Below are 57,157 nucleotides of genomic sequence, written 5' to 3'. Positions count from 1 at the left end.
GAGGCCTGAGAACACGTCCACACGTGCATTCGGCACATGAGCCGTCGCCTCACGCAGGAACTGTATACGGTCATTCAGAGGAAAACAGCCTTCCTTTTGGACATTGTGAAAAATGCAGACAATGAGTTCATCAAACATAGCTGCCGCACGCTCCACAATATCAATATGCCCCGTGGTCACGGGATCAAAGCTACCGGCAAAAACCGCGCGTCTCATTTCTGCACCTCCTGCGTGTAAAAGCAAATACGTGCCGCACCATAGCACCGCTCGCGCATGAGAGAAAGTCTGCCGCTGTGCGTAATGAGCGGTTCATCCGCTCCCTGTTCGAGAACGAAGAAACCGCCTGCGGCGAGCAGCGCTCCCGCATCCACAGCGGCGAGCACACGCACATTATCGCCGCATGCGTACGGCGGATCGGCAAAGATGAGGTTGAACGTGCGCCCATCGTGCGCAAGTGCGGCAACCTGTCCGTAGACATCACCGCGACGGATCTCGGCGCGCGCCTCTAGCTTCGTTCGTCGCGCATTCTCCGCGAGTGTCGCGTATGTTGCGCGATCGATGAGTACAGCACTTTCTGCTCCGCGCGAAAGAGCCTCAAGCGCAAGCGCCCCCGTCCCTGCAAAGAGATCGAGCACGTGCGCATCATAGACGCGTGCGCCCAGCATACTGAAGAGAGCCTCGCGCGTGCGGTCAGCCGTCGGACGCGTCCCCTCCCCCGCAGGGGATTTCAGACGGGTGCCGCGCGCACTGCCAGTAATGATCCGCATCGCATTCCCCCCGCTACTTACCATAGGCTTTCCTATTTTACCACAATTCCCATTCGTATTTCAACAGTTCGCGACACTCTGTTGAATGTTACACAAACTTCGCACCTCAAAAATATACGTCAAACCATGAAAAATCTAGGGAATCGCTGATAAAATGAACTTCATCAGATTGGCGTAGATTTTTTCGTCCGAGCAAGGAGGCAAACCGGACGCATAGCAAAGGCTATGTGGAGGATTTGTCGACACAGGCAGGATGAAAACAGATGCATCAAGATAGCGTGGCTGAATTTATCAGTGCTTCCCTAGATCTATAGGCATAAAAAAATGTCCCCTATGCACATTTTCGCAGGTTTTGTAACAATTTCACGGGACATTAAAAAGATGACAAACAACGGATTGCAGAACAGCGCGGTATCCAGTAAAATACTTCTGATTGAACCCGTATGATTCAGACGTGGAGAGAGGTGTACCACATGAAGCAGAATATCGAGATTGCCGCCCTCTTTCTCGCGCTCTCCCTCCTGCTCTTTCACCTCCTCTTCCATCCCACGTACGAGGGTGCGTGGCGCACGCTTCCCGCTACGGCGGAAAGCGGCACACAGCGGCGTCCCATTCTCCTCGTGCCGCTGGATTCGCGTCCGCCGTGCCGGGAGTTCGTCATAAACGGCGGAAAAATTATCGGGCGGGAGATCGTGACACCGCCGACGGAGTATATGGACTACTATTCAATGGCGGGCGATACAAAGGCAATGCGACGATGGCTCGCGCAGGAGGCAGGCAGCGCGTCCGCAGTCATTCTTTCCGTCGATCAGCTGCTCTCAGGCGGGCTGCTTGCGGCGCGTGAGGCGCATATCTCCAACGCCGATATCAAATCGCTTGCAGATGACCTGCGGGCACTCCATCGTGCACACCCGAACGTACCCCTGCACGCGTTCTACATCCTACCGCGCGCGATTCCGCAGGACGGGATCGAGGGCTGGCGTGAGCGGCGCGCTCTCCTCGCCTATGCACGCCTCCTCGGACGCGCGGGCGAGGGACTGCCTGTCGATGCGGAGGAAATGGCGCGGCTGCGTACACAGTTCCCCGACGAATATTTACAAAAATATCTCGCTCACTTCGATGAGAGCACGGCACTTGCCGCCATGCTCATCGGACTGACAGAAGAAGGTGTGCTTACACGTCTCATCCTCGGGCAGGACGACGGCGAAGAATACTCCGTCGGTAATTTGAAAAAGATGGAACTTGCTGCTCTGCTCACACACAAAAAAATCGCCCCCGAGCGGGCGATGATTGTGCACGGCGCAGATGAGATTGCACTCTGCATGCTTGCGCGGCTCTCCGTGGATGAACTGCACGCACGCGGCGGGACACCGCCACGCATTGCACTTCGCTATGCACGCGGTGATATGGCAGATATGGTCTTTCCCTTTATGGCGGTTTCGAACGATGTGACGGCACGCGAGAAGATTGCGATGCTCGGATCCTCCCTCGCGGAGAGTGAGATGCACAGCGATCTGACGCTCTTTATCTCGGCAGGTGACAACACGGCGGACACGCTCGGCACACGAACCCCTGCAGCGACCGACATCAACGCAATGCTTACAGCAGGAACCAACGTCGCGCTCGTCGACCTCTCGCATCATTTCCACGCGGAGGAAACACTGCTCCCGATCCTGATTGAAAAAAACGTCCCCGTGAACGCGCTTGCGGCATACGCGGGTTGGAATACGGCGAGCAACGCAATCGGCACGGCACTTGCACAGGGCATTCTCTATCACTGCGCCATGCAGGAGGCTGCTCACCCAGAGGAACGCGAGGGCGCAACCGCTGCGAATCTCGCGTTCCTCACGGAACGCATCGCAGAGGACGAATTTTATCTAAAGGAAACAATCGATCGCATCAACAACACGCTTCACTTTGCAGGCTATCAGAACACTGCCGATCTCGATCTCACACGGAATTGGCGTTGGGCAAACGATTTGCTCGCAAACGATCTGAACCGTCGTGTGAAAAGTTATGAATCTGCCGCTGCATTCCGCGCACCATTTCGGTGGGATGATATGCAGCTGCGTGTCGAACGCAGCAATATTACCGCATACTACCCGTGGCCGCGCACGTTCGAGGTGCGGATGGAAGCCCAGCCAACCATCGCATTTTCTCCATAACACAAAGGAGGCTGCTGCACGTTTGTTTCGTGCAACAGCCCCTTTTAAGCGCCATTCATTTTTATTGACTTTCTTGCTTGTTTATCTATATAATACAGGCAAGAAAGTTTATAGGAGGTGATTCACATGACCCAGCAGACAGCTATCATGAACCTCGTCCATCAAAATAACGGTATGCTGACAACAGCGAAAGCTGTGTCTTCCGGCATATCCCGCAGCATGTTGGCGCATCTCGTCAAATGTGGGCGTTTGCTCCGTCCCGCCCGTGGCGTATACACACTGCCGGAAATATGGGAGGATGAATTTCTCAATCTGCAAACACGATTCAAGCGTGGCATCTTTTCACACGAAACAGCTCTCTTCCTCTGGGATCTGACGGATCGAACGCCGCTCGCCTACTATATGACCTTCCCAACGAACTACAATCTGGCGAATCCGAAAAAGGAAGGCGTTCGCTGCGCACAGGTGAAGCCGAAGTGGTATGCGCTCGGTATAACAGAGGTAAACTCACCTGCAGGGAACCCAGTGCACTGCTACTCCATGGAACGGACACTCTGCGACATTCTTCGCCCACATCATGCTGGCGACATTCAGATCACCGCAGAGGTATTCAAACGCTATACGAACAGTCCACAAAAAAACATTCCTCTGCTCTCTGATTACGCACAGGATCTCGGTGTAGAGAAAAAGATACGGACGTATTTGGAGGTCCTGCTTTGAAGAATGCCATGCAGTTAAAGTCGGCCATCAGCAAAATCGCAAAGGAAAAGCACATTCCTGCCCAGCTTGTGATGCAAAATTATATGTTGGAACGCCTGTTGGAGCGCATCTCCCGTTCAAAATATCAAGGGAACTTCATCCTCAAAGGACATGAGATTGATCGTGATATTCTTCGTAAGGCATTGTCCGAAACTGCCAAAAAGCGCCATTCCGATGACCTAATCCCCCAGTATCGGAGCATTGTGGAACAGGTTGTAAAGAGTACAGCTATGCTGCAGCACTGGAAAACATATCAGCGCGATTATGAATATGCGAGAGGAGTCGAATTTTCCTCGGCCTGCGAAACCATTATCAACATTATGGATTCAATTCGTTGAACCGAAAAGCAAGGGGCTGTTGCACGAAGCTAGAAAACTTCGTGCAACAGCCTCTTTTACATACTTACTCTGCCGCAAGTCCGAACCGCGTGATTCCTTCCTTGCGGAACTTGTCCAGCAGTTCCATGACGCCGCTGTAGTTCAGATCCCCATCTGCACGCACCACGACGGCAAAGCGCGGATTCTTTTGACTCTCCGCACGCGCACGGCTCAGGAGGGTTGCCTCGTCGATCTGCTGATCCTCAAGCCAGAGCGAACCATCCTTGCGTACGGTGACGAGATAGGTCACGTTCAGCTGTGTCTGTGCCGTCTGCGCCTTCGGCAGATTCACATCCACAGTCTTGAGGTTCACCATGTAGAGCGTGCTCATGATGAAGAAGACGAGCAGGAAGAACATGATGTCGATCATGGGGATGATCATGACCTCAGGCTTTTCGAATGCCCTTCTGTCACGCAGTCTCATGCCTCATCACCTTCTGCTGTATCTCCACTGTGTATAGATGTATCGATCACACCCTTGACGCCCGCCGCACGTGCGAGCTCGATACGGCTGTTCTCGGCAGCAGAGAAGCACATCTCCATATCGGTGACGATGTTCTCGATGCGCTGGGAGAAATACGCATGCACCGAGAGGGCAATGATCGCAACGCAGAGCCCCATTGCTGTAGCAATCAGTGCCTCACCGACACCGCCCGTAATAGCGCTCGGCTCTCCCGCATCGAGATTGAACACGCTGAACGTCGAGATCATGCCGCTGATCGTACCCAAGAGACCGAGGAGCGGCGCCATCGTGACCGTAACGCTCAGATAATACATCCGGTTGCGCAGCTTCGAGAGCGCAATGCCGGACTGAATTTCCATATAGGAGGACATCTTGCGCGAGTTCTTGCTGTTCTTTGTGACGGCGCTGAACAGGATGTCCGCGATCACGCCGCGTTGCGTATTCGTCAGTTCAACCGCCTCTTGAAAGCGCTCATTGGCAATGTCCAACATGAACTCATGTGCAAACGCCCGCCCCGCATCCATACGTGCAAAGTAAAACGCACGCTCAATGCCGATAAAGACGACAAAGATCGACATCGCAAGCAGGAAGTACATAACGATGCCGCCCTGCCGAAAAAAATCAATCCCCTGTGCAATAAAGTCCATTCTACAGTCGTTCCTTTCATTTTGACGGTGACGACACACGTCTGCCCTGATGAGCGCCTTTATTCTACTATATATTTTTAGTGGCGTCAACGATAGTTACTATCATTAAATTCTCTTATCTCCGTCTGATGTCTTGCGGACTATGTGAAAAAATATTATAATGAAAGCCGTTCGTTGACATAAGGAGGATTCGTTTTGAAATTATCTCTCCTGCGCGGCTTTTGGCAGCTATTCAAAGGCTATTGGAGTTCGCCCGAAAAATGGAAGGCGCGCGGGCTGCTTGCCTCGGTCATTGCGCTCAACCTCATCATGGTATACCTGCTCGTACGGATCAACGACTGGTACCGCATCTTCTACGACGCGCTGCAGGCATATGATTGGGATTCGTTCTGGCCGCTCATCGGTGAGTTCACGGCTCTCGCGTTCATCTACATCGTGATCGCGGTCTACGCGGTCTATCTCCGTCAGATGCTGACGATCAACTGGCGCACGTGGATGACGGAGCAATATCTCGCGCGCTGGATGCACGGGCAGGTCTACTATCGTCTGCAAGTACTGCGCAGTGATACGGACAACCCCGACCAGCGAATCAGCGAGGACATCAATCAGTTTGTATCGCTCACGCTGACGCTCCTCGTCGGTATCCTCAAGCAGCTGACGACACTCGGCGCATTTGCCGTCGTGCTCTGGAACCTCTCGGGCATCGTCACCGTTCCCATCGGCACCGCAGAGTTTACCATTTACGGCTATATGTTCTGGCTGTCCCTCCTCTACTCGGGGCTCGGCACATACTTTGTTCACATCGTCGGAAAAAAACTCATCGGTCTGAATTTCAATCAGCAGCGCTATGAGGCGGACTTCCGTTTCAGTATGATGCGCGTGCGCGAGAACAGCGAGAGCATCGCGTTCTATCGCGGCGAGATGGCAGAGGGCGTTGGCTTCAAGGAGCGCTTTGCAAACGTCATCAAGAACTACTGGGGCCTCATGCGCCGGACGAAGCTGCTGAACTTCTACGTCAACGGCTACGCGCAGCTTGCCATCATCTTCCCGCTCATCATGGCAGCGCCGCGCTACTACGCCGGCGAGATTGCACTCGGTGGACTGATGCAGACGCTCTCGGCGTTTGGGCGCGTGCAGGATGCACTGTCCTTCTTCGTCGAGTCCTACAGCTCCATCGCAGAGCTCGCGGCAGTCATCCAGCGACTCTCGGGCTTTACGGAGCATATGGAAGAGTCCGCTCAGGTAAAGAGCGATATTATGTGCGCCGAGGGCACGAGCGACGCGCTTGTGCTTCAAAAGCTCTCCGTCGCTCTGCCGGACGGTGCTCCGCTTCTCATGGCATGCACGCTGACCCTGCCGCGCGGTAGCCACACGCTCGTGACCGGAGCCTCGGGGGCAGGCAAGAGTACGCTGTTGCGCACACTCGCAGGGCTATGGCCGTACGGCAGCGGCGCAATCGAACTGCCCGTAGGAGCGAAGCGCCTCTTTCTCCCCCAGCGTCCCTATCTCGTCCTCGGTTCGCTGCGCCGCGTGCTCTCTTATCCGCGTACGGCGGCGGCTCCGGACACAGAAATCGCACGCATCCTAAAGCTGGTCGGGTTGGAACACTTCGCCGCACGACTTGATGATGTGGACGATTGGAGCCGCATCCTCTCACTCGGCGAACAGCAGAGGCTTGCCTTTGCGCGCATTCTGCTCATCCGCCCCGACTGGATTTTCCTTGACGAGGCGACATCCGCCCTCGACGAGCCGCGCGAGCGCACACTGTATGAGGTGCTCCATCAAGAACTGCCCGCCGCAAGCATCATCAGCGTCGGGCACCGTTCGACACTTTTTGTCCTTCATGACACGGAGCTCCACCTCCAAGACCAGACGTATACCTATCAGGAGATCTCCCATGAATCGTAGAGAATTTCTGCGCCGCCTCGCCCTCGTCGGCATCGGCGCCACATTTTTTCCGTTCTTCCCCGCCGCCGTGGAGGCATCGTGGTATATCCCGACGACTCTACCGGGCGTGGCAGTTCGCCCCACATATCTGAAGTTTGGCACACTTGAAAATCGTTTGGTGACCGACTGCATTGTCGTCCATCACATCGGCATGGCAAATAACGACGATGTCTCGGCAGAGACGGTTCATCAGTGGCATCTGAACCAAGGTTGGTCGGGCATTGGCTATCACTTTCTCATCCGCAAGGACGGTACAATCGAACAGGGGCGTCCGCTCGGCGCGGTGGGCGCACATGTCTATGGCGAGAACCGCCATACCGTTGGGATCAACCTCGCCGGAAATTTCGAGATGGGCACCCCAACCGAGGAACAAGAAGCCTCGGCGGCACTCCTCATTGCCTCGCTCTGCACCGTCTATCAGTTCGATCCCCAGTGGCAGGGTACTGTGAAAGGGCATCGCGATCTAAACGCGACTGCCTGCCCCGGTCGTTACCTCTATGCCGATCTGCCCGACATCGTCCAGCAGGCGCGCATCTACTATACCTCACAGGAAATGCAGACCGAGCGCCTGCGTATCGCACAGCTCGAACGCGAGGAGGAAGAGCGCCGACGCACACAGATCCGCGAACGAATGGAGGAGGAACAGCGCAGAAACGGCATGACGCGCCCCTCACATCCGGCACCAAGCACGCCCAACCCACCGGTACAGCCCCCGCCGGAAAAGCCGTCGATCAAGCCCCAAAAGAGACCAGATTTACCGGAGCCGAATCCGCGCCCCACGCAGCGACGCATCGCAACATAGCCGAAAGATTATGGAGGTGAAGAACGATGGGATTTCATTACCGCTGGTTTGACCGCGACCAAGAAAAAATCGACGAGATGGGGATACCATTGACACGTGCAGAACTTGACGCGCGTGAACACAGTAAGGAGCCCGAGCGGATCTTCTCACGCGGCGAACAGACCGGCATTGTCCTCTCCTCCGTGATCTTTGCTTACGGTTGGACGGAAGGCGATCTCTCGCTCGTGTTCTTCTGCCTCTCCTTCCTGATCTTTGAACTCCGAAAAATTGTGCAGCGCTTCTCCCGCACGTATGGAAAGAGTATTGCAAATGCCATGCAGGGTTTCAGCATCGCGCTGGTCATCGGCGCACTTGCCATGGTTCTCAGCACCTAGGAGGCATTTACATGAAGCAGCAAATGGGGATGGGCGTCCTCAAGATCGGCGCGGCTCTCGCGATTGTCCTGCTCTTCGTCATCATTCACCTCATCGCACCGGGATTTCTGCCCGAGCTGTTCACACTGCTTGCCAGCGGCGACATTCCCGCAACAGTTGAATACATTCGCTCATTCGGGGAGTGGGCAGTCGTCTTTGCGTTTCTCCTTACCCTCTTTACGAACGCGCTTGGCTTCCCGCCCGCCGTCATCTTCTCGACGGCGAACGTCATTCTCTTCGGCATCATCCCCGGCATCATTCTCTCCTGCGTGGCAGAGACGGTCGGCGTGACAATCGCCTTCGTCCTCATGCGCTTCTACTTCCGCGAAGCGGCGGAAAAGGCAATCGCGAAGAGCCCCTTCCTCGCAAAGGTTGATCAATACAGCGGCAGCAAGGGCTTCTTCATCATGCTGATCGGACGTATGGTGCCCTATCTCCCCTCTGCCATCATGAACGCCGTCGGTGCCCTCTCCTCGATTCGCTTCCGCGACTATGTGCTCGCCTCGCTCGTCGGCAAATTCCCCTCGACGGGCATCGAGGCAATCATCGGGCATGACATCATCATGCAGCAGGAGAACAACACGCGCCTCATCATTGTCATCATCGCCGCCGGCATTCTGATCTACGCTGCCATCCACTACGAAAAGCGCCTGATGCATGCCGAAGCTGCGGAGCACGAAATGGAGAAAAAAGAATGACGCGACGCTCGTTTTTGCAGGCTGCCGCCAAGACCATCTTCACGATGAGCTTCGGCGGTCTCTTTTCGTCCCGCTCTGCCCACGCCGCTGCTGACGGCATCCATCATCTGCGCCAGATCGTGACGGCGAATCCCGCACGCACGCGCATGATTCAGTGGGACAGCCCGCAGCTGCTCCAAAATGTGCGCGTTGAGCTGCGCAGCCCCCACAAGCAAGTGGAGAGCCTGATCCCCGCCTACACCTATCTTTCGATGGACGACGAGGTACAGTTTATCTATCATGCAGAGATTTCTTTCGCTGAGGACAGTGCCTACCGCGTCACGCATGCGGGAAGTGCGACGGAATGGATCCCACTACTCGGTGTGGGTAATCCGGTACGTGCCCTGCTCTTCTCGGACAGTCAGTGCGGCGAGAGCTACGATGTGTGGCGCACGACCTATCAGACGGCATGGCAGCGTCATCCGGACGCTGACGCTGTCGCCATCGTCGGCGACCTCACGGACAACGGGGAGTCCGCATGGCACTGGCGCTCATTCTTCGAGGCGATGGAGGCGGCAGGTGCACCGCTCGCCCGCCATCCCCACATCCCCGTCCTCGGCAATCACGAATACTACGGATTGCAGTGGACTGCCGTGCCGCCCGTCCGCTATCTCCGCACCTTTGCCCTGCCCGACAACGGCAGCCGTGATTTTCGCGGACACTACTACTCCTTTGACCTCGGCGCGGTGCACTGCATGGTCCTCGATACCCAGTTCCTTGAGGCGGAGGAACGCGGCGCGGCACTGAGGGCAGAGCAGATGGACTGGCTAAGAAAGGATGCTGCGGCAAGCACAGCACCGTGGAAGCTCGTCCTCATGCACAAGGATATTCTCGCCTACGGTGACTATCAGGTCGAGCAGAATACAAATCACGGCATCAGCGACGTGGGACAGGTTTTTTTGGACACATTCGATCATCTCGGCATCGATCTCGTCGTCTCAGGACACGTTCACGCCTACCGCCGCCGCCAAATGCGCGCACGTCAGACGGACAAGAATGGAACTCTCTACCTCCTCGCGGGACCTGCGGGGAACGAGTACTTCAACGTCCCCGCAGAGACATACGACATCATCGCCGGTCCCGATCCCACACCGTCCAACTACCTCTATCTGGAGGCGGATGCACAGCACCTCCATATTCGCTGTGAAACAACGAGCGGAGCGGTGCTCGATACGGTCGATCTGCAAAAATAAGAAAGACAGACGGCGCAGAGATTACGCTGTCTGTCTTTCTTTTTGAAATGGATTATATGGTCACAATCCCCAAGACAATGGCAAAGAACAGGGAGATGATCGAAAGTCCCCAGAGCCACGGCGCGCAGAAGCGCAGAAGCTCCTTGATGGAGACACCCGCAAGTCCGCAGCAGAGGAATGTCGTCGCCGCGTGCGGCGTGACGAGAACGGCAAAATTCTTGCCGACGAGCATCGCATTCGACATATTCTCCGGGGTAATGCCATACTGCTCACCGACACCGATGGCAAGCGGCATAAGCCCGAAGAAGTACGGACTCGTACCGAGCATCATACCGATCGGTACGGCAAAGATGCCCATGATGATGTGGAAATACGGACCAAGCACGGTCGGGATAAGCATGACGAGCGTCTCTGCCATCGCGTCCATCATCTTTGTGCCCGTGAGAACACCGAGGAAGACACCGGAGGCAAGCAGGATCATCGGCACGCCGAGCGCCTCACCCGCATGCGCCTTGATGCGCTTGCCCTGCATCTTCGGATCGGGAAAATTCACGATGAGTGCAAATGAAAGACCAATCATGAATGCGGCGTACAGCTGAATCTTCGTGAAGCAGAGAAGTGCGATCACGCCGACCGTGAGGAGAAGATTGAACCAGAAGAGCTTCGGGCGCTTGAGTGCGGCGGCTTCCTCATCGGAGATCTGATGTGCCGAGGACGCATCCTCATCCAGCTCCGCCGCCTTGCCTGTCGGATGTATGCCCGCACCGCGCCGCTTTTCCAACACGCCCATAAATGCGGCAAAGACAAGCACCATGATGATTCCGACAATCTGTAGTGGGATGAGTGTGTGCCAGAGCGCATTGACATCCGTGTTCAGGATAACGCCGACGCGCGCAACGGGACCGCCCCACGGCAGGAGGTTCATGATACTCATTGCCGCGCCGATGATAACACAGAGCACGACAGGACGGATATGCAGTTTCTTGTAAATCGGCAGCATCGCGGGAATTGTCACAAGGAGTGTCGCGGCAAGCGCGCCGTCGAGGTGAGCGATCGTCGCAATACACGCGGTCGCCACCGTAACGAGGATGACGTTGGAGCCTGCGTGTTTCACGAGGAAGTCGACGAGTGGGTCGAAGAGCCCGACCTCCGACATGATCGAAAAGTAGACGATGGAGAAGATAAAGAGCACGGCGACCGGCATGGTCGTCGCCACACCCGTTTTCATGAACTCCGCAATCTGCGTGAAGTCAAAGCCGCAGACCACAGCGCAGAGAATCGGGACAATGACGAAGATCGGCGTCGGATGCGCCTTGGACTGCAAAAGCAGAAAGATGATCAAAAAGATCATCACAAAACCAGTAACAGCGAGTAACATGAAAAACCTCCATTCCCAAAGTGATTTCACATTGATCTGAGCATATCGGACTGTTCCATTTCGTATAGAAAGTGTGTAACCGCAACGAGGTCCGCCGAGCCGCCGGGGCTGACCCATGCGGCGATCAACTGCGCGTCAAAGGCCTCGACTGCTGCGCGTCCCGCCGCCGTCCCCATGCCCCCCAGCGTGAGGATTCGGGCGGCATCGCCCTGCACGCGATGAAGCATCGCAAGATCGTGACGACCGAGGATATTCGTGTCCATATTGTGTGCCATAAGCACGAGGAGCACGTCAACGAGAGCATCGTTCAACGGTGTATGCGCCGCCCTGCGCGCGCGGTAGAGCGGCAGGGCATACGCCCGTACGAGCGGGAATCCTGCCTCCGCCTCGCCGCGCACGCCCGTCAGACCGTACGCGAGATACGCCGCCTGCCCTTTCGTTGCGGGCACGGCATCCTTTGCGAGCGCTCCATAGTCCGCGCGGCAAAGTCCCGTGCAGATCGTTCTCGCCGCATCCAGAACGGCATCGGCGGTCAGACGCCCGCCATGCGCCATGAGCCACCCAGCCGCACCGAGCAAAACGCCAAAGCTGAACACCGCGCCCTTGTGCGTATTCACGCCCCCCGTGCGTGCATACATGGCGGCTTCTGCACGACATCCGATCGGACGCAGCTGCGCGAGTAGGGTATCGAGGTGCTCATGCCCCGCACCCGCACGCGCGAATTCCGCAAAATACGGCGCAAGCGCCGCCGCCGATGCCTGAAAGGTGAAGAAGTCCATATCGTCGTGCGCCCCATTGTTCGCACGATCGACAAGCCCCGGCTTCGGCGTTGCCGCCACCTCGACAAGCAGAGCCTCCACGGCAAGCGCGGCAATGTGATCCACGCCCCTCATTTTCCCATCCAATACCGTATTCAAAGCACGAGCGGTTTGATCTTGCGTACGACATCGAGAATCGTACCGTCACGCGCCTCCAGGACGGCGATCACCTGATCCTCCCATTCGAGTTCGTCCGGCTCACCGACAAGGCTGTACGCCTTCTCTTGGAGCGCCTCGATCGTCGTATGGGCAATCCCCGCCGCGTCGAGACACTCGATCAGATCCCTGCGCGCGGGATTGACGGCGATGCCGTAGTCCGTCACGAGCACATCCACACAGTCCCCCGGCGTCGTCACGGTGACGACCTTCTTGCAGACCGTTGCCATGCGCCCGCGCACGAGTGGCGTGACAATGATGCAGCACTTGCTCCCCGCCGCCGTGTCCGGATGCCCGCCCGGCGCACCGCGCAGCACCCCGTCCGAGCCGGTCAGCACGTTGACGTTGAAATCCGTGTCAATCTCCAGCGCCGCAAGCACGACGAAGTCGAGCTTGTTGACGTATGCGCCCTTGTTCGCGGGATTCGCATATTCACTCGTGGAGATCTCAAGATGCTTGTCGGGATGCGCTGCGAGATGCGCAATCGCCTTCGTATCAAAGTCCTGCGTATCGAGCAGCTTGCGCACAAGTCCCTTGTCCATGAGGTCGCAGATATTGCCGCCCATACCGCCGAGCGCGAATCCCATCACAATCCCCCGCTCGCGCATATAGTCCTCAAGGTAGCGGTTGACCGCGAGCGACGGACCGCCGACGCCCGTCTGAAACGAGAAGCCGTCCTTAAAGTACGGCGTCGCCGCCATGATCTTCGCACAGTTCTCCGCCATCATGAGGTTGCGCGGATCCTCGGTGACACGCGCCTCCTTCGTGCCGATCTTCTTCGGATCGCCGATCTCATCCACAACGACAACATAGTCCACGTCGATGGACGGAATGGCGGCGGGCATATTCGGGAACGGGACGAGCGTGTCCGTCACCACGACGACATTGTTGGCATAGCGAGCGTCCGCGACGGCATAGCCGAGCGTACCGCAGTTGTTCTTGCCGCCCGTACCGTTCGCATTGCCGTAGTCGTCCGCCGCCGATGCCGCGATAAACGTGATGTCGATGGAGAGTTCCCCCGTCTCGATGGCACGCGGCCGCCCGCCGTGACTGCGGATGATCGCGGGCGTTTTGAGCTTGCCCGCCGAGATGACCTCGCCGATCCGTCCGCGCACCCCCGAGGACTGGACGCCGATGATCTTGCCCTCCTCGATGTAGTCCGCAAGGAGATCCTGTGCACTGCCGAGGGAGGTCGTCGCAACCGTCAGATCCTTCAGCCCCATCTCCTCGACGAGCACCTTCATGACCATGCTCGTCACATAGTCGCCGTTGCGAAAGGCATGATGGAAGGATACCGTCATGCCGTCATGCGCGCCGCATTTCTCGCACGCCTCACGGATCGAGCCGACCACCTTCGACGCCTGTGGCTTCTCTGCGCGTCGTACGGTCGCTCCCGCCTTTTTATAGGACTTGCCGTCCATATAGAATTTGCCCTGATAGACCTCCTTGCCCCCCGTGAGAAGTTCGTCGGGAATCTCTCTGCCCACTGCGTTTTTCATATCACTGCACCCCCTTTTACAAATCCCCGTGGTAGACGCCGCACGCCTTCGCAAGGGCGAGTATGCGCCTTGCGTCCTCAATGAAGGCAATGTCGACCATCTTGCCGTTCACCGTGTAGACACCGACGCCCAGCTTCGACTGCTCCTCGTAGCTGCGCACATAGAGTTCCGCCGTTGCGATCTCCTTCTCCGTCGGGGCAAAGGTCTTGTGCACATATGCAATCTGGCGCGGGTTGATGAGGCTCTTGCCGTCAAAGCCCATCGCGTGATCGAGTTCCACCTCCGAGCGAAAGCCCTCCTCGTCGTCGAGCGCGGTGAACACCGTGTCAAAGCACTGAATGCCCGCCTCACGCGCCGCGAGCAGCATGAGGCTGCGCGCCGTATTGATCTCGATGCCGCTGCGCTCGGGGCGGACATGCATACTCTTGCGGAAGTCACCGCCCGAGATCGCCACGCCGAGCATACGCTCCGATGCCTGACAGATCTCGCGCGCATTCAGAATCCCCTTCGGGCTTTCGAGTGCCGCCATGAGCAGCGTCCGCCCCTCCTCGACACCGAACTCCTTCTCCGCTGCGAGCACGTGCTCCTCGATCAGCCGAACATCGTCCGCACTCTCGCATTTGGCGATGCGTACGCCGTCCGCACCGCCCGCAACGCAGACGCGCACATCCTCCTGCCAATGCGGCGTATCAAGCCCGTTGATGCGTACAATGACCTCGGTATCACCGTAGTCGATGCTCTTCAGCGCATGATAGAGCGAGAACCGTGCCGCATCCTTCTGGTTCTCCGCCACGGCATCCTCAAGATCGAGCATGATGCTGTCGACGCCGTAGATATACGCGTCCTTGATGAGTCCCGGCCGCTGCGCATTCATGAACATCATCGTGCGGCGCAGACGGAACCGCTCCGGTCTGGGTCTTGGAATCATTGAATCACACCTCCCCACGGAACATTCTTGTCCGATACACCCGCACTGCGGAATACCGCACACTCCACACGCGCACGGATCGTGCAGTCCAGTGCGCCCTTGTCCACCACCTGCACACGCGCGGACGAAACGCCGAGGCGTTCCAGCGTTTCGAGCACAGTCTTTTGAATGGCGCGACCGTACTGGTTCATGACGCTGCTCTCCAGATGAAGCTCGATGCCGCCCGTGCCCGGCTCGACCGTGACTTGCGCATCGCTGGACTCCAACGTCCCCGCCATCGCCATTTTTTCGATCTGCATAACGCTTCCTCCTAACTTTCAATTATGGTACCATAATAACAGGAAGAGGGATTCTCTGTAAATGCACTCATTTTTCCACACATGCCATTCCAAAAAGGAATGTCAGTCTTGCGTTTTTCAATCGTAAAAGCGATGATAGTCATGGTATAATAAACGAATCATATTCTTTGAAAGGGGTGGAAGCCGATGGATACGCAGGATATCCAGCTGCTCATGACGCTGCACCGTACAAGCAATATCACGCGCACAGCCGAGGAACTCTATACGACACAGTCCTCGGTGTCAAAGCGCATCCGCCAGCTCGAAAAGGAGCTTGGCATCATCCTTGTCCTGCGCTCACGGCTCGGCATCCAGTTCACGCCGGCGGGTGAGATCGTGCTGCGCCACGTCAGTGCGATCGCGCGTGAACTTCGCACGATGAATCAGGAACTCAACGATACGCAGGGCATTATCTCCGGCACGCTGCGTGTCGGCGTGTCGATCAACTACGCGATGTACCGTCTGCCGCCCATCCTCCGACGCTATCAGGAATATTACCCGCTCGTACATACACAGACGATCATCGAGGTCAGCCAGAAGATCTACTCCATGTTCATCGCGGGACAGATGGAGCTTGTCATTGTGCGCGGCGAATACTCCGACTGGGACGGGCCGCGCATGCTCTTGGGTCGCGAGCCGATCTGCGTCATTACCTGCCGCGCCCACGAACATCTGCCGCTGGACGAACTGCCGCAGGTCATCCGCAAGTCGGACACGGAGATGGAGCGCGACACGGCGCTCTGGCGCAGAGAGCACAAGATCCCCACGGCAAAGAATCAAGTCTTTGCGAACAGCACCGCTACCTGCATCGAGATGGTGCGGCAGGGACTCGGTTGGGGCATCGTGCCCGAGATCTGTCTTGCGCACTTCGATGGCTGCATCCGTCCCATGTGCTTTGCAGACGGGCGTCCGCTCGTGCGCTCCACCTATCTCCTCTACACGGAACAGACCGCCGCCCTGCCGCAGATTCGCGCCTTTATCGACCTGCTTGCCGAAACAAAGGAGAGCCTATGATCACGACCATTTATCCATCCGACCGCATGGGCATGGAACGCGTGCGTGCCTTACTCGAAAAGGAAGACTTGCGCATGGACGCAAACCTCGACTACACCTGCGCCATCCTTGACGAGGCTTACAACCCCATCGCGACAGGCAGCTGCTGTGGGAACACACTGCGCTGCTTCGCCGTCGACCATGCGCATCAGGGCGAGGGGCTGCTGAACGAAGTCCTCTCCCATCTCATGACAGTGCAGCAGGAGCGTGGGAACGCCGCTGTCTTCCTCTATACGAAGGGCAGCTCCGTCCGCTTCTTCCGCGACCTCGGCTTCCATGAGATTGCCCGTGTCTCGGACACGATCGTCTTTCTCGAAAATCGCCGCTGGGGATTTTCCGACTATCTGAGCGCATTGCAGCGCGAAAGTCCCGCGAACGCAAAAAACACGGCGGCAGTTGTGATGAATGCGAATCCGTTTACCCTCGGACACCTCTATCTCGTAGAGCAGGCTGCTGCGGAAAACGAATGGCTGCATCTCTTTATCGTGAGCGAGGATGTGAGCCTCTTTCCCTTTTCTGTGCGGGAACGCCTCATACGCGAGGGAACGGCGCATCTCAAAAACATTGTCTATCATCGGACGGGCCCCTACATCATCAGTCAGGCAACCTTTCCCAGCTATTTCCAAAAGGACGAGGACACCGTTATCCTGAGTCACGCACAGCTCGATATCGCCGTGTTCTCGCGCATCGCACAGGCACTCTCCATCACGCGGCGCTACGTCGGTGCGGAGGAGGCGAGCCGCGTCACACGCCTCTACAACGAAACGATGTTGAAGGAACTTCCGCGCGCAGGCATTGCGTGCAGGATCATCCCGCGCAAGGAGCACGCGGGCATGCCGATCAGCGCCTCCACCGTGCGGCGCGCAATAAAGTGCGGCGACATGGATGCCCTTCCCTCCCTCGTGCCGCCCGCAACGCTCGCCTTCCTCCAAAGTGAGGAGAGCGCTGCCATTCGCCAAAAGATTGCAGAGACGACAGATGTCGTCCACTACTAAAGGAGGCATTATGTTCAGCGGTATTCCTGTCGAACTCGCCGCCATGCTCGCCGCACGCGAGGAGCGCGCGGCACGTCAAGCTGCATGGCTCGAAAAATACGCCGTCCCCCTCCTCTCCTTCACGCTCAACATCCCGGGTCCCGTCAAGACATCGCCCGATCTGCGGCGCGCGTTTGATGCGGGACTCCTTGCATTGGAGGACGCACTGGGAGCGGCAGGGCTGTCCCCCACGGCGCGGACAGAAATCCATGCGCCAACGGGCGATGAGGGACTGCTTGCCATCGACGGCGATGCGGAGGCAATCAAGGAGATTGCCACGCGCATTGAGGAGGAGCATCCACTGGGACGGCTTTTCGATATGGACGTTCTAAGTGCGGACGGCACAAAGCTCTCGCGCTCCGTCCCGCGCCGCTGCCTCCTCTGTACGGAGCAGGCACAGAACTGTGCGCGCAGCCGCCGTCACAGCATTGCGGAACTGACGGCGGAGATTGAACGCCTCCTAGCCACATATCTATGATAGGGGCACTCGGAGTGCAGCCCCTATTTTATTGCAAAAAAAGACTCTGCACAGGAAATCCCGTGCAGAGTCGATAGAAATCTACCTATTAAATTTTAGAACATCCACTTGACGCCCAAGTCGCCGCTGAGACCACGGCGCTTGCCCTGCCATCCCATCAGGCGCAGGTCATAGCGCATGTTGCCGTCTGCGGGCATAAACCGATAGCCAAGTTCGAGCATTCCGCTCGCCCCCTTGAGGCTCGGGCTGGGCGTCTCATAGCCCTGGTAGGACGCATGCGCATTACCGCTGAACTCGTACTCCAATGCAAGACCCGTGTAGAACTCACCGCCTGCATTGCTCTGCTTCGTGTAGCGGAAGCCGAGGCGCGTTCTGTGCGAGTTGACCTCGGAGAAGTCGTAGTCCTCACCTGTATTCAGATGCGCCGTCACATCGCCCTGATGCGACCAGAAATAACGCAGGTACGGCGTGATCTTCGCATTCTCCTTGAGCTGAATGTCCTTGCCAGCAGCAAAATGACCTGCCCAGTAGGTGTTTGAGACATCGTACGAGGAATTGATGCCGGCATAGATGCTGCCGTCGTAGTCACTCTTCACGCGACCGCCCTGCAGCGAGCCCTCATACCACATGCCATCCTTCCTGTCAACACGCACCATGAGACCAAGACCGTATGTACGGAACTTGCCGCTGCCGTGTGTGTTGTCGTTGAGGTAGGAGTCGTAGCTAGCATTGCCGTAGGAGAGGAAGGGACCATAGACCACATTTCCATTCTTCAGCGACTCCTCACGCGCCCAGCCGACACCGACATTCAAGCCGTTCGTATCGACATAGGAACCGGTCTCAGAGTGCATATGGCTGCCGCCGATGCCTGCCCAGAGCTGATAGCCCTTGGGTGCAGTCGCCTCATCCGCCTTTCCGGCAGAAGCGGCGTCTTTTGCCGCCTTAATATTGTTGGCAACGAGGAAGTCCACGCCCTGATTGATGAACGCCGTTGCTCCGACGCGCGTCTCGACAAAGGACTTCGTCTGCTCGATCAGCTCTGCCTTCTTGACAACGGCAGAGACCTCGTTCGTCGCCGTCTGTGCGACATCGAACTCATAGCGGAGCGATACGCCCTGCATTGCCGACGACGTATTCTGAATCGTGGGATCGGTCTGGATCGTGCCGCCGGGCGCCTTGATCAGGCTGAACTGCTCGCTCACGCGGAATGCGGGATGCGCGCCGTCGATAACGCCGACGCCGATGCCTACGCCCTGCAGATTCTGCGTCCCCGTCGTGGTGAGTTCGAGAATCGGAGCCGTCTTGTCATGTGTCTGATCGAGGAAGAAATTGATGTTCTGGATGCCCGCGAGGCTCTGCGCCTTCGATACGCCGGGATGCACGACGAGCGTGTTGCCCGTACCGGACGCAGCCGTGCCGCCCGTGATGCTGCCCGTAACGATCGTACGGTTCAGATGGATGAAGTTGTCCTCCGTCGTCGCGCCGCTGCCGCCCGTGACATTGCCCCCGACCGTGATATTGTCAAGGCTTACGACGTTCGCCGAAGCCGCGCCGCTCGTGGACACAGAACCCGTCACGTCGCCCGAGACATTGGACTTGACGTTGACGGTGTTCTCCTTTGCATCGCCGGTGGAATAACCGCCGACCGCATTGGCAACCGTGCCGCTTGTGATGTTGACCGTGTTCTTGGTCGCCTTGCCCGTCGGCGATGTTGCATAGCCGCCGTAGACAGTACCCACCGTAGCGCCATCAATCGTGACACTGTTGTCATGGCTGTCATTCTTCTCTGCCGACAGAGCTTTTGCATCCGTGCCGGACAGGGGAACATCCGTGTAGCCGCCGTAGGCATTCGTGTAGCTGCCGCTCGACACGGTGATATTGTTCTCGCGCGTCGCGTTGCCCACCTTCGAGATGCCGCCGTAGACATCCGTCGAACCCGACGGTGTCACAGGAGCCGTCACGCCTCTGTACTGATAGCTCTGCGCAATGACCTTCGTATCCGATGCGGTACGATTCTCCGTGTCGATATTGTACTCGGTCGTATCGTCCCCATTGATCTTGCTGCGCGCACCGTCATAGGTGCCGCCGAAGGAAATACCTGCGCCGTTCTCCATCAGCGTGATCGGGGTCGTCGATGTGCCGGTCGCATCCAGCGTCTGCCAGTCGAGCGCATTTGCGCCGCCCGTGAACGTGAGCATCGAAGTTCCCGCATTCGCCGTGGAGGCATCGAAGTTCACGTGCTGGAACGCCGTGATATTGCCGGCGCTGTTTGTGCCCTTCACCGTCAGCGTATTGCCCGAGGTGGCATTGCTGCCGCCGGAGATCACGCCGTTTACGGTTGTGCCTTCCACATTGACCTTGTTGTCATTCGTGGCAGTACCCTCACCGCCAGTGACATTGCCCGTGACGGTCACGGCACCGAGATTAATCGTGTTGTCAGAGGCAGCGCCCGCCGCAGAGGAACCGCCGACCACGTTGGCGACCGTGCCGCTCGTCACATTGACCGTGTTCTTTGTCGCCGTGCCCGCCGCCGCGTTCGTGTAGCCGCCGTAGACGGTGCCGGAGACGTTTGCGCCGGCAATCGTGATCGTATTATCGTGGCTGTTGTTCTTCTCTGCCGAGTTTGCCTTCGCATCCGAGCCGGGCAGCGGCGGAACAGAGTCCGTATAGCCGCCGTAGGCATTCGTGTAGCTTCCGCTCGACACGGTGATATTGTTCTCCCGCGTCGCGTTGGCAACCCGCGAGATACCGCCGTACACATCCGTGCCGATCGAGGTCACGGCGTTCGTCTGTCCGCGATACTGATAGCTCTGTGCAATGACCTTATTGTCCGAAGCCGTACGGTTCTCGGTGTCGATATTGAACTCCGTTGTATCGGCAGAGTCAATTCCGCTGTGCGCGCCGTCATAGGTGCCGCCAAAGGAAATACCTGCACTGTTCTCCATCAGTGTGACGGGACCTGCGGTCGTGCCGATTGCCTCAAGCGTCTGCCAGTCAAATGCGGATGCACCGCCCGTGAGCGTGAGCATCGGATTCGTCGCCGCAGTGCCGACATCGAATTTCAGCTTGCCAAAGCCCACGAGGCTGCCCGCCGCGTTTGTATTCCTGACCGTCAGTTCATGACCCGTGCCCCCCGCAGAGCCGCCCGTAACGGCACCGATAACAGTCGCACCTTCCAGATTGACCTTGTTATCCGTTGTGGTCGCACCCTGACCGCCGAGAACACTGCCCACGGTCACGCCACCCTTGAGCGTAATCTCGTTGTTCGAGGCTGCGCCGCCCGCAGAGTAGCCGCCAACGATATTGTTGACCGTACCGCTCGTGACTTCGACCTTGTTCTTGGTCGCCGATCCCGTCGTCGATGTTGTATAGCCGCCGTAGACCGTGCCGGAGACGTTTGCGCCGGCAATCGTGATCTTGTTGTCGTGGCTGTTTTCCTTCTCCGACGACCGTGCCTTGCCGGAACCAAACGAGGGAACTTCCGTATAGCCGCCGAACGCATCCGTATAGCCACCACTCGACACGGTGATCTCATTTTCACGGGTCGCATTGCCCACCTTCGAGATGCCGCCGTAGACATTCCCCGGAGCGAACGCTGGTGACACCACGGGATTTGTCTGCCCGCGATACTTGTAGCTCTCGGCGATGACATCGTTGTCCGAAGCCGTATGGCTTACCGTATCAATGTTGAACTCCGTCGTATCATCCGAATCGCTTCGGCTGTGTGCGCCGTTATAGGTGCCGCCGAACGAGAGCCCCGCACCGTTGTGCATCAACGTAATGGGACCTGCAGATGTGCCGGTCGCCTCAAGCGTCTGCCAATCAAGGAAAGATGTACCGCCGTTCAGTGTGAGCATTGGATTCGTCGTTGCGCTGTCCGTGTCAAAGATCACCTTGTTGAACCCTGCGATGCTGCCCGCCGTGTTCGCACTCTTGACTGTCAGCTTATTCCCCGTGCCGCTCGTAGATCCCGCCGTAATGCTGCCGGCTACGGTCGTTCCTTCCACGTTGACCTTATTGTCGTTCGTTACGGTACCCTGACCGCCGAGGACATTGCCCGCAATGTATACGGAACCGAGGTTGATCGTGTTATCCGAGGCTGCGCCCGTGGACACGCCGCCCGTGACATTCGTCACGTTGCCGCTTCTCACGTTGACCGTGTTCTTCGTCGCATCGCCGATGGACTCACCACCCACAACATTCGTTGCCGTGCCGCCCGCGACATTGACGGTATTGCCCGTCGCCTTGCCGCCCGCCGAGGTGGTGTAGCCGCCGTAGACATTCGTGATCGAGCCGCCGTTCAGGTTCACCGTGTTGTTCTTGCTGTCAAATCTATCCGCATGCGGTGTCGTGGTGGAACCGGTCGACGTCCAGCCGCCGTAGGCGTTCGTTCCCGTGCCGCCCGTTATGGTCAGCGTATTGTCCTGCGTCGTGTTGCCGCGCTTGGAGCGCCCTGCCCACGTATCATTCGGATCTGCCAGAGTGGTGACATTGGCGTTCTTGAACTGATAGTCGTCCAGGTTGATCTTCGTTGCGCCGGTAGCCGTATGCGTGTCGGTATCGATGAAATATTCGTGCTCGTCCGTCTCGGATACAAAGGTTCCGTCGGTCGTGTATCCGGAGATACCGAAGCCGCTCGTGTTCGACAGAAGCGTGCGTGCTCCCGTCGCCGTGCCGATTGCCTCAAGCGCTGTCCAGTCGATAGCGGTGGAACCGCCCGTGAGGGCAAGCATTGCATTGGCAGGAGTCGATGCGCTGTCGAGGTCAAACTTCACCTTCTGGAACATTGTGATATTGCCCGCAGTGTTGTTTCCCTTGACCGTCAGCGTGTTGCCCGTACCGACCATATTAGCGCCGCTGAGGATGCCCGTGACCGTGGTATTGCCTTCCAGCGTGACCTTGTTGTTGTTCGTTGCGGTTGCACCCAAGCCACCCATGACATATCCCGTAACGACAGCCCCCGTGCCAAGCGTGATCTCATTGTCCGAGGCTGCGCCGCCCGTGGAGATCGAGCCCGTGACATTCGTCACGCTGCCGCCCGTAACGTTCACCTTGTTCGCCGTTGCACTGCCCGCAGAGTACGCGCCGACGACGTTCGCCGCAGCGCCGCCCGTGATGTTGACCGTGTTGTTCGTCGTCGTACCCGTCGGTGCCCACGTATAGCCGCCATAGATGGTATTCGTAACGCTGCCGCCGGAGAGGGTAATCTTGTTGTTATAGCTGTTGTCCCTGTCCGACTTCGTCGTACCCGTGCCGGTCAGAGGAACGTCCGTATACCCGCCGTAGGCATTCGTATGGCTGCCGCTCGCTACGGTGATGTCGTTCTCGCGCGTCGAGTTGGCGACCTTCGAAATACCGCCGTAGACACTGCTCGGATCGAACGACGGTGTCACAGGAGTGTCCTGCAGACGATACTTATAGCTCTCGGAGACGATGCGCTGACTCGAACTCGTATGGTTCTCCGTGTCGATGTTGAACTCCGTCGTATCATCGGAATTGCTTACGCTCTTTGCGCCCGTATAGCCGCCGAGCGAGATCCACGCCGTATTCTGCATCAGAACGAGCCGGTTGGGCTGCTCCGCGTTCGACACTTCGAGTGCGCCCCAGTTAAATGAGGTTCCCCAACCGTTCGTAATGTTCAGCATCGGATTGGTCGTGGACGCTGTGGAAAGGTCGAAGCTGACCTTTTGGAAGCCCGTGATATTGCCGGCACTGTTCGTGCCCTTCACCGTCAGCGTATTGCCCGTACCGCCCCCAGAGCCGACGGTAATGACACCGCCGACCGTGGAGCCATCCATATTGACCGTATTGTTGCCCGTCGCAGAGCCTGAGCCGCCCGTAACAGCGCTCGAAACACTCGCGGCGCCGAGGTTGACCGTATTGTTGTTTGCCGTGCTTCCCTGACCGCCAACAACAGATCCCGAAACTGTCACAGTGCCGACGAGGTCAACCGTGTTCCCAGAGGCACTGCCGCTTGCATTTCCGCCAAAGATATTGCCCGTAACATCCTTCTTGACCGTAACTTTGTTGCTGTCAGCAACTCCGCTGTTCGCCCAGCCGCCGTAAACAGCCGCATTGATCGTGCCGCCTGTCAGCTCTACAATATTCGACGATGCCGCGCCCGTGCCGATATTTTGTCCGCCAAGGATAGTCCCGCCGACCATACCGCCAGAGATCTTGACCTCATTCTTTTCCACCGTGCCGGACCCATAGCTCAGACCTCCGGTAACGTCATTCGTAACCGAACCGCCCGTCATCTCGACCTTATTGTCCGAGACAGCACCCGCGCCGCTCTGAGCACGACCGCCCGTAAGATTCACGGCAGTCGCCTCACTATAGGTCACATAGTTCTTTTTGGCGTTTCCTCCGGCAGAAGACCCGCCGTATACATCGTTCAGGCTCGTACTGCCGCCGCTCACAACGACCCCGTTGCCGACGGCATCACCCGTACCGCTCGTGACGCCGCCGTAGCTGTCGCCGCTGACCGTGCCGCCCGTGACCGTCAGTGTATTGTCCTGCACGGCGCCGGTCGCAGCACCCTGAATCTCGGCACCTGCCGCAGCGCCCGTCACCCAGCCGCCCGCAATCGTTGCCTCGTTATTGATGGCACTGCCCGTGCCGCTTCCTGTGATGCGTGCGCCGCGCACATTGGTCACCGTCGCCTGTGTAAAGCTGGCTTTATTCCCCTCGGCATTGCCCGTCACGGACTGCCCGCCGACAACATCATTGGCGGTGATGGAACCGCTGATCGTTGCTGTATTGTCCTTCGCCGCACCCGAACCGTTCGTGATGCCGCCATAGATGCTGCCAAGTGGGGCATTCGCGCCGCTGACAACGGCGTGGTTGTCCGAAGCCTCGCCCGTCGCTCCGGTATCACTGATCAAAGCGCCTGCAATAAAGGCACTTGAGCCGCCCGACACCTCGGCACGGTTGCCCGATGCCTTGCCCGTTGCGCTGACGCCATTGACCACACCGCCGATGAGCCGAGCCGCCGATCCGGCGTTCATATATGCCTTGTTGTCCGTAACGTCGCCAGCCGCAACGTCGTTCTGTCCGCCGACAGCAACACCGGACACCGTCGCACCGCTCGCCTCAATGGTCAGTTCGTTGCCCGTGACATTGCCGTTGCTCAGAACACGACCGCCGTACGCATTCCCTGTGATACCGGCGCTGTTCTTGAGGAATACCTTGTTCGTATCTGCGCCCGCACCGCCGCGTCCGCCCGTAACCACACCGGCAAAGGAGATGCCGCCGACGGTCGCCGTATTGCCGGACGCCGCTCCATTGACGCTGAAGCCGCCGTCAATCGTATTGCCGCCAAGCGTACCGCCCGTGATGGTGACCTTGTTCGCCGATGCCGTCCCCGTATCTTCGGCAAACCCACCGATGATATTATCCGAGAGCGTACCGTTCGTGACGTTGACCTTGTTGCCCGACACCTCGCCCGCATGGGTACCATGACCGCCCGTGACAACGCCCGTGATCGAGCCGTTTGTAATGTGGATCTCGTTCCCATCAGCCTTGCCCGTGCCCATATTGTGGCCGGCAGTGACTGTCCCGCCAATGGTACCGCCATTGATGTTGACGATGTTCCCGGAGACGTTTCCGGTCGCCGAGGGTGCAACGATCTCGCCGCCGCGTACGTCATTATTGATTGTGCCGCTCGTAACGGTGACGGTATTCGTCGCAGCATTGCCCGCCGCATTCGTGCCCGCAACGCGACCGCCAATCAGATTGTCCGCCGTCGCACCTTGGAAGTTCAGGATATTGGTCGAAGCATCGCCTGTCTGCGAGCGTCCGCCAAGGACATCATGCAGAATGGTGCTCGTTCCGCTGACCGTAACCGTATTGCTCGTCACGGAGCCAGTGCCCTGTGTCGTACCGCCATACGTCTTACCATTCACAGTACCATTTGTGATGGTCACCGTATTGGATGCAACATTGCCCGTCCCCTGCGAATTTGCGCTCGGACCCATGATTGTACCGCCCGCCACATTGTTGTTCACGGTACCGCCCGAAAGCTCTACTATATTGCCCGTGGCGTTGCCCGTCGAATTGGCGCCGGCAACAAGACCGCCGTAGAGTCGGGCGGCTGTCCCGTCGCTCATGACCGCCTTGTTCGTTTCGACATCCCCGCTTGGTCCATAGGTCATACCACCGGCGATATAGAGTCCTCTGGCGTTTGTTGTTGCCCCTGTAATATGGATTTCGTTGCCGGTGGCATTGCCGCCGCTCTGCGCCGTTCCGCCCAGTGTGCTTCCAAGGACATCGGCACCGTTTTGGAGGTAGAGTTTGTTGCCCTGTGCGTTGCCCGTGCCGATGGTAACACCGCCATGAACAGGACCGCCCAAGTTATACGTGACGCCGTCCAGCGTCAGTATATTGCCCGTCACGTTTCCCGCATCCGTATACGAGCTGATCTCGCCGCCCGAGATGCCGGGCGCCGTCAACAGCGGATCTGACGGGCTGTTCACTGTTACATTGTTCCCCGTCACATCGGCAGCGGATGCGTGCGGCATAACCGGGAACAGTGCGCCTCCTCCTGCGGACAGAGCGACTGCGACGGAAAGAGCCAACCGACGCGCTTGCGATTCTCTTGACATAAGTATTCCTCCCTGCGTATTGCCACCATCCATGATAGGGACAGACTGATAAAACATTCATTTTAAGAATCTGCCACCAACCCCTGTTTAATCAATGGTTCCTTTATTTTAGCACAGCATTGGATTGATTAAAATAGGACGAATGTCTTACATTAAATAGATAACATCTCATTTCTCGCCCTTATTATGAATAAAAGGGGCTGCTGCACGAAAGTTTCGTACAACAGCCCCTCTGTCTTAGTGACGCCATGGTGTCCGATTTTGGTAATCCCGTTTGATCTTCTTCACCGCCTGATCGTGGCGTTTCTGCTCCTCCTTCATTGCGCGGTCGTACTTTGCCTGATCGCCGTCGCGCTGAAACTCGAAGCGGATCTTGCGCACGTTCTCATCGTGAATGCGATCCTCTTCCTTCATGCGGAAGCTGTACTCGTTCGTCGCGCCGTCAATATACGCAAGCGGCTGATGAACGGGTGCCGCCTGTGCAGCGGGAGACGCCGCTGCAATGCCAAGCCCCAGAGCCGCAGCCATGACACCCGCGATATATTTCTTGTTCTTCATGAGCGTTCTCTCCTTTACTTCTTGTCTTATGTTCGGTACTACCCTAACGCTTTTTCGTTGGAGCGTATTTAAGAGCAGGTGAGGAATTCATTATTTCGCGAGCAGCACGGGGCAGTGCGCGTGTCGGCTGACATGGGTGGAGACGCTGCCGAACGCGATGCTCTCAAATGTCCCGAAGCCGCGTGAGCCCATGACGATGAGATGACTCTCCTCCTCTGCCGCAACGGCGACCGTGACCTCGCCGGGGTCCCCCTCCTCCACGCGTGTATGTGCGTGAACACTGCGCGGAATTTCGTGCATCAGCTCCGCGAGGAAGCGATATGCCGAGATCTTCAGCTCTGCGGGCAGATAGCCGCTCATGCTGACCTGCTCGAATGCGGAGACGTGTGCGTCATAGTCGATCACCATTAAGATCGTCAGCTCGGCATCTGCCGCACGCGCGAGCTCGATCGCCCACTCGACCGCGTGCATGGACGCCGGCGACCCGTCAATCGGAACGAGGATGCGGTCACAGACAATCGTCTGTGCCGGACGGCTTTGAATTTCAGAAATCAAGGATGTCGTATCCATCACACAGCCTCCTCCAGAGCGAGTTTCGCGCCTTTATGCGCGTGCTCTTCCGCCTCACGTTCCATGAGCTCCTTCTTTGCGCTGTAAAATTTCAGCGTGTAGAGGATACCGATCATGGCGATGTAGATGAGGAACGCACCAAATGTCGCGGCGTACCCCATGAAGTCCGCGCCGCGCGTGATGATGTCGCGCGTAAAGTGGAACTCCCACGTCAGCGGCCAGATATGCGAGACAGCGACCACCCAGTCGGAGAAGTGTCCGAGCGGCCCCGTCGTCCCACCGAAGATGAATCCGCCGGGGATGATGAGGATCATACGGCTCGCTGCAACACCGGGGTTCGCCGCCGTCCATCCCGTCAGTGTTGTCACCATGCCGAGGACAAAGACGTAGAAGATCTGAACAAAGACGAAGTTGACGAGATGCCCGGAGAAGATCAGATCCCCCCAGATACGCAGTACGGCAAGCCCGACTGCGAACGAAACGATGAGAAGAGCCCCGTACGGCAGTGTCCGCAGGATGAGATCCCACGGCGTGCCCGTGCGAAGAATCGTATCAAGCTCCCCCGTCAGGCGCAGACGTGGAATCATACCGATGGTCGCAAAGGTATAGAACATTGAACCGAAGAAGAAGAGGAAACCGAGCGCCATGGCGTTGCTCGTCGATGCATTCGGACTGAAAAGGTTTCGGTCGGCAATCTGTATGCCGCCGTCAATGCCGTCGTTCGTGCTGCCCGTGTCCCCATTCGCGGCGGCGTTGTCAAGCACGGCAAGCTCGTTCAGCGCTTCCTTGATCTCAGCGGTCTGTGCCACATTCGTATTGTCGTAGAAGACACCGATGTGGTTCTCCGTGCCCGTGAAGCGATCCTTCTCGATTCCCTGCGGAAAGAAGATAACGGCAACCGCCTGATCGCGGTAGAGGAAGCTCTCGGGATCGGCGGGCGTGTTGACAATCGCCGTGACCTCCATATACTCAGACGCGTCGATCCTCGTCGCCAGTTCCCGTGTATAGACGGAGTTGTCGAGGTCGATGATGACGACGGGCGCATCCTTCGAGTAGTTACCCGCGAGCATGACGGAGAGCAGGAGGGAGACCACCATCGCGACCATGATCGAAACTTTCTCGTACGGCATTCCCTGGCCTGAGAAAAGGTAACGTATTTCAGCTTTGAGTGAATTCACGCTCATTCACCCCAATCGTCATGCCCGGGATAACGCCCTCGGTCGGATCGATGTAGATACGGATCTGGAACGAGGAGAGATCCGCCTGACTCTTTTCGCGCGTCATCTTGAGGTCGGCAAAGCCCGCCGCCTTCGTCACAAGGCGCACAGTGCCCGTCACGCTGCGGTCACCCGCGACGGTTTTGCCCGTAATGCGTGCGCCCTCTTTGAGGTTCTGCACCTGCTCCTCGCTGACATAGATATCATAGTAGCTGCGGCTGCTCTCAAGGAGCACGACGGGACGCGACGGCGATACCATCTCGCCCTCCTTCGCGAGCAGCTTCAGGACTTTTCCATCTTCGGGCGCACGAAGAACGAGGCGTTCCCGCGCCACTTCCAGCTCTTTTTTCTGCACGAGGAGCGCATCGCGCTGCGCCTCGCGCACAAGACGCCCGCTCACGGAGTCGAACGACATCTTCACCTGCTCCGCCGTCAGAATGCCTTCCTTCTGCCGCACGGCAAGCACAACGGCATCGTTGCCCGTATACATGAGCACAAGCCCTGCGATGATAAAGAGCGCGATGAATACAATCCCGACGCGTTTTGCTTTCTTCTTCGGATCCATATATCCCCCTTAAAAAAAAGCGCCGCACCCATGAGGTGCGACGCTGAAGGAATCACGGATAAAAATCAGTGATTCCTCAGATCTCCCTTTACTCCGCTGTGAACGGAAGAAGCGCAATGTTGCGCGCGCGCTTGATCGCCAGCGTCACCTGACGCTGATGCTTCGCGCAGTTGCCGGAAATGCGGCGCGGCAGAATCTTGCCACGCTCCGTCGTGAAGCGGCGCAGCTTTGCGGCATCCTTGTAGTCGATATGATCCACCTTGTCCACGCAGAACGAGCAGACCTTACGACGAGGCTTGCGACCTCGATCTCGTTTCATCATTTCGCTGTCCCTCCTTATTACGGGATGTGCTGAGCGTTCGCGCTCAGAATGGAATGTCGTCGTCAGGAATTACGGGCCCCATCATGCCCGGAGCGCCGCCGCCCGCAGCGGGCGCGGTACTGCTGCCCATTGGCGCGTTATAGCCGCCCGATGAGCCTCCGGCATTCTTCGAATCGAGAAACTCCACATTGTCCGCCACAACGTCCGTCGCGTACTTGCGCTGTCCGTCATTGCCGTCGTAGCTGCGCACCTGAATGCGCCCCTCGACGCCGACACGGCGCCCCTTCGTCAGATTGTTTCCGCAGATCTCGGCAAGTTTTTCCCAGCAGGTGACGGGAATGAAGTCCGCCGTCTGCTGCCCTTCCTGCTGCGCGGCCCGCGAAAAGCGCCGATCCACCGCGATCGTGAAGCGGCAGAACGCCTTTCCGCTCTGTGTGTAGCGAATCTCAGGGTCGCGTGCAAGGCGACCGATCAATATGACTCTGTTCATGGATTTCTCTCTCCTGCATGGATTCCCGTCAGTCGATTACTCCTCGACGCCGTCCGCGCGGACGATCATGTGCTTCAAAAGCTCGTCCGTGATCTTCATCACGCGGTCGCACTCAGCGACGCAGGCGGGCTCTGCATTGACGTACAGCAGAACGTAGTATCCTTCACTGTTGTCCTTGATCTCATAGGCGAGGCGCTTCTTGCCCCAGCGGTCCTCTTTCTCAATCTTACCGCCGTTTGCCTGAATGAGCTTTGTGAACTTCTCGATGACGGCGTTTGTCGCTTCTTCCTCCATCGGCTTCACAATAAATATGACTTCGTACAATCTCACGAAATCACCTCCTCTTCGGTCTGTGGCCATCACTTGACGTGTGGCAGAGTTATTCTTTGCGAGCGCGCACGAATAGACGCTCACGCGACAGGGGTTAGTATAACATGTTTGAACGTCACACGCAAGACTTTTGTTTCACTTGCGGGCAATCTATGATATACTTCTTTATATTTATCAGACGCAGGAGGGAATCATTGTGCGTATCGTAATTGCGGGAGCGGGGAGGCTTGGCTACAGCATTGCCGCGCTGCTCTCAGAGGAGGGCATGGATGTCGTCGTGGTGGACGGCGAGGAAAGCCAGCTCGAGGCGGCAAAGACGACGCTCGACGTGCTGACGATCGAGGCGAATATCGCCAGCCCGCTCACGATGAACGATCCCGATATCAGGAGCGCGGACATCCTCATCGCCGTCACAGACAGCGACGAGGTGAACATTGTCGCCTGTGTGCTCGCAAAGAAGCACGGCATCACGCATACGATTGCACGCATCCGCGACATGGGCTTTACCGTGGAGGCAGGCAGATACCTCAAGGAAAATTTTGATATCGACCTTGTACTCAATCCGGAGCTCATCACGGCAAATGAAATCAACCGCATCCTCATGACGCCCGCCGCGCTCAACGTGGAGGATTTCGCGCAGGGTAAGGTGCGCCTCTTCGAGACGCGCATCCGCCGCCGCTCGGTCATCGCTCGCAAGCCGCTCAAGGAGCTGAAACTCCCGCACGGCGTGCTCGCAGGGCTGATCTTCCGTGATCACCGCATGATTATCCCGCACGGCGACGATATGTTCCTCCCCGGGGACAATGCCTACTTCATCGGTCTGCCCGACCGCATCGAAGAGTTCAGTCAGAGCCTCGTACCGAGCGACACGCACAAATTGAAACGTGCCGCCATCATCGGCGCAGGACGAACGGGGCGTGGGCTCGCTCTCCTCCTCGAACAGCAGGGCGTGCAGGTAAAGGTCATCGACCGGGACCGCGAACGCTGCGAGTTGCTCGCGGAAAAGCTGACGGCGGGACTCGCGATCTGCGGGGACGGCACAGACATCGACCTGCTGACGGAGGAGGGTGTCGCAGAGGCGGATGTCATCGTCTGCCTGACGGAGGATGACAAGCTGAACCTGATGCTTGCCCTCCTCGCGCGCCACCTCTCGGACAATAAGATCAAGACGGTCGTGCGCGTCGACCGCAATGAGTACATCGATCTCATGGAGAAGGTCGGCGTCAACATCGCGCTTTCGGCGCGTTTGCTCTCGGCGAGCGAGGTGCTTGCCTACGCGCGCGGCGGCGATGTGACGCGCGTGACTCTCCTTGAGGGAGCCCGTGCGGAGGCGCTCGAGGTGATTGTCAGTTCCGGCGCTTCCGTTGTCGGAAAGAAATTGATGAATGCGAATCTCCCGCGTGAATGCCTCGTCTGTGCCTATGTACGCAACGAGGAGGCAGCGATCCCGAACGGCATGACGGAGCTCCTGCCGGGTGACCGCGTGATCCTTTTCGTCCTTAAGAGTTTCGCGAAAAAGGCGCTTGCCTATTTTGGAGACGACTGATGCGTTTCGATTTGTTCTGGGTGCTCATGGGACGTACGGCATATGTCTTTGCGCCGATCTACCTCATCCCGTTCGGCTATGGCTTTGTGCTCGGCGATCCGCTTGCGGGATCGTTTCTCGCGCTCGGCGTTCTGACCGCGATCCTCGGCATGGTGTTCGGCAATATGGGGCGCAGCCATATGCGTCAGCTCTCGGTCGAGGAGGGGACGCTCTTCCTCCTTTCCGTCTGGTTCCTGCTCGCTGTGCTCGGCATGCTGCCGTTTCATCTGGCGGGGCTGCACCTCTCGCCCGTGGACACGTTCTTCGAGTGCATCTCCGCGCTCACGACAACGGGCATGACGGCGCTCAACGAGACGCTTCCGCCCTCACTCATCCTTTGGCGTGCACTGATGAGCTGGTTCGGTGGTCTACTCTTCATCGTAATCCTCGTATCGGTGCTGCCCGTCGTGAGCGGCTGTTTCGGCGTTGACTTCACCGTACGGCAGGAACGACTCTTCAGTCCGCTCTGGAACCGAATGATGCGCCCCATGTGCGAGATGACACTGATCTACATTGCAATCACAGTCATCGCTGTCATCATCTACCTCGCGGCGGGCGATGAGATTTTTCCCGCGCTCATCCTCGCGCTCTTTACCATCTCCTCGGGCGCGGGTCCGGTTACCGGCGGACTTCCTCCCACTCCGCTGCTCATGCTGGGCAGCGGTCTCGTCGCCCTGCTCTCGGCGCTGCCGCTCCTCACACTCTGGCAGATGCTGCACCGCAGGTCGAACACCGAACTCACACAGCATATGGAGCTGCGCTCCTTTTTCGCGCTCTTTCTCTGTGCGGGAACATTGCTTTCAATTCTGCCCATATTACACGGTACGCAGACGATTGCGCGTGCCGTCAGCTACGGTTTCTTCTACGCCATTTCCTTTCTTTCGACGAACGGGCTCATGTTGCAGGAGGAAATCTCGTTTCATAGTGGCTCCGAACTGCTGCTCATCCTGCTCGCCGTCATCGGCGGCTGCATGGGTTCTTCGGCGGGCGGTTTCCGCATATCGCGCGTGCTCGTCCTCATCTCACTTTCGTGGACGGAACTGCTGCGGACACTGCATCCGCGCATGGTGTTTGCCGTGCGGCAGGGCGGTGGAATTGTACCTCTGCACTCTGCGGGGCGCATTCTCGTGCTTGCATTCATCTCCGCGACGGTCTTTTCCATCAGCAGCCTTTTCATCGCCCTCGCCGGACTCAGCCCCATCGAAACGATCACTCTGACGGTCTCCTGCCTGACGACAACGGGCGGCGTCGCCTCGCTCGCAGATCTGGATACGGTCACGAGCCTGCCCATCTGGACGAAGCTCCTCTGCGCTCTCCTCATGATCCTCGGGCGCATCGAGATCTTTGCTTTCTTTCTCTTCATCGGCTCCCTCCTCGAAGACACGGGACACAGGTGGTAGAACGCTATGAATATCTACACCGTCAACTACATTCTCTCGCGCCTCTCATTCGCAATGGCGGCGGCGCTTGTGATCCCGCTCATTCTTGCAGTCGCAGGCGACGAGCCGACCCGTGAGGCGTTCACGCTGTCCGTACTCGTCAGCGCATTTGTCGGCGTCGGCTTCCGCCGCTACGGAAAGCCTGCCGAGGAGCTGACGGCGCGCGAGGGCATCGCCATCACGGCGTTCGGTTGGTTCACGGGGACGTTTCTCGGTATGCTCCCCTACCTGCTCGGCAATTATCTCGGCTTTCTCGACGCGCTCTTTGAAAGCATCTCCGGTTTCACGGGAACGGGGGCAACGGTCTTTGCCTCGCTCGGCTCCCTCCCCTACAGCCTCCTCTTCTGGCGCATGATGACGGCGTGGATTGGGGGCCTCGGTATCATCGTGATCTTTATCGCGCTCCTGCCGCAGTCCGGCGCAAGTACCATCTATATGTATAACGCCGAGGGGGCGGGCCCGACGATGGATCGCGTCATGCCGCGCCTGCGCGATATGACGATGGCACTCTTCAAGATTTACCTCATATTTACGACGTTTACAACAGCGATCTTCATGCTCTGCGGCGTGGACTTCAGCATCGCCCTCACACACGCAATGTCGACGATTGGAACGTGCGGTTTTTCGACATACGACGACAGCACAATGCACTTTCACAGTCTGCCGTTCGAACTGTGGACTGCCCTCTTCATGTTCCTTGCAGGCGGCAGCTTCTCCCTCTACTACCGTGCGTGGGTCAAGGGCCCGTCCGTCATTCTGCGGAATACGGAGTTCCGCACCTATCTCTGCATGATCCTCGTTGCCATGCTGCTCGTCGCTCTCAACCTCATCATTGAGATGGGGATGGATTTCGCGACAGCTGTACGCTTCGTCATATTTCAGGTGACATCGCTCTCCACGACAGGCTTTGTATCGGCAGACTTTGAAACGTGGCCGACATTCTCGAAACTCCTCCTGCTCCTCCTCATGGCGATCGGCGGCTGTGCAGGATCGACGGCAAGCGGCATCAAAGTTGCGCGCATCATCCTTCTCGTACGCAATGCACGCGCTGTCATCCTCCAGAAGCTGAACCCGTATCGCGTTGTCGACATCTCGCTTGGCGGCGCACATGTGGACAGTGCGATGCTCCTGCGCGTAGGGACGTTCTTCTTCCTCTACTTCGCGATCATCTTCGTGACCGCGTTCCTCCTCACGATGGACGGTCTGCTCCCGTTCGACGCGATCGCCGTCGCCATCACAACCATCGGCAACATCGGCCCCGCGTTTGGCATCGTAAGCGCGACCTCCACCTATGCGCCGCTCTCCGACTTTGTAAAGGCGGTGCTCTGTATCTCCATGCTGCTCGGCCGCCTTGAAATATTCACCCTGCTGATCCTCCTGCGCCCCTCGTTCTGGCGCAAGACGAAGCGGTGGTAATAACGGCGCACAAAATTTCCGGGGGTTGTTGCACTTAGGGAATCACTGATAAATTCAGCACCGCCATCTTAGCACATCTTTTTTGTCCGCTTTTCGTTAGCAAATCCTCCACATAGCTTTGGCTATGCGTCCGGTTTGCTGCCTCAATCGGACGAAAAAATCTGCGCCAATCTGACGGACTTCATTTTATCAGTGGTTCCTTAGATTGTAAACTCAAGAAGAAAAAGTTGCACTTGACTTGACAATTCGCCAGCAAAAAGCCGCCCGTTGCCGGGCGGCTCTCCGATAATAGTAATTTGGCAGGCGTCCAGTTCTCCTGCATCTACTCGGGTTTCCCCTGTCGTGCCATCGGCGTGTGGGCTGGACGAAATCTCCCACCTCAAATTACTATTAATACATCTTTATTTTATACTTCTCCCTCTCTTTTGTAAAGGATTTTCTTATTGCGAAGAAGTCGCCTCCACTCGCTGTCACGTATGTGTAAGAACGTGATGATTGCATTCTTGCGTCCTTCCGGATCCTTGCTGGTCTGCAACCGTAAAATCAACTTGCATTTCTTCCCGTTATGCGAAATCTCTTTCAGCACCTCTGCCGTATACGGTTTACTCTCCAAAATATAGTCCGGCTTCTGCAGAATCTCTGCAAAATACTTCCTATAGTCATCGAAATCACTTGGATGCCTTGCGCGAATATGCTCGATTCGCTCACTTGTAATAATAACATCATCGGTGGCAACATCAGGAGCTACAACACGATATAGGGCAAGGTCTATTTTGCAAATGGCATGTATCACAAGGTGCCTCCAGATAGAGTTTTGCCCATTACATCATTGTGATGATCGTTTTCTGCATTTCTATTTTCTCCGCCGCAGTTCTTCAAGGCGTGCGAGTGTGTCGCTGTCGATTCGCTCGTGCAGTTCGCTGCGCGCAAGCGGCTGAATGTGCGGATTCATGTACTCCGCCTTCATCAGCTTCTTCGCCTTTTTCACGGAGCGGCGCAGCTCGGGCGAGGTGATGCGGTAGGCGCCCGCGCCGAGGATGACGCTCTGCTCCGCGCCGTCGGAGGTAACGACATGCACCTCGCGTCCCGCGCGCACCGCCGTATAGGCAAGGCGCTCGATACAGCTGTCCGCCGTCTCCCCCGCCCCCGTGTAAATGACCTTCATCCGATCCGTGATCTGCAGCTCGTGCTCCTCGTCCTCGGTAAAAAACGCATCGAACACGACGGTCATCTCGTAGTTCTCGAAGGCACCGTACTCTGTGAGGATGTGGACGAGGACATCACGCGCCTCGTCGAGATTGCTGCGCAGGCGCATGAGCTCCGGCCATGCGTTGATAACGTTGTAGCCGTCGATGAGGTAGTACTCGCTCTCGCGCTGCCTAGCCATGCTGCACCGCAGCCTTTGCCGTGCGCTGGCGCAATGCTTCGTACATGAGGATTGCACCCGCGACCGAGGCGTTGAGCGAGTTGATCTTTCCGTGCATCGGCAGGCGCACGGTGAAGTCGCAGAGGTCGCGCGTGAGGCGGCTCATGCCGCGCCCCTCGCTGCCGATCACGAGCACGAGCGCACCCGTGAGGTTTGCACGGTCATACATCTCCTCGCCCGCCATATCCGTGCCTGCAATCCAAAAGCCCTGCTCCTTCAGCGCGCGCATGGTCTGCGCAATGTTGCCGATGCGCGCGACGGGTACGTATTCGAGTGCTCCCGCCGAGACGCGCGCGACGGTCTCCGTGAGCGGTACACTGTGACGTCGCGGCAGGAGAATGCCGTGCACGCCCGCGGCGTCCGCCGTTCGGAGGAGAGCACCTAGGTTTTGCGGATCCTCGATGCCGTCCAAGAGGAGCAGCAGAGGATCCTCGCCGCGCTCCCGCGCCGACGCGATAATCTCCTCGACAGCGACATAGGCGACGGGCGCGACGTAGGCAAGTGCCCCCTGATGACGCACGCCCTCGGGCACGGCGGCGTCCAGCTTTGCACGCCCCACAACATCTACCGTAATGCCGTGCTCGCGCGCAAGATCGCGCAGCTCATGCACGGAGTTTCCGTGCAGTCCGTCCGCGAGCAGGATGCGGTTGATGCCGCGCCCCGCCTTGATTGCCTCGACAATCGCGTGGCGTCCGGCAAGAATATGGGCGGGCTGTTCTGCTGTGCGCGCTTCCGCATGTTTTGCAAGGTTCTTCTCAGCGTGTTTTTCTCTGCGCTTTTCCGTGCGCTGTTCTTTCGCTTTCATTGCGCGCCCCCTACATCATCCGCGCGGGATAAAGCGCTCAAGCCATGATTCCTCGGCAACAATGAGATCACGCATGCGGAGCATCATCTCCTTGATCTCCCACTGTGCACCGGGTGTCCGTACGCGTTTCTCATACACATCCATAAAGGAGCGCAGGTTGAGTGTCGTGACGAAATTCGTACACGCACCGCCCGGCAGGACAAAACGCGCATCCTGCTTTGCAACGCCCATCGCGAGCAGGTCGTCATACGCCGCCTGAATCTCGCGCATGCACGCCATATAACGTACATAGGCTTCATTGTTGTCGGCGATCGTCTGCGGGACGACGTGACCGAAGAGTCCGTCCGTCTGCTTCGCGGACTGCTCGGAAACGTAGCGCTGGCTCTGCACGCTCAGTGAAACGCCGATGCGGTGGCGGCTGTACTGCGCGAGCAGCGTGCGCGAAACATCCTTGACAGCGAAGGTCATGGTGCAGTGCTCCACCACCGAAAGATGCTTGCTCGTCATGATGCGTTCGAGGAGGCGCAACATCTCTTCATCCGTCTTTTCCTGTGCAAGAAGTTCGATCGGCGAGTCCGCACTGTAGCATGTCCGTGCCGCCGTCCAGCATGTCTTTAGATAGTTCGGTGTCTTTGCAATCAGTTTAATTTCCATGCGTTTGCTCCTGCTGATTCATCATCTCTTTGGCGATGATCTGAAATGCCGCCTCCGCGATCTCCTCAAGGCGCTCGTGCTCCTTACGTATGTAAAGGCTCCCGAGCAGCGCCTCGAAGCCCGTGCTCGTATGATAGTCCGCGACGGACGCGCTGCGCGGTGCGTGGCTCTTTGTATTGCGCGCGCGCCGATAGATCGTCTGCTCCTCCTCCGTGAGCATATCCGAAATGGCGCGATAGGCATGCGCCTGCCAGAGTGCCGAAACGATCTGCGCACTGAACGAATGAAGTGCCTGCACCTGTGCCTGTTCGTAGGAGAGGAGGCGCATGCGCACGTAGAGGTGAAAGTAGGCGTCACCCACATAGGCGAGAACGAGCGGATGTATATGCGTCGCATCCACATGCTCATAGCGTGTGCGGATATTACCCGCTGCATCGGGCAGGAACATCATGCGCACGAGATGCTGAAAGCGTTCAAACTTCATGTGCGCTCAAGCCCTTTTCCAGCGTACGCCCGTCGGCGTATCCTCGATAATGACGCCCGCCTCCTTGAGCCCGTCGCGAATCCTGTCCGCGACCGCCCAGTTCTTCGCTGCACGCGCCTCCTGACGAATGCCAATGATGAGCTCCATGAGGGCATCGGCAAGCCCATCGTCTGCCTGCGTCTCCTCCTGCTCAAAGATGCCGATGATCGCCGCCATCGCGTGATAGTCATCCGCCGCCTTCTTAAAGTTTGCCGCATCGAATGCAACGCCGCGCTCGATCTCCTGATGGTAGCGGTTGATCTCCTTCGCAAGTCCGAACATCTGGCTGATCGCAAGCGCCGTGTTGAAATCGTCGTCCATTGCTGCGTCGAAGTCACGCAGGAATGTCTCAGCCTGCACCGCCAGCTCTGCCGCCGTGTCCGATGTCCCCTCGCGCTGTGAGAGCTCTGCAATGACCGTGTTCGCATTCCGAAGACGATCCAGTGCCGTCTGCGCCTCATGCAGACGCTCGTCACTGAAGTCGAGCGGGCTGCGGTAGTGGGTCTGGAGGATGAAGAAGCGGATGACCTCGCCCGGGAATTCCTTGAGGATGTCCTTGACCGTAAAGAAGTTGTTCTTCGACTTCGACATCTTCTCGTTGTCGATCGTAATAAAGCCGTTGTGCAACCAATAGCGCGCAAATTTCTCATCGCCGTCAATGCACGGCTCCGCCTGCGCAATCTCATTCTCGTGGTGCGGGAAGATGAGGTCGTTGCCGCCGCCGTGGAAGTCGAAGGCATCACCGAGGTATTTCACGGACATCGCCGAGCACTCGATGTGCCAGCCGGGACGCCCCTGCCCCCACGGGCTCTCCCATGAGGGTTCACCGGGCTTTGCCGCCTTCCAGAGGGCGAAGTCCATCGGGTGCTCCTTCGTTTCGTTGACCTCGACGCGCGCACCTGCCTCCATATCATCGAGGCTGCGCCCACTGAGGCGACCGTAATGCGCGAACGCCTCCACGCGATAGTAGACATCGCCCGCCTCCGTCACATACGCATAGCCGCGCGCAATCAGTGTCTCGATCATGCGGATGATGTCCTCCATCGTCTCGGAGACGCGCGGGAACACATCGGCACGGCGTACATTGAGCGCGTCCATCGCCTTGAAATATGCGGCGATGTAGCGATCAGAGATCTCCTTCCACGTCACGCCTTCGCGATTCGCGGCATGGATGATCTTATCGTCCACATCCGTAAAGTTCTGGATATAGCGTACCTTGTACCCTTTGCGTGCAAGATAGCGGCGGATGACATCCCATGTGACAAAGGGGCGCGCGTTCCCGATGTGCGGATCGTTGTACGGCGTCACGCCGCAACAGTAGATGCTGACTTCGCCCGCATGCAGCGGATGAAACGCTTCCTTTTTTCGCGTCATTGTATTGTATACGGTAAGCATGATAACTCTCCTCTATTTTCGTTCTTCCAGTTCGGAGAGGCGCGCTTTCAGCACCTCGATCTCCTGCCGCATCTGCTCGATTATCTCCGCCTCGGGATCGGGCAGCATGTCGTGATCAAGATCGACATCCAGCTCGCTTGCGATCTCCTCCGCGCTCTCCTCGCATTCAAGCGAAAGTTCCCGTGCTCTGAGAAAATCCTCCTCCGTACGAACGCGCTGTCCGTTCATCATGACAATCCGCCCCGGGATGCCGACGACGGTCGCATGTGCCGGCACGGGCTTCAGCACGACAGAGCCTGCGCCGATTTTCGCATGGTCGCCCACGGTGAACGAGCCGAGCACCTTCGCGCCCGAGGCGACAACGACATTGCTGCCGAGTGTCGGATGGCGCTTGCCCTTCTCCTTGCCCGTGCCGCCGAGTGTCACGCCCTGATAGAGCGTAACATTTTTGCCAAGCTCCGCTGTCTCGCCGATGACAATGCCCGTGCCGTGGTCGATGAAGAGCCCCTCGCCGATCTTTGCCCCGGGGTGGATCTCAATGCCCGTCAGAAATCGTCCGAAGTTGGAGATCAGGCGCGGGAGGAGCACCCAGCCGCGCACATAGAGTGCGTGCGATATACGATGAAGCCAGATGGCATGCAGACCGCCGTAACAGAGCAAGACCTCGATCGTGCTCCGCGCCGCAGGGTCACGCTCAAAGATAACGCGAATATCACGTTTGATCCTCGCGAACATAACAGCTTCCTCTCCACAGTACACAGCAACAAAAGAAATGCGCCTGCGCCTCTTCAGAGACGCCGACGCGCAGATCGCCTTTGGGAAGCACTGATAAATTCAGCACTGCCATCTTGATGCATCTGTTTTCGCCCTGCCTGTGTCGACAAATCCTCCACATAGCCTTTGCTATGCGTCCGGTTTGTCTCCTTGGCAGGACAAAAAATCCGCACCAATCTGACAGACTTCATTTTATCAGCGATTCCTTTGATTTCTTCTTTATTGTAACAAAAAAACACCCGCTAGACAAATTTTTTTATCTGCGGGTGTTTTCGTTGACACAAGAGTTACAGTCCCTCTTCGTTGCGGCCATGATGCGGCTGACTGCCGACAATCTGCATCGCGCGCATGGTTTCGGTCATCACCTCCACCTCATATTGGATCTCCATGCCCTCAACGCGGAGGAGCACGGCGCCCTTATGCGTGGAAACGTAGCGCGGCGGCAAATTGTTCAGCGCAATCATCATCATATCCGTACGACAACGATCGCACATACAGATCTCGGGATACTGCGGAGCCAGCCGATCCAGCATTCGTTCTACAGCATCCTCCATGTAGTTCTTAAACGGCAGGTATGGCATCACAGCGCTCCTTTCCGATGACGGTCAGCCGAGGCGAACGGTGTAGATCGTCCCTTTGCAGCTCTTTTCCTCAAGGCTCTTTTCCGAAGCGACGGTGTATTCAATCGTATTCGGCGAGCGCTTGCGGATATAGACACCGACCTCATCATCATCATTCACGTCATCTGCATCGATCATACAGCGCACCATACGCACCTCAGCCGCCTTCATATGCCCCTTCAGTGCACGCGGCTCCTGTGTATAGTAGAGCTCAAACTCATCCTCATCCGCATAGGTGAAGTACGTCCACACGCCATAGTCGACGTGCGCGTCGATGTCCACCTTAAAGCAGCCACGCTCGTTCAGACTGCCGAGGAAGTACGGGAAGAGGAGCTCATCATGCTCATCCACGTTCTTGTTGATGATCTTGACATCCTTCCCGCCCTTGCGGCAGCGCAGGAGTCCAAACGCCACGCCCGTCTTGCCCGTACGCAGGCGATCGAATCCGTCATGGAGAATTTTTCGCTCCTTCTCTTCATTCTCCATACCGAGCGGGAGATAGAGGACGAAAGGCGCATCCTTGCGCTGCTGCATGGTCAATCCCTTTGTTGGATTCTCCGGCTTCTTCCCTCCGGCAACATCGGGCTTGTCCGTGGGACGTTCGGGAGTCATCTGGTGCATGGTATTGATCTGACGCGCGATATACTCATCGAAGAGCTTGCGTACCATGGGCGCCTTGCACGAGTTGCCGGCAAGGAAGATGTGCACCTGACGCACATTGCGTCCCTTGAACGCCGCAGCCATCGCCTGGAAGAAGTTCTCGACGCCGCGCCGAATGCGATCCTCAAGCGTACGTTCGAGCTTTCGCACGTCGATGTGCAGACGGATTTCTGCACGGTTGCCTGCATTTCCTGTCTTTTCCGAGGAGAACAAGGTGATCTTTGTATCGAAGCTGTCTCCCGCCGCGAACTCCTCATAGCCCTCACGGCGCTCCCAGAAGGGACGCAGGCGCTCGGCAAGGATCTTATTGTTCAGATGCGATGCCGCATCGCGTGTCTCACGCACAAGAGCCTCCGCACCCGCGAACGTCTCGCTCTCGGGCGGCAGGGCAAAGGTGATCTTGTGCAGGCGCATCTCCGCAAGATTGTCCTTGAACACATCATAGGCAAGCAGCTCAAGGATGTTTTCGCCGCCGAGATACATGTCGCTGCCAAAGCCGAACTGCTCGATGACAAACTTCCGCCGCCCGTTCTCCGGCACATATTCCACTCCGAAGTCAAAGTCTGTCGTGCCGCCGCCAAAGTCAAATACGCCATAGGCGACCTCCTCGCCCACGCGCTTCGGCTCGAGCCCATACGCCTCAAGTGCGCTGATTGCATACGCTGCCGGCTCGTTCGCACCATCGTACACACGGAACCGTCGCATCATCTCCGGATCATCGAGCAGTGCCTTCGGCAGCGTCTTTCTGAGACCGCGTTCAAAGCTCATGCGGATGTGTTCACGCAAGTTCTTCTCATAGCCCACGGGGAAGGACAGGATGTAGTCGAGGTAGATGTTGCGGTGCATGTTGTTGATGTAGAGGCCGAGATAGTACGCGTAGATCTCGATCGGATCGAAGCCGCCTGCATCGAGGGGCTGCGTCTCCGCGTACGGCTTGACCTCCTGAATGTAGCCGCGTCGGTCTTTTAGAATCGGCGAGTTCGCCGTGTCGCGCGTCCAGCGCTTGAGCTCGCTGAACACGGAGTAATAGACAGCAATGCCCTCCGTGGACTGCCGCTCGAAGATCGCATCCGCCGCCTGATGGGACGCAGTGACCTGCGCCCACTCTGTATAGGGGCGCCCCTCTCGCGCGCGGTAAAGTTGCTTGAACTTTTCGATGTCGATCAGCTCGATCGCCGTCGGGTTCTCGTAGTCCTGAATCGTCGGTTCGTTCTCGTAGTCTCCCTTGCCGATGCGCAGAAGACGCGCCTCACGATCACGGCAGACAACAACGGTGCTGCGCGTACCGAAGTCGATGGCGCAGGTGCCGTTCATGATAACGTCCAGCTGCGGTGGGCGGGCAACGAGGAAATCCGTCGACGGCAGTCGCAGGCACACGCTGTCCTCACGCCCCTCCTCCGTCAGCTCCTCATAGAGATCCCAGTGCCCCAAGCTCATATCCGTCAGGAGGCGCTCTGCATAGGGCTGAATGTTTGCACGTACGTGATCGGCATAGAGAAGCTGCTTTTTAAACGGTTCAATGGAGAAGTCCAGCGCCACGGAACCGGTGTTGATCGCCGTCTCGATCACGCCCTGGATGTCAAAGGTCATGCCAAAGATCGTCTCTTTGAAACGCCCGGCAACAACATCCTCGGCAAAGCGTTCATGATCGAAGAGCAGCTGATCCTCCTCAATGCGGATGTAGGAGCGAATCTTCGGATACTCCGCAACGAAACGGCGCAGCCGCTCCTCCTGCTCATGTGAAACATCCTCCGCATTGAACTCGTCTGCGATCCACTTCAAAAAGCTCTGTGCACCGCTCTTCTCCGTAGCGAGCGAGAACATATACTTCTTATTGACAATGGAAGCGGTCTCATCCTTGAGCGCAGCAATATCCCTTCCTATCTGCTGTCCAAAGCAAAACGAGCTCTCGTAAAAGAACTGCCGAAATGCATCCTTTTTCAAATGTAAGCTGCGCATAAGCACCGGACGTACCGCTGCCTGCATCTCTTTTCGCGCCATTCATTCATCTCCTATCGAACAGGGGAAACGCTGATAAACTGACAAACTTCATTTTATCAAGTGATTCCCACGCAATGATCCCCTTACGCTAAATATTCTTCACAGTCAATCAAAATCCTTTTTCATATTTTCACGTACGAAAAAAGCCCTACGAAAAATTCACAGGGCATTCGATCGAAATGGTGCGCTCGGCGGGAGTCGAACCCACGCTTTCAGCTCCGGAGGCTAACGTCCTATCCACTGGACTACGAGCGCATAAAAGCATAATCCGCATTATAGCTTAAAAGATGCTATTTGTCGAGTGCTTTTTCATCGTTCTTCTCTGCCTTAGCCGCACTCTCCTCATGCACCGGCGAAATGGGAGCGAAGTAGCGGCGAATGATACCAACCTCATCGCTGATAAAGAGAGCGACCGGCGACTCGCGCAGCATGACAAGTTCCAACAGCCGTGCCTGTTCGGCTGGATTCTGCTCCCGCATGGTCGCGGGGTCTGCTGCGGCACGCGTGAGTGTAATCGCCTTCTGTTCTGCTGCCGCATAGTCATTCGTCTTGCGCACGATGACCGCGATCGGATCGTAGACACGGTTCGAGAGCTCCGTCGGTGGAGCATTTTTTTCGATGTCCGTACGCAGATCCTGTGTGTCCCGTTCGAGATCGACGAGACGTGCATAGGTGATCGCCAGATTGCTCTCCCCCTCCTTGGCATCCGTGAGGATCTGATGATAGCGCGTCCAGTTGCGATCCAATTCCGCGATCTGCTTCTGATATGTCCCCCACCATGGCGTAAATAATTCCTGATCACGCGCAATGGTCGCACGCTCCTCGATGGTCAGAGGCTCCGGTGCACGCTCTGCCGTCTGTATCCGAAAAACGATCCCGCTGAGCACTGCGAGCAGGGTGACAAAGATCAGAAAGACACGGCGTGGAAGATAGCGAAACAGAATGATGAGCAGCAGAATGACACCGACCATCAGTACATAGATCAGCATAAACTCCTCCGAATATATTCAGATTCCTGCACGTTCTTTGAGCGCCGCACGATCGAGTATATGAATGCGCCCCCGAGAGGTCTGCACCAGCCCCTCTTGACTGAACTCGCGGATGAGACGGCTGACCACCTCGCGCGCCGTACCAAGGTACTGCGCGGTTTCCTCGTGGGTCAGTCGGATCTCATCTCCCTGCATGCGCGCGGACTCTGTGAGCAGAAATTTCGCAAGTCGTCGATCTGCAGATGTGAAGAGCATCTGTTGAAACTTCCACAGCATTTCCGAAAGACGCACGACCGCATACTCATATGCACGCGCACGCACGGGGATATTCGCGTCGAGGATGCCGCGCACAACCTCCGTATCCGAGATAAAGAGTGCGGTGTCCTTTGCTGCCTCGATCGAGATATCACATGAGATCGTCCCGAGGAATGCAGTGCTCGCAAGGAGGGCGATCTCTCCGTCACGCAGGAAGTAGAGCGTGAACTCACGCCCTTCCTCAGAGAGGATATAGACGCGCAGGGAGCCGGATATGATGTGAAGTGTTCCCGCACGTGCGAGTGAGCCGCGATGAAGAAATTCTCCTTTTGTAAAGTGACTATAGCGCGTGTGGGTAATCAAATCTTCCCGTTGTGCGTCAGTCAGTGCATTCCATAGATCAAACTGTTCGATGTAATCTCGAAATTGACAGCCTTCCAAATCATGTACCGACATATCCATCCCCCCCCTTTTTCTATCCCCCTATTCCCTTTACTGTTCGCGCAGATCACGCACAGCAGAAAGGCCTGCCACTGCTCCTTCATAGACCGCCTTGGCAATCTGTAGGAGCCCTCCCGTGCAGTCCCCCGCAGCGTAGACTCCTAGCACATTTGTCTCCATCTGCGCACTCACGATAATTTTATCATTGTTAAGCAATACACCGAGTTTCCGCGCAAGCTCTGAACTTCCTGCTGTGCCGACCGCCATAAAGATACCGTCCACTGCCATCTGTGCGCCATCATCAAAGACGATTCGCTCCACACGACGCGTACCCTCAACGCGCGCAAGCGGGCGCTGCTCCACCGTAGCGCCATCCGGAACCATGACGTGTGTCTTCTCGCCATTCGTCAGGATGGTGAGATGTTCCACATGCGGACGTAGGATCTCTGCCTCATGCAGAGCATAGTCACCCGCACCGATGACCGCAACGCGTTTGCCGCGATAGAAGAATGCATCACAGATCGCGCAGAAACTGACACCGCGCCCCTCAAATTCCCTAAGCCCCTGTATGGAGAGCGTCTTGCGCGGAGCTCCTGCTGCAAGGATAACCGCATCCCCATTGTAATCTTTTTGCACGCCCTCGACCCGAAATCCATGTCCATCGTCCACAGGGAGAATCGCCATCGCCTCATCCGTTTCGAAACGGACACCAAGCCGCTGTGCTCCCGCGATACCGCGCCGCTCCAGCTCTGCACCTGAAATCGGTTCAGCAAAGCCGTAGTAGTTCTCAATCCACTCAGCGGCTGCAAGCGCACCCGATTCCTTGGTGATGACGGTCACGTCGGCACCGCCGCGCCGAGCATAGAGTGCGGCGGAGACGCCTGCGGGACCGGAACCGATGATGATGACGTGCATAGATACTCCTAATGTATGAAAAAAGAGGCGTCCCTTCGACGCCTCTTTCTCTGTCTGCGGGGAACTTGGAAAGCACTGATAAATTCAGCGCCATTTATCAGCGATTCCCTTGCTTGATCAATGATGGTTAAAGAGCAGGCTCACCGAACGATGGCTTTGAATACGCACAATGACATCTGCGAGGGACTGTGCGAGAGAGAGTGTGACGAGTTTATCGGACTGCTTCTCCGGTGAAAGCGGAATCGAGTCGGTAATGACAAGCTGATCGATCACAGAGGCACTAAGCCGTTCGATCGCGGGATCGCTCAGAATGGCATGCGAGCACGCAGCGAGCACACGCTTGGCTCCGCGTTCCTTAAGTGCCTTTGCCCCCTCGCAGAGCGAACCTGCCGTATCGACAATGTCATCGATGAGGAGGGCTGTCTTGCCCTCGACCTCACCGATGAGGTTCATGACCTCTGCACATCCGGGGCAGGGGCGACGCTTCTCAATGATGGCGATCGGCGCATGGAGGAAGTCTGCCATGATCCGTGCGCGTGTGACGCCGCCGAGATCCGGCGAAACCACAACGAGGTCCTCGATCTCCTGCTCGCGGAAGTAATTGGCAAGTACGGGAGCAGCGGCAAGATGATCCACGGGGATATCAAAAAACCCCTGAATCTGCCCTGCATGGAGATCGACAGTGACAACGCGGGTAACCCCCGCCGTCGTCATGAGGTTGGCAACGAGTTTTGCCGAAATCGGCTCGCGCCCGCGCGTCTTGCGATCCTGACGTGCATAGGCATAGTACGGAACGACCGCCGTAATACTGTGTGCGGACGCCCGCTTGCACGCATCCGTGAGAATCAGCAGCTCCATGAGATTGTCGTTCACGGGAAAGCTCGTCGACTGAATGATGAAGATGTCCTTTCCGCGAATGCTCTCTTCGATCATCACCTGAATTTCACCGTTGTTGAATTGTCCAACGAATGCCTCGCAGAGAGGGATGCCGATACGTTCAGCAATATCCTTCGCCAATTGGGGATTTGCATTCCCCGTCAGGATGCACACGTTGTCGGTCGGAAAACTCATTGCTCTGTTCCTCCTAAAAGCCAGATGCGTCAACACACAAATCTATTTATAGTATAACACGCACCGTTTATTTTGGGAAGAGCGTTGTCTCTGCTTTTTCACAGTGTTCAGAACTATGCACGAATCTCATTTTCGTTTATCAGCCCAGCCTTCGATCTCCTTCTGACGCGCGCGCGCAACGGAAAGCATACCCGCCGGGACATTACGCGTGATGGTGGAGCCCGCCGCAATATAGGCACCCTCACCCACCGTGACAGGCGCGACAAGGTTCGAGTTGCAGCCGACAAAGGCATTGTCCTCGATGACCGTACGGAATTTCTTCTTCCCGTCATAGTTGACCGTGATCGTACCGCAGCCCATGTTGACGTTCGCGCCGAGATCACAGTCCCCGATGTAGGAGAGATGGGGCAGCTTCGATCCCGCGCCGATGTTGGAGTTCTTGACCTCGACGAAATTTCCCATCTTTACGCCGGCGCCAATGTGGCTGTCCGGACGAATGTGGTTGAACTGTCCGAGATCTGTTCCGTTTTCGATCTCGGCATCATGGGCATAGACATAGTGTGCCTTGACCCCGTCGCCGATGACCATGTCCTGAAAACGTACATTCGGTCCGATGCGGCAATCCTCGCCAATCACCGTGACCCCCTCTAAGAATGTAAAGGGATAGATGATGGTGTCCATACCGACGCGCACCTCCGCGTCGATGAATGTCGTATGCGGATCTATGATTGTCACGCCGTCCGCCATCAGTTCCTCGACCTTGCGGCGACGCAGAATACGTTCTGCGACGGCGAGCTGACTGCGCGAGTTGATGCCGAGTGTGCTCTCGTAGTTATCTGCAACGACTGCCCAGATTTTTTCACCCGCATCGCGCAGAATGCTGAGAACATCGGGAAGATAATACTCCCCCTGCGCATTGTCGTTTGTCACCTTTGCAAGCGCCGAAAAGAGCGCCTGCGCATCAAAGCAGTAAATTCCGGCATTAACCTCATGGATCTCGCGTTCCTCGGGGCTCGCATCCTTGTGCTCGACGATTTTCAGAACCTCGCCGCTCTCTCGGCGAACAATGCGCCCGTAGCCCTTTGCGTTTGGCATGATCGCTGTGAGCACCGTCGCCTTTGCGCCCGCATTCACATGCTCCTCGTGAAAACGCGCCAGAAGCTCTGCAGTCAGAAGCGGCGTATCCCCGCAGAGCACCATGATCGTCCCGTGCTCGCCCGCAAGCAGATCCTTCGTCTGCAGGACTGCATGCCCTGTGCCGAGCTGCTCGCGCTGCTCAACATACTCAACGCTGTCCCCAATCGCGGCGCGAACCACTTCACCGCCAAAGCCCGTCACAACGATGTTGCGCCGCGCACCTGCCGCGTTCGCCGCATCGATGACATGCTGCAACATGGACTTTCCTGCCGCATGGTGCAGGACTTTCGGCAGCTTTGACTTCATGCGCGTCCCCTTGCCCGCTGCCAATATAACCGTAACAAAATCCAACATTATGCTCCTCCCATTCTCCGGAAATGTCTACTTTGCACTTTCCTTATTTTTCTTATGTTTTATAATGGTCGTTCCTGTCTTTTTTTCCTGCTCCTCAATGGCGTAAAGCAATGTCTGTTCCGAATTTTCCATGTGCTTTGCACCGACCTTGCGTGCATGGCGAGCATCACCCGAGCCAATCGCATCCACAATGGCGCGATGTTCTTCGAGTGTCGCCTTTAGGCGTCCCGGATAAGACATGGAAATCGTACGAAAACGTGTGAGTTGTTCCCGTAGATTGCCGATGATCGCAAGCAGGCGCTCATTGCGTGCAGCTTGGTAGAGGAGTTCGTGAAACTCGATATCCGTCTGCACGATACGGTCCATATCACGCTCCTCAATGGCACGTCCAATGGCAACGAGGAGACGTTCAAGCCGCTCCTGCTCCTCATCGGTAATACGCTCTGCAGCGAGCTCACAGGCGAGTGCCTCAAGCGCTGAACGAATCTCAAAGATCTCATTGATGTCACGGATGGATACACTCGCAACGTAGGCACCGCGCCGCGGAACGGTGACGACATAGCCCTCCTGCTCAAGCTTTCGGATTGCCTCGCGTACAGGTGTACGACTGACGAGCAGTTCGTCCGCGAGATCGTTCTCCTTCAGCCACTCTCCCGGTTTTAACACTCCGCCACGGATAGCATCACGCAGTACCTCACAGACAATTTCACGAAGCGGCTGATAACTGTTCACAACGACTGGCGATAGTTTTCCTTGCATACAAATTCCCTCTGTCTTACTTCCCGTATCTGCCTGCTGTTTGCGTCAAATGCACCGCAGCGTCGGTTGCGCTGCGGAACTCCTCTGCCGCTGCACGCGCCGTCTGCACATCCGCAAAGAGTCCGAATACGGTCGGCCCGCTGCCCGACATCATCGCGCAAAGTGCCCCACACGCATACATTCGTGCGCGATAGTCACCGATTACGGGATGTGCCGCCTCCGTCACAGGTTCGAGCACATTGCCGGCAAGGCGAATACAGGCAGCTGTATCGCCTGCGGCAATCGCATCCAAGAACGCTGCATTGTCCGGATGCTCCTCCGGCGGATTCGCATCATAGCTGCGGTATGCCCATGGAGTCGACACGGCAAAGGGCGGCTTTGCGAGCACAACGGGCATCTCCGGAAAGTCCGTAAGCCGCCGCATAATCTCACCGCGTCCCGTCGCAAAAATGGTACCGCCCATGAGGGAAAAGGGAATGTCAGAACCGATCTGTGCACCCAGCGCACAGAGTTCCGCGTCCGATCGTCCAAGTCCATAGAGTTCATTCATCCCGCGCAGGGTCGCTGCCGCATCGGCACTGCCTCCCGCAAGCCCCGCAGCGACAGGGATACGCTTTGCAATGTCGATATGGACACCGCCGCGAACACCGCACTCTTTCATGACGAGTGCCGCCGCACGATGGGCGAGATTGCGCTCATCTGCCTCCAGTCCCGGCAGATCCACGGTCAGCGTGATTCCCTCCTCCTGCCGCGTCAGCGTAAGCGTGTCGGCGAGCGCAAGGGACTGCATGACAGTCGCGATCTCGTGATAGCCGTCATCCCGAAGCCCCAGAATGTCGAGCGTCAGATTGATTTTCGCCCGCCCGAGAATCGTTACCATAGGAAGTCATTCCTCCATTTTCTTGGAAAAAGATGTATGCTGCCTTGCATGTCATCACTCTTTCCTTCTGTTCTCAGATTAACAGGATTTGCAATTATATTCAATAGGTTTTTTTATTATTTCTCAAAAAATTGCGACGGGATCAATGTCGATTGCAATATCATCGCGCAGATGAATCCCCTGATTCCGCAGAAACACTCGTACGTCCGCAAGCGCATCGGTCTTAATGAGTACGATGAAACGATAAGCGCCGCGTTCCTTTTCGATCAGGGCGGGCGATGGTCCGATCACCATACAGCCCGCACGCCCCGCAAATGTATCTTGAAAGGATGCAGCAAAAGTATTTGCCTCGTTCCATGCGCGATCGCGGTTCGGATCGTGAAAGAGCAGCTTTACAAGGCGGCTGAACGGTGGATAGAAGAGTTCACGGCGCAGCGCAAGCTCCTGCTCTGCAAACGCCTCGTAGTCCTGCCGCATGGCAGCGCACACGGCATAGTGCGCAGGGTTATAGGTCTGTACGATGACCTCCCCGCGCGCGCCACCGTGCCGCCCCGCACGTCCTGCCGTCTGCGTGATGAGCATGAAGCAGCGTTCTGCCGCACGAAAGTCCGGCAGATTGAGACTCGCGTCGGCGCTGATGATGCCGACCGACTGCACACCCGGGAGATCATGTCCCTTTGCGACCATTTGCGTGCCGAGCAGGATGTCGAAATCACGCCTGCGAAACTTCGTCAGAATCTCCTCATGCGCAAGCTTGCGTCCTGTCGTGTCACGATCCATGCGTACGATGCGTGCTGCGGGAAGCAATTGCCCGAGTTCCTCTTCGAGCTTTTCCGTACCTGAGCCGAAGTATTTGATGTAGCGGCTCCCGCACTGCGGACAGGTCTCGGGTACGGGGGCGCGCAGATCGCAGTGATGGCAAAGGAGCTCCCCGTTTACGTGGTAGACGAGCGGCATCGAACACTGCGTGCAGGTCATGACCGCGCCGCAGGAACGACACATGATGAAGGTCGAATAGCCGCGTCGATTCAGCATGATGATCGCCTGCTCATGGCGTGCAAGGGTCTCCGTGAGGAGCTCACGCAGGGGGAGCGAGATGACCGTACGCTGTCCGTGCCGCAGCTCCTCGCGCATATCGACGGCACGCACCTCTGGTAGCGGCTGACTGCCGATGCGATCCGGCATCCGGAGGAGTGTCAGCTCCCCCGCACACGCGCGCGCATAGGACTCAAGCGATGGAGTTGCGCTGCCGAGCACGAGGATCGCCCCATACCGCCGCGCCAGAACCTCCGCGACCACGCGTGCATGATAGCGCGGTGACTCATCCTGCTTGTAGGACATATCCTGCTCTTCGTCGAGAATGATGGCACCGACATTCTCAGCAGGTGTGAAGAGCGCCGAACGCGCTCCGATGATGATGCCCGCCTCCCCACGCCGCACACGAAAGATCGAATCATTCCGCTCCGCGTGCGAGAGCTGACTGTGAAAAACGACGATGTCGTCCGTGAACACTTCTTGAAACGCCGTGATGAGCTGTCCGGTGAGAGCGATCTCCGGCACGAGCACAACGACCTGCCGCCCCTCCGCACGCACGACACGCGCCGTCTCGATGTAGACGCGCGTCTTGCCGCTACCCGTCACACCGTGGAGCAGATACCCATGAAAGCCGCCGCCTGCAAGCCCCGCCTGCACAGCCGTAACCACAGCCGCCTGTGCCTCCGTCAGATCCTCTGCACTTTTTTCTGCCGTCCCCGCAGTATAGCTGGAACGCAGTTTACGGCGCATGTGCTCCGTCAAATATCCTGCTGCAACGAGATTCTTGATGGTCGCGAGCGAAACGTCCTGTGCGTCGAGTTCGCCGCGCGTGTATTCGTTCCGCACGCGAAAGAGTGCAAGCGCCCGCGCCTGTGCACGTTTCTTGGTAAGCCCTGCGAGCGCTTCATCCGTGACCGTGCCCGCCGTGTAGAACTTTTCATAGCGCGCCTTGTCACGCTTATCGGCGCGATACTCCTTGCGTATGAGATGGTAGCGCAGGAGTTTTTCTATACACGCCTCCACCAACATGGCAGGAAGTGCACGACGCAGCTCCGCCATCCGTTGGCTGCCGCTCTTGCACAGATATCGATAGACGGCGTTCATGTTCCCATCCGCAAGGATGGGGTGTGCCGGATCTGCATCCTCCGCCGCTGCATAGACGGGAAAGATGCGCAATCCGCTCTTACCCGGCATAAAGAGCCGCATGATCTCCGCCGGCGAACAGAGATAGAACGCTGCGAGCTCCTGCGCAGCAGCAAGGAGCTCGGGCGAAAACCACGCCTCCTCATCCACCGCCTCGATGATCTCCCGCAGACGATGTCCTCCGTCCCGCGCGGCGTCATAGGGACGCACGCGTGTGATGAATCCCTCCTTGCGCACGTTGCCAAACGGCACGAACACGCGCCATCCTGCGTCGACCCGTGCGAGATGTTCCGGTAGAACATAGGTGAACTCCTGCGCGATGCTCTTGACTGGAATATTGATATAGACATCCGCAACGGTCATATGTTCACTTTCTCATTAAAAAAGCCGTCACACGAAACATTTCGTGCAACAGCTCCTTTCCATACATTACTATGAGGCAATCGCCGCCTGATTCGCAAGAATTTCCTTGCATGCCTGACATGCGGGACATATGCAGGTATCTTCTCCCTGCTCCTTCGCCTGCTTTGCCGCAGCATTATACTCTCCTGCTCTCTGCGCGCCGAACAGAGCAATGCCGTCTGGCGACTCTGTGAAGCTGATAACCTGATCAATCGTCAGCACATCGCTCTTGATCTCCTCGATGAGTGCCCGAAACGCAGATTTCTCCTCCGCCGTGTCCACTGCACCGAGGAAGGCATCTGCCTTTTCCTTGAGCCCCTCATAGGTCATCGGCGCCTCACTCAGTCTGTGTACCCGTTCGATCACATAGTCGCGATCCGCTGCCATATCCATCCGCCTCCGCTCAGTTCTCAAATATTCGAATTTATAAAGGAATCGCTGATAAAATGAAGTCCGTCAAATTGGCGTAGATTTTTTCGTCCGAACAAGGAGGCAAACCGGACGCATAGCAAGGGCTATGTGGAGGATTTGCCGACAAAGTTCGGGCAAAAAAGATGCGTCAAGATGGCGCGGCTGAATTTATCAGTGCTTCCTAAAACAATCTAGTGGATATTATAGGGCAATACACGAGGTTTGACAACTGAAAAAATTTTTGATTTTCACCCCCTATCTGTTTTTCTCATAATTTGTGGCTCAAGTCACAGTTTTTTTGATGGATTCCATGTATGCTATGCACAGAAAGAGTTAAAGCACACAGAGGAGGAACAGCTATGGCAATCCTGAACAATATTCCGCATCAACAGGCACTTCTGCTCAAGGAGCAGGTCGCATACGTAGAGGGACAGGTCGTCAGCAAGACGCTCGTCCAGAACAAGGGGCTCGGTGTCACACTCTTCGCCTTTGCCAAGGGCGAGGGCATCAGCACACATGAGTCGAAGGGCGATGCGCTCGTCACGGCGCTCGACGGTGAGGGCGTCATCAAGATTGACGATGAAACCTATACGCTCAAGGCCTGTGAGAGCATCGTCATGCCTGCAAATCACCCGCACTCGGTCTATGCGGCGAAGGAAACACCATTCAAAATGATGCTCGTCGTCGCATTCCCCGAGGCGTAATATATACGCCAATACGATACATTTCTCCCTGATATCAACACCCGTGGCAGAAGAGCCACGGGTGTTTTGCTTTCCTATTCATCCTCCCGCCGCAGTGCAGCCCCCTTTTCCTGCTGCAAAAAAATGCGCGGCGAACACTTCATATATTTCTTGAAGACCGTACAGAAATTCTTGTAGTCGCCAAAGCCGTTTTCCTCCGCGACCTCGTAGACGCGATATTTTCCCGAGGAAAGCTGCAGGATGGCGTTCTGCAGACGTGTGCGCGTCAGAAGTTCGAGGAAGGTCTGCCCCGTCGCTTCCTTGAATTTGCGGCTGAGGTAGCTCGCACTCACACCTGCCTCTTCGGCAAGCACTTCAATGCTCAGCTTCTCACGATAATCTTGCTGAATCCGCTTCATTGCGTGCAGCACATAGGGATTGAGCCCATCGTCCGCAAAATAGCGCCGCCAATCAACGCCCTCCACAACGGGTTCCGCCCCCGGTGATGCGCTCTCTTTTGCCAATCTTCGCATGAGTGCGGCAAGCTCCGCCTCATCGACGGGTTTCAACAGATAGTCCGCCGCATGCAGACGAAGAGCCTTCTGCGCGTAATCAAACTCCGCATAGCTCGTGAGAAAAACGAGCTGCGGCAGAATTCCCTCCGTCCATGCACGCTCTGCCATCTCGATGCCGTCCATGCACGGCATGCGGATATCCGTCAGCACAACGTCGGGACGCTCCCTGCGCAGGAGTTCGAGTCCTGCCCTGCCGTCGGGTGCATCCCCGACAACGCAGCAGTCCATCCCCGCCCAGTCGATCGTGGAGAGCAGCCCCCGCCGAATGATCTCCTCATCCTCAACAATCAGAATGCGCAGCATCTCCCTCAGCCCCCTTCCCCATCGTTACGGGTAAAACCATCGTTACGCGCATCCCGCCCTCCGCGCGCCGTTCAATCTGCATCCCGTATTCCATTCCAAAAAGCAGCTGAATACGCCGATGTATATTGTATACCCCTGTGTGCACAGAGCAGTTCTCACCGCGCTGCATCATCGTACGCAGATGCTGCAGCGTTTCCTCCGCCATCCCCGTACCCGCATCCTCAATCACGATGTGCAGCTGCCCATCATCAATCGCAACGCACGTGAATATATGAATCTCGCCCTCCGCATTCGCCCCATAGTGGATGGCGTTCTCCACGATGGGCTGCAGCAAAAGCTTCGGCACGAGGCAGTGCATCGCCTCCTCGGCGATCTCCTGCCGATAGATGAGACGCGCACCGAAACGCTGGCGCTGGATCTCAATGTAGCTGCCGAGGTGGCGAATGTCCTCTGCGAGCCTCACACGTTGCACGCGATTGTCAATGCTGTAGCGCAGGAGTGCGGAGAGTGCCGTAATCATGCGAACCGCCGCATCCGGCTCAAGTTTCGTCATAAATTTGATGTTCTCAAGTGTGTTGAAGAGAAAATGCGGGTTGAACTGCGACTCAAGCTGCCGCAATTCAGAAATTACGCTTGCACGCGCCTTTTCTTCATTTTCCTGCATCAGGCGAACAAGACTTCGTACCATGCGGTTGTACTCGCCCGCGATCTCCTCGAATTCATTGCCCGTACGAATGGCTAGTTCACGATCCAATTCTCCATGCCGTACGGCGCGGAACGCCTCGACGATTTCATCCATCGCACGTGTCTTCTCCGCCATATCGCGGCGCACGCGAAAGAAGATGAGCGGCACCATGAGGAGGAGCACGGCGAAGAGGATCGCCGCCCCCGTCGCAAACTGGGCAATGCGGTTGCCGACAGGCAGAATGGCGTAGACGATGAACGCCCCGTCAAGCACGGATTCCTGCGCCACATAGAACTGCTGCCCGTCCAACTCGATCAATCCATGCGCGTTCACGAGTTTCGGCACGACCTTATGAAAGACTGCATCGCGAAAGATTGTCATCGTGGAAAACGGCGCACGTCCCTCGCGGTCGGCGATGACGAAGTGCATCTTCTCTCCGGTCTGGAGTCGTTTCTCAAGCTCGCGTACGGATAGGACAAAGACTGCATACCCCTCTGTTTCCGCAGTTGTCTGCCCGCTCGTCTGCGGTGCGCGGATTGCCTGACCGACAACGTAGTCCCACTCACGTTCATTCTGCGGGACAAACTCCTGCACACTGCCCGCCTGTTCCTCCATGCGTGAAAAAACACCCCAACGCGCGGTCGGCAGTGCAAGATATGCAGGGACATCGGAGCGCGTCTGAAAGAGGACGCGGCGCTCCTGATCGAGGAGATAAAAACGCGGGAGCTCGCCGTGTAAATTCAGCTCTGCATATAAATTTTCAAAGAATACACGGCGCCCTTCCCCATTCGCATAGAGGCCCCCGATGCCATGCATCGCGATCACAGCCGCACGCGACTCATAGTCATGCGTCAGTTCCGTAAAGATTTCGCCCGCGATCCGCGCTTCCTCCTCCGTGCGCGCCGCCACATTCCGCTGCCAATAGACGGCGGCAAGCAGGATGCAGATGAAGGCGATGAGAAAGCCCGGTATGAGTGCATATTTTAAGAGTGCAGAGCGCACTTCATCCTGAAAGCGCCGCATAGTCCCTCCTTTCCGCTCATTCAGTCAATTTCAATTCATTATAACAAAATCTTTTCCAAATACAAAATGGGGCTGTTGCACGAAGCTAAAACTTCGTACAACGCCCCTTCTTTGTGCCCCTTCCACCGCTTGCGCGGTCCCCCTTCCCCGTCAAACGGGGAAGGCTAGAATTATGGCATCTTAGCTTCCCC

General features: G+C 57.1%; 53 protein-coding genes, 1 tRNA gene and 2 pseudogenes (1 of these 56 cut by a window edge). 17 read left to right on the top strand and 39 right to left on the bottom strand.

The genetic code is table 11. The features are described from left to right. Positions 1 to 216: the beginning of a pantetheine-phosphate adenylyltransferase gene (gene coaD, locus HMPREF9081_RS06375; RefSeq protein WP_006306284.1), read on the bottom strand. Its footprint begins 276 nt before the window's first position; 216 of the gene's 492 nt are visible here — the first part of the coding sequence; it begins with the start codon at positions 214 to 216; the stop codon falls past the left edge of the window. Next, complete coding sequence (gene rsmD / locus HMPREF9081_RS06370) at positions 213 to 791, bottom strand: 16S rRNA (guanine(966)-N(2))-methyltransferase RsmD (RefSeq protein WP_006306275.1); 579 nt, start codon at positions 789 to 791, stop codon at positions 213 to 215. Before rsmD ends, coaD begins: the two co-directional genes overlap by 4 nt. 152 nt (positions 792 to 943) lie before the next feature. Here rsmD and HMPREF9081_RS14805 point away from each other — a divergent pair. The 4 genes and pseudogenes from HMPREF9081_RS14805 to HMPREF9081_RS06355 all read left to right on the top strand — a co-directional run. Continuing rightward, positions 944 to 1,073: pseudogene (locus HMPREF9081_RS14805) on the top strand (secretion protein HlyD); the annotation flags it as partial. Positions 1,074 to 1,240: 167 nt separating this feature from the next. Then, complete coding sequence (locus HMPREF9081_RS06365; RefSeq protein WP_040394682.1) at positions 1,241 to 2,932, top strand: DUF4127 family protein; 1,692 nt, start codon at positions 1,241 to 1,243, stop codon at positions 2,930 to 2,932. 126 nt (positions 2,933 to 3,058) lie between these two features. Further along, positions 3,059 to 3,652, top strand: a complete 594-nt coding sequence (locus HMPREF9081_RS06360) for a type IV toxin-antitoxin system AbiEi family antitoxin domain-containing protein (RefSeq protein ID WP_006306268.1) — start codon at positions 3,059 to 3,061, stop codon at positions 3,650 to 3,652. Further along, positions 3,649 to 4,029, top strand: coding sequence for a hypothetical protein (locus HMPREF9081_RS06355; RefSeq protein ID WP_006306267.1), 381 nt, complete (start codon positions 3,649 to 3,651; stop codon positions 4,027 to 4,029). The genes HMPREF9081_RS06360 and HMPREF9081_RS06355 overlap by 4 nt, the downstream gene beginning before the upstream one ends. Before the next feature lie 64 nt (positions 4,030 to 4,093). Here HMPREF9081_RS06355 and HMPREF9081_RS06350 read toward each other — a convergent pair whose 3' ends face one another. Then, complete coding sequence (locus HMPREF9081_RS06350; protein WP_006306265.1) at positions 4,094 to 4,492, bottom strand: ExbD/TolR family protein; 399 nt, start codon at positions 4,490 to 4,492, stop codon at positions 4,094 to 4,096. Continuing rightward, on the bottom strand, positions 4,489 to 5,178 hold the full coding sequence (locus HMPREF9081_RS06345; RefSeq protein ID WP_006306263.1) for a MotA/TolQ/ExbB proton channel family protein: 690 nt from the start codon (positions 5,176 to 5,178) through the stop codon (positions 4,489 to 4,491). Before HMPREF9081_RS06345 ends, HMPREF9081_RS06350 begins: the two co-directional genes overlap by 4 nt. A gap of 195 nt (positions 5,179 to 5,373) precedes the next feature. On the opposite strand from HMPREF9081_RS06345, the gene HMPREF9081_RS06340 reads away from it, so the two are divergent. The 5 genes from HMPREF9081_RS06340 to HMPREF9081_RS06320 are packed head-to-tail and all read left to right on the top strand — an operon-like array spanning position 5,374 to position 10,270. Further along, the gene (locus tag HMPREF9081_RS06340; RefSeq protein ID WP_006306261.1) at positions 5,374 to 7,086 is read left to right on the top strand and encodes an ABC transporter ATP-binding protein/permease; all 1,713 of its coding nucleotides are present in this window, start codon (positions 5,374 to 5,376) and stop codon (positions 7,084 to 7,086) included. Continuing rightward, the gene (locus tag HMPREF9081_RS06335; RefSeq protein WP_006306258.1) at positions 7,076 to 7,927 is read left to right on the top strand and encodes an N-acetylmuramoyl-L-alanine amidase; all 852 of its coding nucleotides are present in this window, start codon (positions 7,076 to 7,078) and stop codon (positions 7,925 to 7,927) included. Before HMPREF9081_RS06340 ends, HMPREF9081_RS06335 begins: the two co-directional genes overlap by 11 nt. Positions 7,928 to 7,953: 26 nt before the next feature. Next, on the top strand, positions 7,954 to 8,301 hold the full coding sequence (locus HMPREF9081_RS06330) for a hypothetical protein (protein WP_006306257.1): 348 nt from the start codon (positions 7,954 to 7,956) through the stop codon (positions 8,299 to 8,301). Between the two features lie 11 nt (positions 8,302 to 8,312). After that, positions 8,313 to 9,038, top strand: coding sequence for a TVP38/TMEM64 family protein (locus HMPREF9081_RS06325; protein WP_006306256.1), 726 nt, complete (start codon positions 8,313 to 8,315; stop codon positions 9,036 to 9,038). Beyond that, the gene (locus HMPREF9081_RS06320) at positions 9,035 to 10,270 is read left to right on the top strand and encodes a metallophosphoesterase family protein (protein ID WP_006306255.1); all 1,236 of its coding nucleotides are present in this window, start codon (positions 9,035 to 9,037) and stop codon (positions 10,268 to 10,270) included. Before HMPREF9081_RS06325 ends, HMPREF9081_RS06320 begins: the two co-directional genes overlap by 4 nt. Positions 10,271 to 10,322: 52 nt before the next feature. Here the strand turns inward: HMPREF9081_RS06320 and HMPREF9081_RS06315 are convergent, their stop codons facing one another. The 5 genes from HMPREF9081_RS06315 to citD are packed head-to-tail and all read right to left on the bottom strand — an operon-like array spanning position 10,323 to position 15,348. Beyond that, positions 10,323 to 11,648, bottom strand: coding sequence for a CitMHS family transporter (locus HMPREF9081_RS06315; RefSeq protein ID WP_006306254.1), 1,326 nt, complete (start codon positions 11,646 to 11,648; stop codon positions 10,323 to 10,325). A 26-nt stretch (positions 11,649 to 11,674) separates the two neighbouring features. After that, positions 11,675 to 12,541 carry a triphosphoribosyl-dephospho-CoA synthase CitG gene (gene citG / locus HMPREF9081_RS06310; RefSeq protein ID WP_006306253.1) on the bottom strand — a complete coding sequence of 289 codons (867 nt, stop codon included), beginning with the start codon at positions 12,539 to 12,541 and terminating at the stop codon, positions 11,675 to 11,677. Between the two features lie 20 nt (positions 12,542 to 12,561). Next, the gene (gene citF, locus HMPREF9081_RS06305) at positions 12,562 to 14,121 is read right to left on the bottom strand and encodes a citrate lyase subunit alpha (protein ID WP_006306252.1); all 1,560 of its coding nucleotides are present in this window, start codon (positions 14,119 to 14,121) and stop codon (positions 12,562 to 12,564) included. A 16-nt stretch (positions 14,122 to 14,137) separates the two neighbouring features. Then, positions 14,138 to 15,049, bottom strand: coding sequence for an aldolase/citrate lyase family protein (locus tag HMPREF9081_RS06300; protein ID WP_006306251.1), 912 nt, complete (start codon positions 15,047 to 15,049; stop codon positions 14,138 to 14,140). Beyond that, positions 15,046 to 15,348 carry a citrate lyase acyl carrier protein gene (citD, locus tag HMPREF9081_RS06295; RefSeq protein WP_006306250.1) on the bottom strand — a complete coding sequence of 101 codons (303 nt, stop codon included), beginning with the start codon at positions 15,346 to 15,348 and terminating at the stop codon, positions 15,046 to 15,048. The genes HMPREF9081_RS06300 and citD overlap by 4 nt, the downstream gene beginning before the upstream one ends. A 186-nt stretch (positions 15,349 to 15,534) precedes the next feature. Between citD and HMPREF9081_RS06290 the strand changes: the two genes are divergently transcribed. From HMPREF9081_RS06290 to citX, 3 genes are read left to right on the top strand one after another with little or no spacing between them, the layout of a single operon-like run. Next, complete coding sequence (locus HMPREF9081_RS06290; protein WP_006306248.1) at positions 15,535 to 16,401, top strand: LysR family transcriptional regulator; 867 nt, start codon at positions 15,535 to 15,537, stop codon at positions 16,399 to 16,401. After that, positions 16,398 to 17,435 (top strand): [citrate (pro-3S)-lyase] ligase, encoded by a 1,038-nt coding sequence (gene citC, locus HMPREF9081_RS06285; protein ID WP_006306247.1) that lies wholly within the window; start codon positions 16,398 to 16,400, stop codon positions 17,433 to 17,435. The genes HMPREF9081_RS06290 and citC overlap by 4 nt, the downstream gene beginning before the upstream one ends. A gap of 10 nt (positions 17,436 to 17,445) precedes the next feature. Then, positions 17,446 to 17,952 (top strand): citrate lyase holo-[acyl-carrier protein] synthase, encoded by a 507-nt coding sequence (citX, locus tag HMPREF9081_RS06280; RefSeq protein ID WP_006306246.1) that lies wholly within the window; start codon positions 17,446 to 17,448, stop codon positions 17,950 to 17,952. 95 nt (positions 17,953 to 18,047) lie between these two features. Here citX and HMPREF9081_RS06275 read toward each other — a convergent pair whose 3' ends face one another. The 8 genes from HMPREF9081_RS06275 to rpsF form a co-directional block, all read right to left on the bottom strand. After that, positions 18,048 to 26,555, bottom strand: a complete 8,508-nt coding sequence (locus HMPREF9081_RS06275; protein ID WP_154647292.1) for an autotransporter outer membrane beta-barrel domain-containing protein — start codon at positions 26,553 to 26,555, stop codon at positions 18,048 to 18,050. 237 nt (positions 26,556 to 26,792) lie between these two features. Then, positions 26,793 to 27,113 (bottom strand): hypothetical protein, encoded by a 321-nt coding sequence (locus HMPREF9081_RS06270; RefSeq protein ID WP_006306244.1) that lies wholly within the window; start codon positions 27,111 to 27,113, stop codon positions 26,793 to 26,795. Between the two features lie 90 nt (positions 27,114 to 27,203). After that, complete coding sequence (locus tag HMPREF9081_RS06265) at positions 27,204 to 27,683, bottom strand: universal stress protein (RefSeq protein WP_006306243.1); 480 nt, start codon at positions 27,681 to 27,683, stop codon at positions 27,204 to 27,206. Next, a complete protein-coding gene (locus HMPREF9081_RS06260) occupies positions 27,683 to 28,813 on the bottom strand; it encodes an ABC transporter permease (protein ID WP_006306234.1) in 1,131 nt (376 codons plus the stop codon). Before HMPREF9081_RS06260 ends, HMPREF9081_RS06265 begins: the two co-directional genes overlap by 1 nt. A gap of 28 nt (positions 28,814 to 28,841) precedes the next feature. Next, the gene (locus HMPREF9081_RS06255; RefSeq protein WP_006306233.1) at positions 28,842 to 29,465 is read right to left on the bottom strand and encodes an HlyD family secretion protein; all 624 of its coding nucleotides are present in this window, start codon (positions 29,463 to 29,465) and stop codon (positions 28,842 to 28,844) included. An 88-nt stretch (positions 29,466 to 29,553) separates the two neighbouring features. Then, positions 29,554 to 29,787 (bottom strand): 30S ribosomal protein S18, encoded by a 234-nt coding sequence (gene rpsR / locus HMPREF9081_RS06250; protein WP_006306231.1) that lies wholly within the window; start codon positions 29,785 to 29,787, stop codon positions 29,554 to 29,556. Positions 29,788 to 29,830: 43 nt separating this feature from the next. After that, positions 29,831 to 30,277: a single-stranded DNA-binding protein gene (locus tag HMPREF9081_RS06245; protein ID WP_006306224.1), complete on the bottom strand. Its 447-nt coding sequence runs from the start codon at positions 30,275 to 30,277 to the stop codon at positions 29,831 to 29,833. A 36-nt stretch (positions 30,278 to 30,313) separates the two neighbouring features. Continuing rightward, entirely contained in the window at positions 30,314 to 30,607 is a 294-nt protein-coding gene (gene rpsF, locus HMPREF9081_RS06240; RefSeq protein ID WP_040394679.1) for a 30S ribosomal protein S6, read from the bottom strand. A 196-nt stretch (positions 30,608 to 30,803) separates the two neighbouring features. Here rpsF and trkA point away from each other — a divergent pair, with 196 nt between their 5' ends. The 3 genes from trkA to HMPREF9081_RS06225 are packed head-to-tail and all read left to right on the top strand — an operon-like array spanning position 30,804 to position 35,047. Continuing rightward, complete coding sequence (gene trkA / locus HMPREF9081_RS06235; RefSeq protein ID WP_040394677.1) at positions 30,804 to 32,153, top strand: Trk system potassium transporter TrkA; 1,350 nt, start codon at positions 30,804 to 30,806, stop codon at positions 32,151 to 32,153. Continuing rightward, on the top strand, positions 32,153 to 33,592 hold the full coding sequence (locus HMPREF9081_RS06230) for a potassium transporter TrkG (RefSeq protein ID WP_006306221.1): 1,440 nt from the start codon (positions 32,153 to 32,155) through the stop codon (positions 33,590 to 33,592). Before trkA ends, HMPREF9081_RS06230 begins: the two co-directional genes overlap by 1 nt. Before the next feature lie 6 nt (positions 33,593 to 33,598). After that, complete coding sequence (locus HMPREF9081_RS06225; RefSeq protein ID WP_006306220.1) at positions 33,599 to 35,047, top strand: TrkH family potassium uptake protein; 1,449 nt, start codon at positions 33,599 to 33,601, stop codon at positions 35,045 to 35,047. A 34-nt stretch (positions 35,048 to 35,081) separates the two neighbouring features. On the opposite strand, the gene HMPREF9081_RS14465 is transcribed toward HMPREF9081_RS06225, so the two are convergent. The 20 genes from HMPREF9081_RS14465 to HMPREF9081_RS06130 form a co-directional block, all read right to left on the bottom strand. Next, complete coding sequence (locus tag HMPREF9081_RS14465; protein ID WP_071778232.1) at positions 35,082 to 35,195, bottom strand: secretion protein HlyD; 114 nt, start codon at positions 35,193 to 35,195, stop codon at positions 35,082 to 35,084. A gap of 258 nt (positions 35,196 to 35,453) precedes the next feature. After that, on the bottom strand, positions 35,454 to 35,840 hold the full coding sequence (locus HMPREF9081_RS06220) for a PBECR2 nuclease fold domain-containing protein (RefSeq protein WP_006306218.1): 387 nt from the start codon (positions 35,838 to 35,840) through the stop codon (positions 35,454 to 35,456). 60 nt (positions 35,841 to 35,900) lie between these two features. After that, positions 35,901 to 36,434: an NYN domain-containing protein gene (locus HMPREF9081_RS06215; RefSeq protein ID WP_006306217.1), complete on the bottom strand. Its 534-nt coding sequence runs from the start codon at positions 36,432 to 36,434 to the stop codon at positions 35,901 to 35,903. Continuing rightward, on the bottom strand, positions 36,427 to 37,278 hold the full coding sequence (gene rlmB / locus HMPREF9081_RS06210; RefSeq protein WP_006306216.1) for a 23S rRNA (guanosine(2251)-2'-O)-methyltransferase RlmB: 852 nt from the start codon (positions 37,276 to 37,278) through the stop codon (positions 36,427 to 36,429). The genes HMPREF9081_RS06215 and rlmB overlap by 8 nt, the downstream gene beginning before the upstream one ends. Before the next feature lie 15 nt (positions 37,279 to 37,293). Next, on the bottom strand, positions 37,294 to 37,932 hold the full coding sequence (gene thyX, locus HMPREF9081_RS06205) for an FAD-dependent thymidylate synthase (RefSeq protein WP_006306215.1): 639 nt from the start codon (positions 37,930 to 37,932) through the stop codon (positions 37,294 to 37,296). Continuing rightward, entirely contained in the window at positions 37,922 to 38,416 is a 495-nt protein-coding gene (locus tag HMPREF9081_RS06200) for a Mini-ribonuclease 3 (RefSeq protein ID WP_006306214.1), read from the bottom strand. Before HMPREF9081_RS06200 ends, thyX begins: the two co-directional genes overlap by 11 nt. A gap of 6 nt (positions 38,417 to 38,422) precedes the next feature. Beyond that, a complete protein-coding gene (cysS, locus tag HMPREF9081_RS06195) occupies positions 38,423 to 39,850 on the bottom strand; it encodes a cysteine--tRNA ligase (protein ID WP_006306213.1) in 1,428 nt (475 codons plus the stop codon). Between the two features lie 12 nt (positions 39,851 to 39,862). Beyond that, positions 39,863 to 40,585 carry a serine O-acetyltransferase gene (gene cysE, locus HMPREF9081_RS06190; protein ID WP_006306212.1) on the bottom strand — a complete coding sequence of 241 codons (723 nt, stop codon included), beginning with the start codon at positions 40,583 to 40,585 and terminating at the stop codon, positions 39,863 to 39,865. Between the two features lie 326 nt (positions 40,586 to 40,911). Beyond that, a complete protein-coding gene (locus HMPREF9081_RS06185; protein ID WP_006306211.1) occupies positions 40,912 to 41,205 on the bottom strand; it encodes a late competence development ComFB family protein in 294 nt (97 codons plus the stop codon). 24 nt (positions 41,206 to 41,229) lie between these two features. Continuing rightward, positions 41,230 to 43,905: an acetate and sugar kinases/Hsc70/actin family protein gene (locus HMPREF9081_RS06180; RefSeq protein ID WP_006306210.1), complete on the bottom strand. Its 2,676-nt coding sequence runs from the start codon at positions 43,903 to 43,905 to the stop codon at positions 41,230 to 41,232. Between the two features lie 180 nt (positions 43,906 to 44,085). Then, positions 44,086 to 44,160 (bottom strand) — tRNA-Arg (locus HMPREF9081_RS06175). A 35-nt stretch (positions 44,161 to 44,195) separates the two neighbouring features. Beyond that, entirely contained in the window at positions 44,196 to 44,894 is a 699-nt protein-coding gene (locus HMPREF9081_RS06170; protein WP_006306209.1) for a hypothetical protein, read from the bottom strand. A gap of 18 nt (positions 44,895 to 44,912) precedes the next feature. Next, on the bottom strand, positions 44,913 to 45,605 hold the full coding sequence (locus HMPREF9081_RS06165; RefSeq protein WP_040394673.1) for a Crp/Fnr family transcriptional regulator: 693 nt from the start codon (positions 45,603 to 45,605) through the stop codon (positions 44,913 to 44,915). Positions 45,606 to 45,641: 36 nt separating this feature from the next. Beyond that, positions 45,642 to 46,505 carry an NAD(P)/FAD-dependent oxidoreductase gene (locus tag HMPREF9081_RS06160; RefSeq protein WP_006306207.1) on the bottom strand — a complete coding sequence of 288 codons (864 nt, stop codon included), beginning with the start codon at positions 46,503 to 46,505 and terminating at the stop codon, positions 45,642 to 45,644. Between the two features lie 117 nt (positions 46,506 to 46,622). Beyond that, on the bottom strand, positions 46,623 to 47,576 hold the full coding sequence (locus HMPREF9081_RS06155; RefSeq protein WP_006306206.1) for a ribose-phosphate diphosphokinase: 954 nt from the start codon (positions 47,574 to 47,576) through the stop codon (positions 46,623 to 46,625). A 126-nt stretch (positions 47,577 to 47,702) separates the two neighbouring features. After that, positions 47,703 to 49,067 (bottom strand): bifunctional UDP-N-acetylglucosamine diphosphorylase/glucosamine-1-phosphate N-acetyltransferase GlmU, encoded by a 1,365-nt coding sequence (gene glmU / locus HMPREF9081_RS06150; RefSeq protein ID WP_006306205.1) that lies wholly within the window; start codon positions 49,065 to 49,067, stop codon positions 47,703 to 47,705. A gap of 27 nt (positions 49,068 to 49,094) precedes the next feature. Then, positions 49,095 to 49,826: a GntR family transcriptional regulator gene (locus HMPREF9081_RS06145; RefSeq protein WP_006306204.1), complete on the bottom strand. Its 732-nt coding sequence runs from the start codon at positions 49,824 to 49,826 to the stop codon at positions 49,095 to 49,097. A gap of 16 nt (positions 49,827 to 49,842) precedes the next feature. Then, positions 49,843 to 50,706: a 4-(cytidine 5'-diphospho)-2-C-methyl-D-erythritol kinase gene (gene ispE, locus HMPREF9081_RS06140; protein WP_006306203.1), complete on the bottom strand. Its 864-nt coding sequence runs from the start codon at positions 50,704 to 50,706 to the stop codon at positions 49,843 to 49,845. 123 nt (positions 50,707 to 50,829) lie between these two features. Beyond that, positions 50,830 to 53,247: a replication restart helicase PriA gene (gene priA / locus HMPREF9081_RS06135; protein WP_006306202.1), complete on the bottom strand. Its 2,418-nt coding sequence runs from the start codon at positions 53,245 to 53,247 to the stop codon at positions 50,830 to 50,832. Between the two features lie 69 nt (positions 53,248 to 53,316). Beyond that, a complete protein-coding gene (locus HMPREF9081_RS06130) occupies positions 53,317 to 53,673 on the bottom strand; it encodes a hypothetical protein (RefSeq protein ID WP_040394670.1) in 357 nt (118 codons plus the stop codon). 81 nt (positions 53,674 to 53,754) lie between these two features. On the opposite strand from HMPREF9081_RS06130, the pseudogene HMPREF9081_RS14460 reads away from it, so the two are divergent. Then, positions 53,755 to 53,892: pseudogene (locus HMPREF9081_RS14460) on the top strand (secretion protein HlyD); the annotation flags it as partial. 164 nt (positions 53,893 to 54,056) lie between these two features. Next, positions 54,057 to 54,401 (top strand): cupin domain-containing protein, encoded by a 345-nt coding sequence (locus HMPREF9081_RS06125; RefSeq protein WP_006306200.1) that lies wholly within the window; start codon positions 54,057 to 54,059, stop codon positions 54,399 to 54,401. Positions 54,402 to 54,475: 74 nt separating this feature from the next. On the opposite strand, the gene HMPREF9081_RS06120 is transcribed toward HMPREF9081_RS06125, so the two are convergent. Together HMPREF9081_RS06120 and HMPREF9081_RS06115 are read right to left on the bottom strand one after the other, a co-directional pair. Then, positions 54,476 to 55,258: a response regulator transcription factor gene (locus HMPREF9081_RS06120; RefSeq protein WP_006306199.1), complete on the bottom strand. Its 783-nt coding sequence runs from the start codon at positions 55,256 to 55,258 to the stop codon at positions 54,476 to 54,478. After that, a complete protein-coding gene (locus HMPREF9081_RS06115) occupies positions 55,236 to 56,966 on the bottom strand; it encodes a sensor histidine kinase (RefSeq protein ID WP_006306198.1) in 1,731 nt (576 codons plus the stop codon). The genes HMPREF9081_RS06120 and HMPREF9081_RS06115 overlap by 23 nt, the downstream gene beginning before the upstream one ends. Positions 56,967 to 57,157 lie beyond the last annotated feature (191 nt).

The sequence above is a fragment of the Centipeda periodontii DSM 2778 genome, from assembly GCF_000213975.1.
In the GTDB taxonomy this organism is placed as follows: domain Bacteria; phylum Bacillota; class Negativicutes; order Selenomonadales; family Selenomonadaceae; genus Centipeda; species Centipeda periodontii.
Note: the sequence above shows the minus strand (reverse complement) of the source record. Positions and strands in the feature narration are given on the sequence as shown.

Bases quoted from the DNA above. Each gene is read 5' to 3' on its own strand.
- rsmD (WP_006306275.1), bottom strand. From the start codon at position 791: ATGGTAAGTAGCGGGGGGAATGCGATGCGGATCATTACTGGCAGTGCG.
- HMPREF9081_RS06365 (WP_040394682.1), top strand. From the start codon at position 1,241: ATGAAGCAGAATATCGAGATTGCCGCCCTCTTTCTCGCGCTCTCCCTC.
- HMPREF9081_RS06360 (WP_006306268.1), top strand. From the start codon at position 3,059: ATGACCCAGCAGACAGCTATCATGAACCTCGTCCATCAAAATAACGGT.
- HMPREF9081_RS06350 (WP_006306265.1), bottom strand. From the start codon at position 4,492: ATGAGACTGCGTGACAGAAGGGCATTCGAAAAGCCTGAGGTCATGATC.
- HMPREF9081_RS06345 (WP_006306263.1), bottom strand. From the start codon at position 5,178: ATGGACTTTATTGCACAGGGGATTGATTTTTTTCGGCAGGGCGGCATC.
- HMPREF9081_RS06335 (WP_006306258.1), top strand. From the start codon at position 7,076: ATGAATCGTAGAGAATTTCTGCGCCGCCTCGCCCTCGTCGGCATCGGC.
- HMPREF9081_RS06330 (WP_006306257.1), top strand. From the start codon at position 7,954: ATGGGATTTCATTACCGCTGGTTTGACCGCGACCAAGAAAAAATCGAC.
- HMPREF9081_RS06325 (WP_006306256.1), top strand. From the start codon at position 8,313: ATGAAGCAGCAAATGGGGATGGGCGTCCTCAAGATCGGCGCGGCTCTC.
- HMPREF9081_RS06320 (WP_006306255.1), top strand. From the start codon at position 9,035: ATGACGCGACGCTCGTTTTTGCAGGCTGCCGCCAAGACCATCTTCACG.
- HMPREF9081_RS06315 (WP_006306254.1), bottom strand. From the start codon at position 11,648: ATGTTACTCGCTGTTACTGGTTTTGTGATGATCTTTTTGATCATCTTT.
- citG (WP_006306253.1), bottom strand. From the start codon at position 12,541: ATGAGGGGCGTGGATCACATTGCCGCGCTTGCCGTGGAGGCTCTGCTT.
- citF (WP_006306252.1), bottom strand. From the start codon at position 14,121: ATGAAAAACGCAGTGGGCAGAGAGATTCCCGACGAACTTCTCACGGGG.
- HMPREF9081_RS06300 (WP_006306251.1), bottom strand. From the start codon at position 15,049: ATGATTCCAAGACCCAGACCGGAGCGGTTCCGTCTGCGCCGCACGATG.
- citD (WP_006306250.1), bottom strand. From the start codon at position 15,348: ATGCAGATCGAAAAAATGGCGATGGCGGGGACGTTGGAGTCCAGCGAT.
- HMPREF9081_RS06290 (WP_006306248.1), top strand. From the start codon at position 15,535: ATGGATACGCAGGATATCCAGCTGCTCATGACGCTGCACCGTACAAGC.
- citC (WP_006306247.1), top strand. From the start codon at position 16,398: ATGATCACGACCATTTATCCATCCGACCGCATGGGCATGGAACGCGTG.
- citX (WP_006306246.1), top strand. From the start codon at position 17,446: ATGTTCAGCGGTATTCCTGTCGAACTCGCCGCCATGCTCGCCGCACGC.
- HMPREF9081_RS06275 (WP_154647292.1), bottom strand. From the start codon at position 26,555: ATGTCAAGAGAATCGCAAGCGCGTCGGTTGGCTCTTTCCGTCGCAGTC.
- HMPREF9081_RS06270 (WP_006306244.1), bottom strand. From the start codon at position 27,113: ATGAAGAACAAGAAATATATCGCGGGTGTCATGGCTGCGGCTCTGGGG.
- HMPREF9081_RS06265 (WP_006306243.1), bottom strand. From the start codon at position 27,683: ATGGATACGACATCCTTGATTTCTGAAATTCAAAGCCGTCCGGCACAG.
- HMPREF9081_RS06260 (WP_006306234.1), bottom strand. From the start codon at position 28,813: ATGCCGTACGAGAAAGTTTCGATCATGGTCGCGATGGTGGTCTCCCTC.
- HMPREF9081_RS06255 (WP_006306233.1), bottom strand. From the start codon at position 29,465: ATGGATCCGAAGAAGAAAGCAAAACGCGTCGGGATTGTATTCATCGCG.
- rpsR (WP_006306231.1), bottom strand. From the start codon at position 29,787: ATGATGAAACGAGATCGAGGTCGCAAGCCTCGTCGTAAGGTCTGCTCG.
- HMPREF9081_RS06245 (WP_006306224.1), bottom strand. From the start codon at position 30,277: ATGAACAGAGTCATATTGATCGGTCGCCTTGCACGCGACCCTGAGATT.
- HMPREF9081_RS06230 (WP_006306221.1), top strand. From the start codon at position 32,153: ATGCGTTTCGATTTGTTCTGGGTGCTCATGGGACGTACGGCATATGTC.
- HMPREF9081_RS06225 (WP_006306220.1), top strand. From the start codon at position 33,599: ATGAATATCTACACCGTCAACTACATTCTCTCGCGCCTCTCATTCGCA.
- HMPREF9081_RS06215 (WP_006306217.1), bottom strand. From the start codon at position 36,434: ATGGCTAGGCAGCGCGAGAGCGAGTACTACCTCATCGACGGCTACAAC.
- rlmB (WP_006306216.1), bottom strand. From the start codon at position 37,278: ATGAAAGCGAAAGAACAGCGCACGGAAAAGCGCAGAGAAAAACACGCT.
- thyX (WP_006306215.1), bottom strand. From the start codon at position 37,932: ATGGAAATTAAACTGATTGCAAAGACACCGAACTATCTAAAGACATGC.
- HMPREF9081_RS06200 (WP_006306214.1), bottom strand. From the start codon at position 38,416: ATGAAGTTTGAACGCTTTCAGCATCTCGTGCGCATGATGTTCCTGCCC.
- cysS (WP_006306213.1), bottom strand. From the start codon at position 39,850: ATGCTTACCGTATACAATACAATGACGCGAAAAAAGGAAGCGTTTCAT.
- cysE (WP_006306212.1), bottom strand. From the start codon at position 40,585: ATGTTCGCGAGGATCAAACGTGATATTCGCGTTATCTTTGAGCGTGAC.
- HMPREF9081_RS06185 (WP_006306211.1), bottom strand. From the start codon at position 41,205: ATGCCATACCTGCCGTTTAAGAACTACATGGAGGATGCTGTAGAACGA.
- HMPREF9081_RS06180 (WP_006306210.1), bottom strand. From the start codon at position 43,905: ATGGCGCGAAAAGAGATGCAGGCAGCGGTACGTCCGGTGCTTATGCGC.
- HMPREF9081_RS06170 (WP_006306209.1), bottom strand. From the start codon at position 44,894: ATGCTGATCTATGTACTGATGGTCGGTGTCATTCTGCTGCTCATCATT.
- HMPREF9081_RS06165 (WP_040394673.1), bottom strand. From the start codon at position 45,605: ATGTCGGTACATGATTTGGAAGGCTGTCAATTTCGAGATTACATCGAA.
- HMPREF9081_RS06160 (WP_006306207.1), bottom strand. From the start codon at position 46,505: ATGCACGTCATCATCATCGGTTCCGGTCCCGCAGGCGTCTCCGCCGCA.
- HMPREF9081_RS06155 (WP_006306206.1), bottom strand. From the start codon at position 47,576: ATGAGTTTTCCGACCGACAACGTGTGCATCCTGACGGGGAATGCAAAT.
- glmU (WP_006306205.1), bottom strand. From the start codon at position 49,067: ATGTTGGATTTTGTTACGGTTATATTGGCAGCGGGCAAGGGGACGCGC.
- HMPREF9081_RS06145 (WP_006306204.1), bottom strand. From the start codon at position 49,826: ATGCAAGGAAAACTATCGCCAGTCGTTGTGAACAGTTATCAGCCGCTT.
- ispE (WP_006306203.1), bottom strand. From the start codon at position 50,706: ATGGTAACGATTCTCGGGCGGGCGAAAATCAATCTGACGCTCGACATT.
- priA (WP_006306202.1), bottom strand. From the start codon at position 53,247: ATGACCGTTGCGGATGTCTATATCAATATTCCAGTCAAGAGCATCGCG.
- HMPREF9081_RS06130 (WP_040394670.1), bottom strand. From the start codon at position 53,673: ATGGCAGCGGATCGCGACTATGTGATCGAACGGGTACACAGACTGAGT.
- HMPREF9081_RS06125 (WP_006306200.1), top strand. From the start codon at position 54,057: ATGGCAATCCTGAACAATATTCCGCATCAACAGGCACTTCTGCTCAAG.
- HMPREF9081_RS06120 (WP_006306199.1), bottom strand. From the start codon at position 55,258: ATGCTGCGCATTCTGATTGTTGAGGATGAGGAGATCATTCGGCGGGGG.
- HMPREF9081_RS06115 (WP_006306198.1), bottom strand. From the start codon at position 56,966: ATGCGGCGCTTTCAGGATGAAGTGCGCTCTGCACTCTTAAAATATGCA.